Annotated in this window: 40 protein-coding genes, 3 tRNA genes and 1 pseudogene; 18 read left to right on the top strand and 26 right to left on the bottom strand. The window is 74.3% G+C overall.

Features of this window, described 5'->3' with window-relative positions:
* Window positions 1-1708: tetratricopeptide repeat protein (locus IH25_RS0135035; RefSeq protein WP_030620400.1), on the top strand; the 1708-nt coding region annotated here is incomplete at its 5' end.
* 122 nt (window positions 1709-1830) lie between these two features.
* Here the strand turns inward: IH25_RS0135035 and IH25_RS0135030 are convergent.
* From IH25_RS0135030 to IH25_RS0135020, 3 genes and pseudogenes are all read right to left on the bottom strand, one after another.
* Window positions 1831-3294 carry a glycoside hydrolase family 18 protein gene (locus IH25_RS0135030; protein WP_030620398.1) on the bottom strand — a complete coding sequence of 488 codons (1464 nt, stop codon included), beginning with the start codon at window positions 3292-3294 and terminating at the stop codon, window positions 1831-1833.
* A gap of 110 nt (window positions 3295-3404) precedes the next feature.
* Window positions 3405-4808: a HAMP domain-containing sensor histidine kinase gene (locus IH25_RS0135025; RefSeq protein WP_030620395.1), complete on the bottom strand. Its 1404-nt coding sequence runs from the start codon at window positions 4806-4808 to the stop codon at window positions 3405-3407.
* 359 nt (window positions 4809-5167) lie between these two features.
* Window positions 5168-5878: pseudogene (locus tag IH25_RS0135020) on the bottom strand (response regulator transcription factor); the annotation flags it as partial.
* Between the two features lie 118 nt (window positions 5879-5996).
* Here IH25_RS0135020 and IH25_RS0135015 point away from each other — a divergent pair.
* Window positions 5997-6530, top strand: coding sequence for a hypothetical protein (locus tag IH25_RS0135015; protein WP_030620388.1), 534 nt, complete (start codon window positions 5997-5999; stop codon window positions 6528-6530).
* Window positions 6531-6566: 36 nt separating this feature from the next.
* Here the strand turns inward: IH25_RS0135015 and IH25_RS0135010 are convergent, their stop codons facing one another.
* Window positions 6567-7430: a spermidine synthase gene (locus tag IH25_RS0135010; protein WP_030620383.1), complete on the bottom strand. Its 864-nt coding sequence runs from the start codon at window positions 7428-7430 to the stop codon at window positions 6567-6569.
* A 141-nt stretch (window positions 7431-7571) separates the two neighbouring features.
* Window positions 7572-7979, bottom strand: coding sequence for a hypothetical protein (locus IH25_RS0135005; RefSeq protein ID WP_030620381.1), 408 nt, complete (start codon window positions 7977-7979; stop codon window positions 7572-7574).
* Window positions 7980-8252: 273 nt separating this feature from the next.
* On the opposite strand from IH25_RS0135005, the gene IH25_RS0135000 reads away from it, so the two are divergent.
* Window positions 8253-9764, top strand: coding sequence for a hypothetical protein (locus IH25_RS0135000; RefSeq protein WP_030620379.1), 1512 nt, complete (start codon window positions 8253-8255; stop codon window positions 9762-9764).
* Window positions 9765-10123: 359 nt separating this feature from the next.
* Here IH25_RS0135000 and IH25_RS0134995 read toward each other — a convergent pair whose 3' ends face one another.
* Window positions 10124-10720 carry a histidine phosphatase family protein gene (locus IH25_RS0134995; RefSeq protein ID WP_030620376.1) on the bottom strand — a complete coding sequence of 199 codons (597 nt, stop codon included), beginning with the start codon at window positions 10718-10720 and terminating at the stop codon, window positions 10124-10126.
* A 247-nt stretch (window positions 10721-10967) separates the two neighbouring features.
* Here IH25_RS0134995 and IH25_RS0134990 point away from each other — a divergent pair, with 247 nt between their 5' ends.
* The 5 genes from IH25_RS0134990 (at window position 10968) to IH25_RS0134970 (ending at window position 17143) form a co-directional block, all read left to right on the top strand.
* Window positions 10968-11912, top strand: a complete 945-nt coding sequence (locus tag IH25_RS0134990) for a phosphatase PAP2 family protein (protein ID WP_030620372.1) — start codon at window positions 10968-10970, stop codon at window positions 11910-11912.
* Between the two features lies 1 nt (window position 11913).
* Window positions 11914-13044: a hypothetical protein gene (locus tag IH25_RS0134985; protein ID WP_051754358.1), complete on the top strand. Its 1131-nt coding sequence runs from the start codon at window positions 11914-11916 to the stop codon at window positions 13042-13044.
* The gene (locus tag IH25_RS0134980) at window positions 13035-14624 is read left to right on the top strand and encodes a hypothetical protein (RefSeq protein WP_030620366.1); all 1590 of its coding nucleotides are present in this window, start codon (window positions 13035-13037) and stop codon (window positions 14622-14624) included. Before IH25_RS0134985 ends, IH25_RS0134980 begins: the two co-directional genes overlap by 10 nt.
* Entirely contained in the window at window positions 14621-15958 is a 1338-nt protein-coding gene (locus IH25_RS0134975) for an AAA domain-containing protein (RefSeq protein ID WP_030620363.1), read from the top strand. Before IH25_RS0134980 ends, IH25_RS0134975 begins: the two co-directional genes overlap by 4 nt.
* Window positions 15959-16045: 87 nt before the next feature.
* Window positions 16046-17143 (top strand): LLM class flavin-dependent oxidoreductase, encoded by a 1098-nt coding sequence (locus tag IH25_RS0134970; RefSeq protein ID WP_030620360.1) that lies wholly within the window; start codon window positions 16046-16048, stop codon window positions 17141-17143.
* On the opposite strand, the gene IH25_RS0134965 is transcribed toward IH25_RS0134970, so the two are convergent.
* The gene (locus tag IH25_RS0134965; RefSeq protein ID WP_030620355.1) at window positions 17122-18930 is read right to left on the bottom strand and encodes a putative bifunctional diguanylate cyclase/phosphodiesterase; all 1809 of its coding nucleotides are present in this window, start codon (window positions 18928-18930) and stop codon (window positions 17122-17124) included. The two genes, IH25_RS0134970 and IH25_RS0134965, sit on opposite strands and share 22 nt — an antisense overlap.
* A gap of 367 nt (window positions 18931-19297) precedes the next feature.
* Here IH25_RS0134965 and IH25_RS0134960 point away from each other — a divergent pair, with 367 nt between their 5' ends.
* Window positions 19298-20512 carry a M6 family metalloprotease domain-containing protein gene (locus IH25_RS0134960; protein ID WP_051754357.1) on the top strand — a complete coding sequence of 405 codons (1215 nt, stop codon included), beginning with the start codon at window positions 19298-19300 and terminating at the stop codon, window positions 20510-20512.
* A gap of 76 nt (window positions 20513-20588) precedes the next feature.
* On the opposite strand, the gene IH25_RS0134955 is transcribed toward IH25_RS0134960, so the two are convergent.
* The 4 genes from IH25_RS0134955 to IH25_RS0134940 all read right to left on the bottom strand — a co-directional run bounded on the left by IH25_RS0134955 (window position 20589) and on the right by IH25_RS0134940 (window position 22574).
* A tRNA-Lys gene (locus tag IH25_RS0134955) sits at window positions 20589-20662 on the bottom strand.
* A complete protein-coding gene (locus IH25_RS38870; protein WP_030620349.1) occupies window positions 20653-21234 on the bottom strand; it encodes a bifunctional DNA primase/polymerase in 582 nt (193 codons plus the stop codon). Before IH25_RS38870 ends, IH25_RS0134955 begins: the two co-directional genes overlap by 10 nt.
* Before the next feature lie 134 nt (window positions 21235-21368).
* Window positions 21369-21737 (bottom strand): hypothetical protein, encoded by a 369-nt coding sequence (locus tag IH25_RS0134945; RefSeq protein WP_030620346.1) that lies wholly within the window; start codon window positions 21735-21737, stop codon window positions 21369-21371.
* Window positions 21738-21842: 105 nt separating this feature from the next.
* Window positions 21843-22574: a maleate cis-trans isomerase family protein gene (locus IH25_RS0134940; RefSeq protein WP_030620343.1), complete on the bottom strand. Its 732-nt coding sequence runs from the start codon at window positions 22572-22574 to the stop codon at window positions 21843-21845.
* A gap of 181 nt (window positions 22575-22755) precedes the next feature.
* Here IH25_RS0134940 and IH25_RS0134935 point away from each other — a divergent pair, with 181 nt between their 5' ends.
* From IH25_RS0134935 to IH25_RS0134905, 7 genes are all read left to right on the top strand, one after another.
* A complete protein-coding gene (locus IH25_RS0134935) occupies window positions 22756-23709 on the top strand; it encodes a D-2-hydroxyacid dehydrogenase (protein WP_030620341.1) in 954 nt (317 codons plus the stop codon).
* 75 nt (window positions 23710-23784) lie between these two features.
* A complete protein-coding gene (gene ehuB, locus IH25_RS0134930; protein WP_245172976.1) occupies window positions 23785-24702 on the top strand; it encodes an ectoine/hydroxyectoine ABC transporter substrate-binding protein EhuB in 918 nt (305 codons plus the stop codon).
* On the top strand, window positions 24699-25346 hold the full coding sequence (gene ehuC / locus IH25_RS0134925; protein WP_030620336.1) for an ectoine/hydroxyectoine ABC transporter permease subunit EhuC: 648 nt from the start codon (window positions 24699-24701) through the stop codon (window positions 25344-25346). Before ehuB ends, ehuC begins: the two co-directional genes overlap by 4 nt.
* Window positions 25343-25993 (top strand): ectoine/hydroxyectoine ABC transporter permease subunit EhuD, encoded by a 651-nt coding sequence (gene ehuD / locus IH25_RS0134920; protein ID WP_030620333.1) that lies wholly within the window; start codon window positions 25343-25345, stop codon window positions 25991-25993. Before ehuC ends, ehuD begins: the two co-directional genes overlap by 4 nt.
* A complete protein-coding gene (gene ehuA, locus IH25_RS0134915; protein WP_030620328.1) occupies window positions 25983-26765 on the top strand; it encodes an ectoine/hydroxyectoine ABC transporter ATP-binding protein EhuA in 783 nt (260 codons plus the stop codon). Before ehuD ends, ehuA begins: the two co-directional genes overlap by 11 nt.
* A 179-nt stretch (window positions 26766-26944) precedes the next feature.
* On the top strand, window positions 26945-27697 hold the full coding sequence (locus IH25_RS0134910) for an IclR family transcriptional regulator (RefSeq protein WP_030620325.1): 753 nt from the start codon (window positions 26945-26947) through the stop codon (window positions 27695-27697).
* 96 nt (window positions 27698-27793) lie between these two features.
* Window positions 27794-27867 (top strand) — tRNA-Lys (locus IH25_RS0134905).
* A 46-nt stretch (window positions 27868-27913) separates the two neighbouring features.
* Here the strand turns inward: IH25_RS0134905 and IH25_RS0134900 are convergent.
* The 3 genes from IH25_RS0134900 to IH25_RS0134890 form a co-directional block, all read right to left on the bottom strand.
* Window positions 27914-28519 (bottom strand): lytic polysaccharide monooxygenase auxiliary activity family 9 protein, encoded by a 606-nt coding sequence (locus IH25_RS0134900; protein WP_030620322.1) that lies wholly within the window; start codon window positions 28517-28519, stop codon window positions 27914-27916.
* Window positions 28520-28650: 131 nt separating this feature from the next.
* Window positions 28651-29790, bottom strand: coding sequence for an SPFH domain-containing protein (locus IH25_RS0134895; RefSeq protein WP_030620319.1), 1140 nt, complete (start codon window positions 29788-29790; stop codon window positions 28651-28653).
* 128 nt (window positions 29791-29918) lie between these two features.
* Complete coding sequence (locus tag IH25_RS0134890) at window positions 29919-30935, bottom strand: peptidoglycan-binding protein (protein WP_030620317.1); 1017 nt, start codon at window positions 30933-30935, stop codon at window positions 29919-29921.
* A 187-nt stretch (window positions 30936-31122) separates the two neighbouring features.
* Between IH25_RS0134890 and IH25_RS0134885 the strand changes: the two genes are divergently transcribed.
* Together IH25_RS0134885 and IH25_RS0134880 are read left to right on the top strand one after the other, a co-directional pair.
* Window positions 31123-31196 (top strand) — tRNA-Lys (locus tag IH25_RS0134885).
* A 76-nt stretch (window positions 31197-31272) separates the two neighbouring features.
* The gene (locus IH25_RS0134880) at window positions 31273-31962 is read left to right on the top strand and encodes a FadR/GntR family transcriptional regulator (protein ID WP_030620315.1); all 690 of its coding nucleotides are present in this window, start codon (window positions 31273-31275) and stop codon (window positions 31960-31962) included.
* A 16-nt stretch (window positions 31963-31978) separates the two neighbouring features.
* Here IH25_RS0134880 and IH25_RS0134875 read toward each other — a convergent pair whose 3' ends face one another.
* From IH25_RS0134875 to IH25_RS38115, 12 genes are all read right to left on the bottom strand, one after another.
* Window positions 31979-32647, bottom strand: coding sequence for a class F sortase (locus tag IH25_RS0134875; RefSeq protein WP_030620313.1), 669 nt, complete (start codon window positions 32645-32647; stop codon window positions 31979-31981).
* Between the two features lie 6 nt (window positions 32648-32653).
* Window positions 32654-33211: a hypothetical protein gene (locus tag IH25_RS0134870; RefSeq protein ID WP_030620310.1), complete on the bottom strand. Its 558-nt coding sequence runs from the start codon at window positions 33209-33211 to the stop codon at window positions 32654-32656.
* A gap of 139 nt (window positions 33212-33350) precedes the next feature.
* A complete protein-coding gene (locus IH25_RS0134865) occupies window positions 33351-34130 on the bottom strand; it encodes an HAD-IIA family hydrolase (RefSeq protein ID WP_030620307.1) in 780 nt (259 codons plus the stop codon).
* Between the two features lie 78 nt (window positions 34131-34208).
* The gene (locus tag IH25_RS38120; RefSeq protein ID WP_209445409.1) at window positions 34209-35738 is read right to left on the bottom strand and encodes an alkaline phosphatase family protein; all 1530 of its coding nucleotides are present in this window, start codon (window positions 35736-35738) and stop codon (window positions 34209-34211) included.
* A 74-nt stretch (window positions 35739-35812) separates the two neighbouring features.
* Window positions 35813-36865, bottom strand: coding sequence for a 2-aminoethylphosphonate ABC transporter substrate-binding protein (locus tag IH25_RS0134855; RefSeq protein WP_030620301.1), 1053 nt, complete (start codon window positions 36863-36865; stop codon window positions 35813-35815).
* A gap of 47 nt (window positions 36866-36912) precedes the next feature.
* Complete coding sequence (locus IH25_RS0134850) at window positions 36913-37710, bottom strand: ABC transporter permease (protein ID WP_030620298.1); 798 nt, start codon at window positions 37708-37710, stop codon at window positions 36913-36915.
* Window positions 37697-38545 carry a 2-aminoethylphosphonate ABC transporter permease subunit gene (locus tag IH25_RS0134845; RefSeq protein WP_078844576.1) on the bottom strand — a complete coding sequence of 283 codons (849 nt, stop codon included), beginning with the start codon at window positions 38543-38545 and terminating at the stop codon, window positions 37697-37699. The genes IH25_RS0134850 and IH25_RS0134845 overlap by 14 nt, the downstream gene beginning before the upstream one ends.
* Entirely contained in the window at window positions 38535-39587 is a 1053-nt protein-coding gene (locus tag IH25_RS0134840) for an ABC transporter ATP-binding protein (RefSeq protein ID WP_030620293.1), read from the bottom strand. Before IH25_RS0134840 ends, IH25_RS0134845 begins: the two co-directional genes overlap by 11 nt.
* 1 nt (window position 39588) lies before the next feature.
* Entirely contained in the window at window positions 39589-40305 is a 717-nt protein-coding gene (locus tag IH25_RS0134835; RefSeq protein ID WP_107058526.1) for a phosphonatase-like hydrolase, read from the bottom strand.
* Window positions 40306-40331: 26 nt separating this feature from the next.
* On the bottom strand, window positions 40332-41456 hold the full coding sequence (locus tag IH25_RS0134830; protein WP_030620287.1) for a TIGR03364 family FAD-dependent oxidoreductase: 1125 nt from the start codon (window positions 41454-41456) through the stop codon (window positions 40332-40334).
* A gap of 156 nt (window positions 41457-41612) precedes the next feature.
* Entirely contained in the window at window positions 41613-42368 is a 756-nt protein-coding gene (locus tag IH25_RS0134825; protein WP_030620285.1) for a GntR family transcriptional regulator, read from the bottom strand.
* 57 nt (window positions 42369-42425) lie between these two features.
* The coding region (locus IH25_RS38115; RefSeq protein WP_037656225.1) for a hypothetical protein at window positions 42426-43158 on the bottom strand (733 nt) is incomplete at its 5' end.

The raw sequence follows: 43158 nt of genomic DNA, 5'->3' as shown, positions 1-43158 counted from the left end.
GCTGCCCGGCACCGAGGGCTGCGCGGCGCTGGTGACCTCCCGGGTGCGGATGCTGGACCTCGCGGGCGCCCATCTGGTCGACCTGGACGTGATGTCCCCGGAGGAGGCCCTGGTCCTGTTCACGCGGATCGTGGGCGAGGAACGGGTGACGGCGGAACGCGAGGCGGCCATGGACGTGGTGGCCGCCTGCGGCTTCCTGCCGCTGGCGATCCGCATCGCCGCCTCCCGCCTGGCGGCGCGCCGCACCTGGACGGTCTCGGTGCTGGCGGCCAAGCTCGCCGACGAACGGCGCCGCCTGGACGAACTCCAGGCCGGCGACCTCGCGGTCAAGGCCACCTTCGAACTCGGCTACGGCCAGTTGGAACCCGCCCAGGCCCGCGCCTTCCGCCTCCTGGGCCTCGCCGACGGCCCCGACATCTCCCTAACCGCCGCGGCGGCGGTCCTGGACCTCCCCCCGGAGGACACCGAGGAACTCCTCGAATCCCTGGTCGACACCTCCCTGCTGGACTCCGCCGCGCCCGGCCGCTACCGCTTCCAGGACCTGGTCCGCCTCTTCGCGCGCGCCTGCGCGGAGCGGGACGAGCCGCCGGGCGAACGGGAGGCCGCCCTCGCCCGGCTGCTGGACTTCTACCTGGCCACGGCCACCCGGGCGTACGCGGTCGAACGGCCGGAGGACCGGCTGGTGGACCACCTGGAGACCGCCGGGCACCCGGGGCTGTCCTTCACCGACCCGCCGGCGGCCCGGGACTGGCTGTACGCGGAGGCCGTACCCCTGCTCTCCGTGGTCCGCCAGGCGGCCCGGCCGCCGCTGCTCGGCCGCGCGGTGGACACGCTCTGGGCCGCGCTCGACCTGTCCGAGGGCAGCCTCTCGCAGCCGTACGAGGAGGCGGCCCTGATCCTGTGCGAGGCCGCCCGCACGGCCGGCGACCGGCGCGCCGAGGCACGGGCCCTGGTCACGGTGGCCTACGCCCATGTGATCGGCGGCCGGTTCGTGGCCGCCGACGAGGCCGCCGCGCGAGCCGTCGAACTGAGCGCCGGCGCCGATCCCCTGACCACGGCCTGGGCCTACTACCGGCGGGGCGTCATCGCGCACTACCGGGGCCGGCTCACGGACGGCGAGGGGTATCTGGCCCGCGCGGCGGACGGCTTCCGCGCCTGCGGCGACCGGCCGGGCGAGGCGGCGGCGCTGAGCGGCCTGTCCCGTCTCCGGGTGGCGGACGGCCGCCCCGAGGAGGCGGTCCGGCTGGCCCGGCAGGGCGTGGAGATGTACGACGCGATGGGCCATGCCCTGCGCGGCGCCAACGCGCGGTACGCCCTGGCGCTCGCCCTGGCCGCCTCCGGTGAGCGGGACGCCGCGCTGCGCCTGCTCGACGAGGCACTGGAGGTGTTCCGGGGCAGCAGGCAGCTGTTCTGGCAGGGCATGACGCACTACCGGATGGCGGAGATCCAGCTCGCCCAGGACGCTCCGGCGGCTGCCGCGGCCTCCGCCGAGGCGGCGCTGATCCCGCTGGCCGAGGTGGGCGGGGACGTGCGGCGGGCGAACGCCCTGACGCTGCTGGGCCGCGCGCTCGACCGGCTCGGCCAGTCCGGCCGGGCCGAGTCCTGCTGGCGTGAGGCGCTCGCCCTGTACGAGAAGCTGGGCATAGGCCGGGCTCGGGACCTGCGGGACCTGCTGCACGAGGGCGCCGCGTCGGCGGTGGCCTCCTGAACCGGCCCCGCCCCGGCCGGAGGCGGAGCCGTCCGGCCGGGGCGGGTACGCCCGTGGGGGCGGGTCGTTCGCAGGCGCGCCCGTGGGGGCGGGTCACTTGCAGGCGCGCCCGTGGGAGCGGGTCACTTGTAGGCGCCGAATGCCTTCGAGAAGGCGTACGGGTCCTGGGCGACGGAGCTGCACGTGGGGTCGGCGGTGGGCTTGGGGCCGCCCGCGCAGCCCTTGTCCCGGGTCGCGGACCACATGGACAGCCAGCCGAGGCCCTTGGACTTGGCGAAGTTCACCAGCTGGGTGGCGTCCTCGACCTTGAAGACCTCGGAGGAGACGTCGTTGACGCCGATCATCGGGGTGACGGCCACGGCCTTCCAGGCGGCGGCGTCGGACAGCCCCAGCACGCTCTTGACCTGGGCCTGGGTGGCGGTCGCGGCCTGCTCGGCGTAGGTCCCCATGTCCCCGCCGTACGAGGCGCCGTAGTCCATCGCCATGATGTTGACGGTGCCGATCCGCACACCGTTGGCCTTGGCGTCGGCGAGGAGGTCGACACCGGCCTGGGTGAGGCCCTCGGGCATCACCGGCAGGGTGAAGGAGACGTCCAGACCGGGGTGGCGGGCCTGGAGCTTGGCGATGGCCTGGGCGCGGCGGGTGTTGGCGGCCTTGTCGGGCAGCGCGCCGCCCTCGACGTCGAAGTCGACCTTGGTGAGCTGGAAGGCGTCGACCGCCTTGCCGTACGCCGCCGCCAGCGCGTCCGCGGAGGAGCAGGTGGTGGCCAGCTCGGAGCCGGAGGCGCCGCCGAAGGAGACCCGGACGTCACCGCCCTTGGCGCGCAGCGCGCCGATCTGCGCGGCCACGCCGTCGCCGGTGAGGTCCGTGACCCCGCCCCACTTGGGGGTACAGCCGCCGCCGTCGGTGAGGAAGGCGAGGTTGTAGTTCTTCACGCCGGTGGCGTCGGCCGCGCCGAGGAGGTCGAAGGCCGGGTAGAGCGAGGTGTCGACGTAGGGGGCGAAGCCGGCGGAGGCGGTGCCGCCGGTGCCGGTGCCGGTGGTCTGCGACGGGGTGGGGGCCGGGGTGGCGGTCTGGGTCGGCGTGCTGGTCCTGGTGGGGGTGGGGTCCGGGGCCGGGGTGGTCTGGGTCGGGCGGCCGCTCGGCTCGGGGGTGGCGCCGCCGTCCGCGGAGCACTGGGCGCCGTCGATGCGGCAGCCGGTCGGGTCGCCGCCGCCGCTCACCACGAAGCCGACGGTCACCGACTTGCCGGGGGCCAGCCCGGCGGTGTCCCAGGCGGCCGGCTTCACGGTGACGTGCCGCCCGCTGACGCTCGACTCGCCGTTCCAGAGGGAGGAGAGCGTGGCGCCCGCGGGCAGGTCGAACTCCAGCGTCCAGGTCTTCTCGGCCTGGCCGGTGTTGTTGGTGACGACGTACTGGGCGGTGTAGCCCGTGGTCCAGTCGCTGGTCCTGGTGTACGCGGCGTTCACCCCGGCCGCGTTGGCGGTACCGGTGAGCAGGACCGCGCCGCCGCCGATCACGGCCGCGGCCAGCAGGCCGCCTATCGCCTTGTTCCTGCCACTGATCCTGCGCCGGTGCGTGCTCATGCGCGTGCCTGCCTTCGCTGTTCACGGGGGTGGGGTGCGGCAGCACGCTAGCGAGCCGCAATCGGACAAAACGCTTGTCCGGGGCGCCCGTCGCGGTCCTTAGGGTTCGCTTAAGGAAGCGATCGGGGACGGTTAAAGGCGAAGACCGATTTGCCCGGCCGGCGCCTGCGCGCGGTCCCTCCGCGGCCGCGGCCCACCGGCCCCCGGCCGGCCGGCTGGAGCCATATCCGCACCTCCGTGCCGCCCAGCACCGAGGAGCCGATGCGCACGTCCCCGCCGGTGGACTCGGCGAGCCGGCGGACGATGTCCAGGCCCAGCCCGGTGGAGCCGGTGTGTCCGGAGCCCCGGCCGCGTGCCATCGCCGCCTCGGGGTCGGGTATGCCGGGACCCGCGTCGGAGACGAGCACGATCACCGCGTCCTCGCCGTTGTGCACGTCGACCGCGAAGGCGGTGCCCTCGGGGGTGTGCCGGAAGACATTGCCGAGCAGGGCGTCGAGGGCGGCGGCCAGGTCGGCGCGGGCCACGGGGACGCGCACCGGCCGGTCCACTCCGGCCACCCGCCACTTGCGGCCCTCGTCCTCGGCCAGCGCGGACCAGAACTCCATGCGCTCGCGCACCACTTCGGCCACGTCGCAGCCGGCGCCGGGCCCGGCGGGGGCCGTCTGCGGCTTGGCCTCCCGGGCGGTGCGGATGATGGTGTCGACCTCGCGTTCCAGCTGGGCGACGGCGGCCCGGGTCTGCTCGGCGGCCGGTCCGCCACCGAGGGAGGCCGCGTTCAGCCTGAGGACGGTGAGCGGGGTGCGCAGCCGGTGCGAGAGGTCGGCCGCCAGCTCGCGTTCGTTGGCGAGGAGCTGGACGACCTGGTCGGCCATGGCGTTGAACGCGCTGGCGGCCAGCCGCAGTTCGGTCGGGCCGTCCTCGGGCACCCGGGCGCCCAGCTTGCCCTCGCCCAGTTCGCGCGCGCCCGCCACCAGCCGGCGTGCGGGGCGCACCATGCGCACCCCGAGTCGGTCGGCGACCGCCACCGAGCCGACGATCAGCGCCAGACCGACGGCGGCGAGCACCGCCCAGGCCGTGCCGACGCCGTTGGTCACCTCGGACTCGGGGACGTAGACCTCGACCACCGCGATCGCGCCCGAGCCGAGGGCGACCGGCTGGAGCAGGGTGGAGCCGCCGGGCACGGTGGTGGTGGAGGCGCGGCCGAGGCCGCGGACCGCCCGGATGTCCCGGGCGGCGGCGCGCCGCCGGCCGAGGTCCAGTGCGGCCCGGCCGCCGTCGGCGGGCAGGTGCACGGCCATCCGGGAGCCCGCGCCGGCCGAGGCCACCACGCGCTCCAGCTGGTCCCGGTCGGCGGTGATGGACAGCGCGGGCGCGACCGCGGCGGCCTCCCGCTCGGCGTTGGAGAACGCGCGGTCGCGGGCCATTTCCTTGACGACCAGGCCGAGCGGGACCGCGAAGGCGACGACGACCATCGTGGTCACCGCGAGACAGACCTTGACCAGCGCCCACCTCATCGCGGCTCGCCACCGAAGGAGGACGGGGGCACGCGGGGTACGGAGGGTACGTAGGCGACGGGGCCGGAGGCTCCGGGTTCGGGGGCGACGGGCCGGGGGGTGGCGGGCCGGGATGCCGGGGGCTCGGTCACGGGGTATCGGGGCGCCGGAGGCTGGGACACGGCCGGCCGGTACACCGAGGGCTCGGGCTCGGGCGACCAGGACGCCGGAGGCTCGGGGAGGTGGTGTCCGGGCGTCGGCGGCTCGGGTACGGGACGTTCGGGCGCCGGAGGCGCGGGCACAGCCGGCCAGGACGCCGGAGGTTCGGGCACGGCGTGCCCGGGCGCAGGAGGTTCGGGCATGCGGTGCCCGGGCGTCGGAGGTTCGGGTGCGGTGCTCCGGGGGGCCGGGGGTTCGAGTTTGACGCCGACGCCGCGGAGGGTGTGCAGGTAGCGCGGGCGGGCGGCCGTCTCGCCCAGTTTGCGGCGCAGCCAGGACAGATGGACGTCGATGGTCTGGTCGTCGCCGTAGGACTGCCGCCAGACCTCGGCGAGGAGTTCCCGGCGCGGGACGACGACCCCGGGCCGGGCGGCGAGGAAGGCGAGCAGGTCGAACTCGCGGCGGGTGAGGTCGAGCCGGACGCCGTCCAGTTCGGCCTGGCGGCGCAGCGGATCGACGGTCAGGCCGCCGACGCGGAGCACGGACGAGGACGCCGCCTCCCCGCCGCCGGCCCGCGCCCGGCGCAGCACGGCCGCCATCCGGGCGCACAGGTGCTCGACGGAGAACGGCTTGGTCAGATAGTCGTCCGCCCCGGCGTTGAGCAGCCGGACGATCTCGGCCTCGTCGTCCCGGGCGGTGGCGATGATGACCGGCACGTCGGTGACGCCCCGGAGCATCTTCAGGGCCTCGGACCCGTCCAGATCGGGCAGTCCGAGGTCCAGGACGACCACGTCGAAACGGACGTGGGCGACCTCGCGCAGCGCCTCCAGCGCCGTGCCGACGCTGCGCACCGTGTGGGCGGCGTCGGTCAACTGCCGGATGAGCGCGGAGCGTACGAACTGGTCGTCCTCGACCACGAGCACACTTGCCATGCGCCGCACCGTACGCCATGCGGCCGGACCCGGCCGGAGCCTGTGGACAACTCCGCGCTTGTGGACAACTCCCCGCGCCCGGTGTGACCCGTGTGGCCGGTGAGGCAGTATGGCGCCGATGCGCAGAGGACTCGTACACGTACTGGCCTGGCTGCTCGCCACGGGAGCGGCGGTCACCCTGTCCTGGTGGGGCGTGCACACGGTGCTGGCCGGGACCGCGTACGAGCCGCCGCGCGCCCTGCCCGTCCCGGCGGCCGGCTCGTCGGCCCCGGAGACGGCGTCCGCGCCCCCGACGCCGGCCGCCTCCCCGTCCCGGCCGTCGACGGCGGAACCGGCCCGGCCGGCGCCCACACCGACAGCCACCGCCACCCCGGCCCGCCCCCGGACCTCGTCCCCCACGCCCACGCCCACCCCCACGGCCACCGCCTCCGGCCGGGTCAGGTCCTATGACACCGACGGCGGCCGGGCGGTGTTCGACCTCGGTCCGGCCGACGCCACGCTCGTCTCGGCGACCCCGGGGGCCGGCTGGTCGATGCAGGTGTGGAAGACGGCGAGCTGGATCCGGGTGGAGTTCGTCCGGGGCGCGGACCGGGTGTCGGTGTTCTGCACCTGGCACGACGGGCCGCCACGGGTCGAGGTCGGCACCTACTGAGCAGCGGCCCTGGCAGGACGCCGGGGGCAATGGGGCCTAGCGGAACACCGAAGGCGGCGGGGCCGGGGACGCCACCGCGGCCGCGTCCGTCACGGGCACCGCGCCGCCGGTGAAGTCGGTGAGGGCCCGGCCGTGTTCGACCCGGCCGGGGTGCGGGTCGGAGGCGGCGCGGCGGGTGAGTTCGGCGAGCGGCAGCAGGGCGTCGGAGGCGACCAGGACGGCGTTGCCGAAGCGCTTGCCGCGCAGCACGGCCGCGTCGGCGATCAGCGCGAGTTCGCCGAACCGGGCGGCGGCGGTGGCGATCTGGCCGCGCAGGTGGGCGAGCGGCGGGCCGTCGGCGAGGTTGGCCGCGTAGCTCCCGGTGGGTTTCAGAGTCCGGCGGACCTCGTCGAGGAACTCGGTGGAGGTGAGGTGGGCGGGGGTGCGGGCGCCGCTGAACACGTCGGCGATGACCAGGTCGGCCCAGCCGTCCGGCACCTTGGCCAGGCCCTCCCGGGCGTCCACCGCGCGCACCCGGACGCGCGCGCTCGCGTCCAGCGGCAGCTCGCGGCGGACCAGCCGGACCAGGCTCGCGTCGCGCTCCACGACCTGCTGGGTGGAGCGGGGCCGGGTCGCGGCGACGTACCGGGCGAGGGTGAAGGCGCCGCCGCCGAGGTGCACGGCGTGCACGGGCCGGCCGGGCGGGGCGGCGAGGTCGATGACATGGCCGAGGCGCCGCTGGTAGTCGAAGGAGAGGTACGCCGGGTCGTCCAGGTCGACGTGCGACTGGGGCGCCCCGTCGATCAGCAACGTCCAGGCGCGGCCTCGGTCGGGGTCGGGGACGAGCTGTGCGAGACCGCCGTCGACCGGCTCCTCGACGGTGACGGCCGACCTGCGCCGGGTGTTCCTGGACCTGCCCATCCGCCCATTTTCGCAGGTGTCGGGGCAGGGCGCGGCACGGCCGGCGACCGGGCGGGGTGCGGGTCGCGCACCTCGGCAGCCCGTGTCCGCTCGGCTGATCAGACGTCCGCGCGCCTCAGCAGCATGTGTCCACCACCTCGATCAGCAGCACTTGTCCGCCACCTCGATCAGCCGGGCCGCCTCCCCCAGGGCCCGGCGCAGTACCGCCGGGTCCGTGGCGGGGTCGGCCTCGCCGGGGGGCAGCAGCCAGTCCGAGCCCGCCACCGGGGGCCCGGGGTCCAGTCTCAGCCCGCGCCCGTCCGTCTCGGTACAGGTGCTGCCCGGCACGTCCCAGCAGGCCGCCGTACCGGCCGGCACCAGGAAGCCGAGGGTGTCGCGGTCGTCGTCGTGCAGGACGGGCCCCACCGCGTCCGCTCCCGCTCGCCGCAGGATGTCGACCGCCTCCAGCCCCTGCCGGGCCGGTACCGTCACTAGGTCGCATGCCGGGTCGCCCGCGCACGCGGACGACGACGGCGACGTACAAGGTTCGTTGCTCTGGCTGGTCATCATGCCGGCCTCCACACAGCCCTGTTGCGGTCCACGGGTTTAACGCGACAACGCGTCAACAGGCACGGTCCAAGTGCGCCGCAAAGGATGGCACTTCATGGCGGATCGCGCGGGAGATATCCGGTTTGTGGTCAAACACCGCGTGCCGGACCCGGTACAGCGGGTACGTTCATGCCCGCCGGAACCGGAGCGCCAGCCAGGCGTCCCGTCCCGGTACCACTCCGGAACCGCCCCGGTCCCGGCATGGTTCGACGGTTCGCACGAGAGGACCCGGCCATGGCGTCGTCAACGGTGACCTCGTCACAGCCCGACCGGCCGCCCCGGCCGAACCTCGCCTTCCGCCGGCTGCGGGGGCCGCGCTCCCCGGCCGAGTTCGCGGCGCTGGTCCGGCGGGCCGCGCGCGAGATCGGTGAGCGGGTGAGCTGTGACGCGCGCTACATCGGGCGGGTCGAGGCGGGGGAGATCCGCTGCCCCAACTACGCCTACGAGCGGGTCTTCCTGCACATGTTCCCCGGCCGCACCCTCACCGACCTGGGCTTCGCGCCCCGTTCGTCCGTCCGCGGCCGGGCCGCGCGCCCGGCCGTGGCCGCTCCCCGGGGACCCTCGGCCGGAGAGAGACCCGGGGAGGGCCCCGGGGAAAGACCCGGGGAAAGGCCTGGGGAAAGACCCGGTGAGTCGCTCGGGGCCGTCGAACCGTACGACCTGTGGGACCACCGGCAGAACGACCCCCCGAACCACGAGGAGAGCGACGTGCTGCGTCGCGCATTCATGACCGGCGGAGGCGCCACGGTGGCCGCCGCCACACTGGCCCCGCTGGGGCTCGCCCCCTCCGCCGCGGCGGCGGACCGGCCGCCGCGGCGCGCCGGGATTCCCGAGGCCATGGCCCTGGAGGAGGCCGTGCGTCGCATCCGGCTGCTCGACGACCGGCACGGCGCGGACGGCCTGTACCGGCGCGCGGCGGCCCCCCTGCGCGCCGCCTACGCGCTGCTGGACGCCGGAGCCACCCGGCAGACCACCGCCGACCGGCTGCACTCGGGCGCCGGTGAACTGGCCATCTCCGTCGGCTGGCTGGCCCACGACTCCGGCCGCTTCGACGACGCGCGCTCGCACTACGCGGAGGCGCTGGCCACCGCCCGGATGACCGGGGACGCGGGGCTGGAGGCGCACGCGTTCTGCAACACCGCCTTCCTCGCCCGGGACGCGGGCCGCCCCCGGGAGGCGGTCCGGGCCGCGCAGGCCGCGCAGCGCGCCGCGCAGCCGCTCGGCTCGGCCCGGCTGCTGTCCCTGCTGGCGCTGCGCGAGGCGGGCGGCTGGGCGGGGCTCGCCGACCGCACCGGCTGTGAGCGGGCGCTGGTGCGCGCCCAGGCCCTGTTCGAGCGGGGCCGCGCGGACGCGGACCCGGAGTGGATGAGCTTCTACGGCGAGGCCGAGCTGGCGGGCCTGGAGGCGCAGTGCTGGTCCACGCTGGGCGACTGGCGGCGGGCGTCCCGGCAGGCGCGGCGCGCCGCGCAGGCGCAGGATCCGCACTTCACCCGCAACATCGCGCTCTACACCGCCGAGCTGGCCGACGACCTCGCCCGCGAGGGCCGTCCCGACGAGGCGGCGGAGGCGGGGCTGCGGGTGCTCGCGCTGCTGGACCAGGTCCAGTCCTCCCGGATCCAGGGCATGCTGGCCGGGACGGCACGGGTACTGCTGCCGCACCGGCGGGCGTCGGGAGTGGCGGAGTTCCTGGACCGGCACGCGTCGTACAAGGGGCCGCGTCCGGTGGGGGGCGGGGGGCCGGTGTAGTCACCGGCCCGTGGGCCGACACAGCACCGGTCCATGGGCCGACACAGCACCGGTCCGTGGGCCTACGCATCACTGGTGCGGGGGCCTACGCATCACTGGTGCGGGAGCCGACACGCATCACCGGTCCGGAGCGAGCCGACGCCTCACCGGCCCGGGGGCGAGCCCACGCATCTTCGGTCCGGGTGCGAGCCGACGCCTCACCGGCCCGGGAGCGAGCCCACGCATCTACGGTCCGGGGCGCCTCACCGCCTCCGGCCGGAGGGCCGGTGCGTCACCGGTGCCGAGCGAAGGCCGGCGCATCACCGGCCCCGGGCCGAGGGCGCCGCCGCATCACCGGCCCCGGGTCGGAGGCCGACGCGTCAGCCGGCCAGGTGCCCCACGTCGTTCCAGTTCTCGATGGCCGGTTCGCCGTACGCCCAGCCCAGGACGGACAGCGACGTGGGGTTCAGCCGGATGCGGGCCGCGAAGTCCAGCGGCAGCCCCAGCCACCGCGCCCCGATCGACCGCAGGATGTGCCCGTGGGCGAAGACCAGGACGTCGCGGTCGGCCGAGCGGGCCCAGGACACCACCTCGTCGGCGCGGGCGGCGACCTCGGTGACGGTCTCGCCCTCCGGGACCCCGTCCCGCCAGATCAGCCAGCCCGGCCGGACCGCCTGGATCTCGGCGGGGGTCATCCCCTCGTACGCGCCGTAGTCCCACTCCATGAGCGTGTCCCAGCGCTCGGCCCGCTCACCGAACCCGGCGAGTTCGCACGTCTCGCGCGCGCGGGAGAGCGGGCTGGTGCGTATCTCCACGTCCGGCAGCCCGTCCAGCGGAGCGCGGTGCAGCCGCTCGCCGAGCAGCTTGGCCCCGTGCCGGCCCTCCTCCAGCAGCGGCACATCGGTCCTGCCGGTGTGCTTGCCGGACAGCGACCAGGCGGTCTGTCCGTGCCGGGCCAGCAGGATGCGCGGTGCCATGGGAGACCTCTCCGGAAGGGTGACGCCCCGGGACGCCACGGAAGCTACGAGTGTTGTCGGCCCCTCCATCATCGCGCACCCCGCCGACAGGCAACCTCGCGGGCGGCCCCGGCGTCTTCCAGGGCCGGACGCACACCGGGCGTGGCCGACAGGCCCCTGATGGGCGCGGTGGGGACACCGTAAAGTGGCACGGTCGCCCGCCGGGGGCGCGCGTACCGCACACAGCAGAAGGGGGAGGGCGATCGGATTGCCGCAGACCGAGACACCGGGCACCGAGGTGGCCCTCCGTTCCCGGCCGCGCTGGTGGACGGAGCTGCCGCTGATCCTGCTGGTCTACGGCTGCTACTCGGCCGGCCGGCTGCTCGCGCGCGGTGACGTCTCCGGCGCCGTCGACCACGGCCTGGCGATCCTGCGCATCGAGAAGGCCCTGCACCTGAACGCCGAGCACCCGCTGAACCGGCTGTTCACCCGGGAGGCCTGGCTCGGCGTGCCGGCCGACTTCTGGTACGCCTCGCTGCACTACCTGGTCACGCCCGCCGTCCTGGTATGGCTCTTCCGCGCGCGGGCCCCGCACTACCGGGCCGCGCGCACCTGGCTGCTCGCGTCCACCTTCATCGGCCTGATCGGCTTCACCCTGCTGCCGACCTGCCCGCCCCGGCTGCTGGACGCCGGCCACGGCTTCGTGGACACCATGGCGCAGTACAGCTCGTACGGCTGGTGGGGCGGCGAGGCCAGCGCCCCGCGCGGCATGGGCGGCATGACCAACCAGTACGCGGCGATGCCGAGCCTGCACGTGGGCTGGGCGCTGTGGTGCGGGGTGCTGCTGTGGCGCCACGGCGGTACGCGCCTGACGAAGGTCCTCGGCGTGGTCTACCCGCTGGTGACCGCGATCGTCGTCATGGGCACCGCCAACCACTACCTCCTGGACGCGGTCGCGGGGGTCGCCGTGATGGGCGTCGGCTACCTGCTGGCACCGGCCCTGATGCGGGCGGTGGACCGGCTCCGGGCCCGGCTGTCGCGCCCCGTCGCGCCGGTCGTTTCCGGCACGGGTTCCCCGATTGTCAGTGCCGGATGCCAGACTTCGGCGGGTGAGCGAATTCCACGGCAGCGCGAGTCGCGTCCCGGCGCCGCGGCCGGACCGGACGTCCCCGCCACCGACGCGGGCGAAGGGGCTCCGACACCGGCTCGCTGAGCTGCGCGGCCCCGACGTACCGGCCAAGGCCCTGGACGCGCGCGCCCTCGCGGCGCTCGCCGCGAACCCGGGGTGCGCCCGGCGGGCGATCCTGGACGGCGCCGGGGTGGACAAGGCGCGGCTGGCGACCGCGCTGGGCGCCCCGTCCGGCTTCGGGCAGTCGCAGTTCGCGCTGACCCGGGGCAACGCGTTCGAGGCGCGGGTGAAGGCGGACGGCGGCGCGGAGCTGCTGCGGCTGGTGCACGCCCGGCTCGACCCGGGCGCCGAGCCGCCCGCCGGCGCGGCCGTGCCCGATCTGACCGCGCACGGCCCCGAGGGGCGTACGGCCCGTACGGCGCTGGCGCTGCGCGAGGCCACCCGGGCGGGCGGCTGGACGCTGCTGGACCACCCGATGCTGGCTCTGGACGTGGCCGGTTCGCTCGCCTTCCTGGAGCCGGACGCGGTGGTGGTGCACCCGGACGGCGGTTGGTCGGTGGTGGAGATCAAGTCCTTCCCGATGGTGGACGGCGCCGCGGACCCGGCGAAGGTGGGCGCGGCGGCCCGGCAGGCGGCGGTGTACGTGCTGGCGCTGGAGCAGGTCGCCGCCCGTCTCGACCCCGTGCCGGAGGTGCGCCACCGGGTGCTGCTGGTGTGCCCGAAGGACTTCTCGAACCTGCCCGCGGGCTCCGCCGTGGACGTCCGCAAGCAGCGCGCGGTCACCGCCCGCCAGCTCGCCCGGCTGACCCGGATCGAGGAGATCGCCGACACGCTGCCCGAGGGCACGTGTTTCGCGCCCGACCGGCCCGCCGAGGAGCTGACGGCGGCGGTGGAGGCGGTGCCGGCGGCCTACGCCCCGGAGTGCCTGTCCGCCTGCGAGCTGGCCTTCCACTGCCGGGAGCGGGCCCGCGCGGCCGGTGCGGTCACCCGGCTGGGCCGGCCGCTGCGGGCCGAGCTGGGCGGCCTGGCCACCGTGGCGGAGGTGCTGTCCGCCGCCCGGGGCGTGAGCGGCGAGGCGGCCGACCCGGCGGTGGCGGCGCTGCGCCGCGCGGCGGCCCTGCGCGCGGAGGCCCTGCGGACGGCCGCCGAGCGGGCGGCGTCGCTCCCGGCCGGCGATGGCCCGGTGGACGGCGGGGAGGTGAGCGCGTGTCCCTGATCACCGCCCTGGCCCGGCTGGAGGCCGTGGACAGCGGCCGGGCCCAGCCGGCGGCGACGGTCCGGCACCGGCATCTGTCCGACCGCCCGCTGGTGTTCGTGCCGCTGATCACCGCGGGTGAGACCGGCGCCCCGCTCGGCGCGCTGGTCGGCACCGACCGGGACGCGCCCCGGCTGCTGGTCGTGCCGCAGCCCCGGGACCGCGATCTGCGCTTCGCGTTCCTCGCCGACCTGGCCGGCATCGTGCTGCCGTACGTCGAGTCGTACGCGGACGCCGTGGAGGCGGCCGAGCGCACCGAGACCGACCCGGAGACCGGCAAGCGGGTCAAGGTGGCGGCCGAGCTGTGCGCGGACGCGCCCCAGCTGATCGTGCCGAGCCGGCCCGGCCTGGACTTCGTACGGCTGCTGGGCCGCTCGATGCGGTTCCGGCGCACCGCCGAGCAGGACCCGGACGCGCCCTATCCGGCGCCGCCCCGGGTGCCGTTGCTCGGCCGCTGGCTGACCCACTACGGCGAGCGGGCCCGGGTCCCCGGCTCCTCGCTGCTGCTGGCCCTGACCGACGTGCTGTCCCGGCACTGGGCCACCGGCCAGTCCGGCCTGGAGGACGAGCACCTGGGCGCGCTGCTGGCCTGGATCGACCCTCCCGAGGGGATGACGGGCGCCGAGGCCGCCCGCCGGGCCGAGCTCGCCCGGGACGCCGACGGCCAGCTGCTGTGCCCGCCGGCCGGCCCGGCCACCGATCCGGCGTTCGACAACAAGCTGCTGGCCCCGGCGATCGAGCGCTACGACCGCGCGCGGACGGCCCTGGCCGCAGCCGAGGACCCGCTGACGGCCGACGCCCGGCTGGCCGCGCTGACCAGGGCGGAGCGGGAGATCCGCGACCTGGTCGAAAGCCGCGCCCGGCCCACCTGGGACGCGGTGTGGCGGGGCCTGGACCTGCTGCGGGCGCTGCCGGCGGGCGCGCACGTGGAGGGGCGCTGGACGCGGGACCGCTGGTCGTTCACGGCGCACCGGGACCGGGTGCGGGCCGGTGAGCCGCCGCAGCCGCGCCGGGACGACGCGGTGACGGCGGCGAACAAGCTGGCCACGAGGGAGCGGGAGCAGGCCCGGCTGGAGGCGCAGGAGGCGCTGGACGATCCGCTGGTGATGGCCGGGCGGCGGCTGGCCGGGGAGGCGTTCGCGGGCGAGGTGACCGATGTCGTGATGGCGTACAGCGAGGGCAGGCGGCCGAGCCCGCGCCCGCTGGTGACGCTGCGCACGGACGACCGGCCGCACCTCGCGGAGCGGGCGCGGGTGTACCGCTCGCTGGACGGCCGGCCGCAGTCGGCGGAGTTCGTCGGGTACGAGGCGGAGGGGGTGCTGACCCTGCGCGTCCTGGACCGGATGGGCCGGGGCAAGGAGCCCGAGCCCGGTTCGGTGCCTCGCAAGGGCGACCGGGTCTGCTTCACGCTGTTCGAGCACGAGCAGCGCGGCGGCGCGAAGCTCCCCGACCCCGAGGACACCCCGTGGACCCACGGCGGCCCGCCGGGCGAGGCGGCGCCGGAGGTACCCGATCCCGTCACCGAGGAGGACGTGCTGTGACGACCGTCGGCTTCGATCCCGGCACCGCGGCCGGCCGCGCCACCGAGGCGATCCTCCACGACACGCTGCACGGCACCGAGCGGGGTGTGGTGGTGGACTCCCCGCCGGGCGCCGGCAAGTCGACGCTGGTGGTGCGCGCGGCCCTGGAACTCGCCGCGGCGGGCCGCCCGCTGATGGTGGTGGCGCAGACCAACGCGCAGGTCGACGACCTGGTGCTGCGGCTGGCGGAGAAGAACCCGGAGCTGCCCGTGGGCCGGCTGCACAGCAGTGACGCCGACGCCTACGACAAGGCGCTGGACGACCTGCCGCAGGTGCGGACGTCGGCGAAGGCGGCCGACCTCGCCGGGCTGCCCGTCGTGCTGTCCACCGCCGCGAAGTGGGCGCATGTGAAGGTGGACGAGCCGTGGCGGCACGCGATCGTGGACGAGGCGTACCAGATGCGCTCGGACTCCCTGCTCGCCGTGGCCGGACTGTTCGAGCGGGCGCTGTTCGTGGGCGACCCGGGCCAGCTGGACCCCTTCTCCATCGTGGGCGGCGAGCAGTGGGCGGGGCTGTCGTACGACCCCTCGGCCTCGGCGGTCAGCACGCTGCTGGCCCACAACCCGGGCCTGCCCCAGCACCGGCTGCCGGTGTCCTGGCGGCTGCCGGCGTCGGCGGCCCCGCTGGTCTCGGACGCGTTCTACCCGTACACACCCTTCCGCAGCGGTACGGCCCACGGTGACCGCCGGCTGGCCTTCGCCGTGCCCTCGGACGGCTCCGGCCCGGACCGGGTGATCGACGAGGCCGCGGAGTCCGGCTGGGGGCTGCTGGAGCTGCCCGCCCGGCACACTCCGCGCACGGATCCGGAGGCGGTGCGGGCGGTGGCGACGGTGGTGCGCCGTCTGCTGGACCGCGGCGGCGCGGCGACCTCCGAGCGCTCCCCCGACCCCACCCCGCTGACGGCCGACCGTGTCGCCGTGGGCACGGCCCACCGCGACCAGGCGGCGGCGGTCCGGGCGGCCCTGGCCGAGCTGGGCGTCCGGGACGTCACGGTCGACACCGCGAACCGGCTCCAGGGCCGGGAGTACGACGTGACGGTCGTCCTGCACCCGCTCTCCGGCCGCCCCGACGCCACCGCGTTCCACCTGGAGACCGGCCGGCTGTGCGTCCTGGCCTCCCGCCACCGCCACGCCTGCATCATGGTCTGCCGCGCCGGCGTCCCCGACCTCCTGGACGACTATCCCGCCACGGAACCGGTCCAGCTGGGCACCCTGGTGAAGTTTCCCGACGGCTGGGAGGCGAACCACGCGGTGCTGTCCCATCTGGCGGAGCACCGGGTGGTCTGGCGGCCCTGAGCCAGATGCGCTGCGCCGGAATAAACGGAGACTCCCTCCTGTTAGCGCCCGGAGGACAGCGCAGTGCTCGGAACAGGAGGCCATACCGTGGCGGCAGACGAGGTAGACGAGATCAAGGGGGTCACGCGCGGCAGCGCCCCCGTGCCCCTGTCGGTGCTGGACCTGGTGACCGTCGGCGCGGGCAGTACCGCCACCGACGCGCTGCGCACCAGCGTCGCGCTCGCCCGGCTCACGGAGTCCCGCGGCTTCCACCGGTACTGGGTCGCCGAGCACCACTCCATGCCCGGTGTGGCCTCCTCCTCCCCCGCCGTGATCCTCGCCCACCTCGCCGCCCACACCGACCGCATCCGGCTCGGCTCGGGCGGCGTCATGCTGCCCAACCACGCCCCGCTGGTGATCGCGGAGCAGTTCGGCACGCTGGAGGCGCTGGCCCCGGGCCGGGTCGACCTGGGGCTGGGGCGGGCGCCGGGCACGGACGGCGCCACCGCCGCGGCCCTGCGCCGCACCGACACCCTGAACGAGGGCGCCGACGACTTCCCGCAGCAGCTCGCCGAGCTGACCCGGTTCCTGGACGACGACTTCCCCGACGGGCACCCGTACCGGCGCATCCACGCGATCCCGGGACCCGTGCAGGGCACCTCGCCCGGCGGGGTGCAGTCCCCGCACCGCCCGCCGGTCTGGCTGCTCGGCTCCTCCGGGTTCAGCGCGCGGCTGGCCGGCCTGCTCGGTCTGCCGTTCGCCTTCGCGCACCACTTCTCCGCGCAGAACACCATCCCGGCCCTGGACCTGTACCGGGAGACCTTCCGGCCGTCCGCCGTCCTGGCCGAGCCGTACGCCCTCATCGGCGTCTCCGCGCTCGCCACGGACGACGCGCGGGAGGCCCGCCGGCAGACCCGGGCGATGGCGCTGAACATGCTCCGGCTGCGCACCGGCCGACCGGGCCTGTTCCCGGACCCCGAGGAGGCCGAGCGGCACGAGTTCGGCCCGATGGAGGAGGAGTTCATCACCTCCTGGACGGCGAACATCGTGCACGGCACGGCCGACGAGGTCCGCACCGGCCTGGACGATCTGCACAAGCGCACCGGAGCCGACGAGCTGATGCTCGTCTCGCACGCGCACCGCGGCGAGCTGCGCCTGCGCTCCTACGAACTGATCGCGGACGCCTACGGGTTGCCGACCGCGTAGGTCCGGGCGGCCCCGAGCAGTTCGGAGATACGATCCGGCGGCACCGGGCGGGAGTACAGCCAGCCCTGCCCGGTGTCGCAGCCGATCCGGCGCAGCCGGCTGGCCTGGGCCGAGGTCTCCACGCACTCCGCGGTGACCGTGAGGCCCAGCCGGTGGGCGAGCTGGATCATCGCCTCCACCACGACCTCGTCGGCCGGGTTGGGCATGGCGTCCCGGGCGGCCTCCTCGTACTGGAAGCCCCGGACGAAGGAGCCGTCCAGTTTCAGCGCGGAGACCGGCAGCCGGCTCAGGTAGGCCAGGTTGGAGTAGCCGGTGCCGAAGTCGTCGATGGCGATGCGCACGCCCATGTCACTGAGCGCCTGGAGGGCCTGGAGCGGGCGGCCCGCCGAGCCCATCACGGCGGACTCGGTCAGCTCCAGCTGGAGCAGGTGCGGGGCGAGCCCGGTCTCGGCGAGGGTCTCGGCGACGTCGGCCACCAGGTCGGAGTCCCACACCTGCCGTACGGCCACGTTGACGCTGACGAAGATGGGCGGTTCGCCGGGGCGGTCGAGCTGCCAGCGGCGGGCCTGCCGGCAGGCGGTGACCAGTGCCCAGCGGCCCAGCTGCACGATCGAGCCGTCCTCCTCGGCCAGTCCGATGAACCGATTCGGCGTGAGCGTGCCGAACTGCGGGTGCTGCCAGCGGATCAGCGCCTCGACGCCGTTGAGCCGGCCATCCTCCATGGCCACCAGCGGCTGGTACTCCAGGACGAACTCGCCCCGCTCGATGGCGGGGCGGAGGGTGGAGGACAGGGCCTGGCGGGTCATGCGGTGGGCGTTGCGCTCGGGGTCGAACAGGGTCCAGCGGGCCTTGCCGTCGGCCTTCGCCCAGTACAGCGTCGTATCGGCGGCCTGCATCAGCCCGGTGGCGGTGGTGCCCGCGGTGTGCCGTTCGACGACGCCGATGGACGCGGTCAGCGACAGCCGCTGGCCGGCCAGGTCGAAGGGTTCCTGAAGGGCCTTGAGCGCGGAGTCGGCCAGGTCGGCGAGTTGTTCGGTGCCGGTGGAGTCCTCCACCAGCAGGGCGAATTCGTCGCCGCCGAGCCGGGCCACGAGGGGGGTGGCGGCGCGGGCGTAGCCGGCCGCGTCGGCGACCCGGGTGAGCCGTCCGGCCACGGCCGAAAGCAGCCGGTCGCCCACGCGGTGGCCGAGGGTGTCGTTGACGGCCTTGAAGCCGTCGAGGTCCAGATAGCACAGGCCGATCCGCCCGGTGCCGCCCTGTTCGTACGGCTCCGCCTCCAGCGCGGCCGTCAGCCGCTCGAAGAACAGCGTGCGGTTGGGCAGCCGGGTCACCGGGTCGTGCATCTGCAAGTGCCGCAGTTGCGCCTGGAGTTCACGGCTGGCGCTGATGTCGGTGACCGACATCAGGGCGCCGGGCTCGCCGCCGCTCAGCGGGGCGAGGGTGATCTGCGCCCACACCGAGTTCCCGCCGGGCTGTTTGAGCCGGCGGGTGCAGCGCAGCCGGGTCTGCCGGCCGCCGAGCACCTCCTGGAAGGCGTGCCGGCCGCGGGGGTCCGCGACCAGGTCCACCAGGTCGGCGGCCGACCGCCCGACGATCGTGTCCGCGTCGATGCCGAACAGTTCGCCGAGGGCGGTGTTGGCGGTGACGACGAGTCCGTCGGGACCCACGACCGCCATGGCGAGCGGGGCGGTCGCGAAGACACGGTGGTAGGTGGTGTAGTGACTGTCTGTGACGGCTGACCGGTCGAGGTCTGCCGCGGGCGTCGGCCCTTCGGACGTTCCGCTCACCGCTCGCTCCCGCAGTGCACTCGATCTCTGTCCGTGCCGGAAAGTGTGCCGATCATAGAGGCTGGTCCCGGCCCCTTCCAGCCGATGTCCAGTGTCCCGGACCGAGCACAGGTTCTGACAGATCGTTTCTGCCCGCACCTGGGCAGCTTCTTCAGCCCTCCGACAAGTTGTGACGTTCCGTGAATGTTTCCGGATATCGAGCGCCGGGGCGCGCCCGGCGCTCGATGGGCGCGCGCTCACCCTTCTGGTGCAGGCAAACAGGGCATAAACCAATGAATACCAGCAATCTGGGTGCGGGTCCCGCGAACCACACCCGGAGGTCACGTCCGTGCCCAAGCTGCGCAGCACCGCCGCCGTGTGCACCACGATGTCGGCGCTCGCCGCGACCTCGATCCTCACCGGCCCGTCGGCCGCCGAGCCGTTCTCCACGGCCCCCTGCGCGCTGCACCGCACCGAGGCCCACCACTCGGAGGGCGTGGACACCTGGAACACCGCCTATCCCCGCCCGGCCGGCACCCTCGACGCCGTCCTGGTCTTCCTGTCATTCCCCGACTCCGCCCCGCGCACCACCCCCAAGGAGCTGACGGCCGACCACTTCCCGGCCACCACCGGCTTCTACGCGCAGTCCTCCTACGGCAGGTTCACCCTGCGCCCGCACCCGCTGGAGCGCTGGCTGCGCATGCCGCGCCCGTCGACGTCGTACGCCATGAGGCGGGACTGGAGCACCGAGGACCGGGCCGCCTATCTGCGCGACGCGTTCGCCGTGGCCGACAAGGAGGTCGACTTCTCGCGCTACCAGGTCGTCTACCTCGTCGCCGACCCGGACGCGCCCGGGGTCGACTCGGACGCCACGAAGGTGGTGAACCTGGACGCGCCCCTGCGCGCGGACGGCACCGACATCCACCGGGTGGTCACCGTCTTCGAGCACCACCCGCCGGACCGGCTGGTGCTCGCCCACGAGACCGGCCACGTCTTCGACCTGCCCGACCTCTACCACCGCCCGGCCGACGGCAAGGGCGACTGGGACACCCATGTCGGCGACTGGGACCTGATGGGGAGCCAGTTCGGGCTCGCCCCCGATCTGCTGGGCTGGCACAAGTGGCGGCTCGGCTGGCTGGATCCGCGCCAGGTGGTGTGCGTGCGCGGCGCCGCGCCGAGCCGCCTCACCATGGAGCCGCTCGCGGCCGGACCGGGCGCCCCGCTGCCGGTCGCCGGCGGCGGGTCCGCCTTCGGCCTGGGGCACGGCGTCAAGCTGGCCGTGGTGCGCACCGGGCCGGACAGCGCCCTGGCCTTCGAGGCGCGCGGCCCGGCCGGCGCCGACCGCGGGGCCTGCCGGCAGGGGATCCTGGTCTACCGGGTGCGTGGCGGCGCCGCCTCCGGTGACGGCCCGGTCCAGGTGGTGGACGCCCATCCGCGCACCGAGGCCTGCTGGGAGGACTCGGTCTATCCGCCGCTCGCCGACGCGCCGGTCTTCCTCGGCGAGAGCTTCACCGTGCCCGGGGAGCGGGTGCGGGTGGAGGCGGAGGGCAGGACGGCGTCGGGGGCGTGGACGGTGACGATCACTCCGGGGGTGCGCGGCTGAGCCCCGTGCCGGCCCGGTTCGTATACGAAAACAGCGGGCCGGATTCTTTCGAATCCGGCCCGCTGCCGTGTGCATGTGCGCCGCCAGGGACTCGAACCCCGGACCCGCTGATTAAGAGTCAGCTGCTCTAACCAACTGAGCTAGCGGCGCCTGCTGACGTCGTAGACATTAGCACCCTGGTCGCGGTGAGGAGAAATCGACGGCCGTGCGGTGGACCGGGCGGCCCCCACGGCCGCCCACAGCAGCACCTCCGGGCCCGGCAGCCAGGGGTGCCGGCCGTCCGGGGCGACCAGCCAGCGGGCCACACCGGGGGTGTCGTCGCAGCTCAGGGGCGTCAGCGGGGGTACGGTCACGGCGTCGCCCGGACCGTGGCACAGCAGTGGCGGCACCTCCCGCGCCCGGCGGGTGCCCCACTCCTCCCAGGCCAGCAGGGACGGCAGCCGCTGGGCGGTGCCGGGGGCGGCGAAGAACAGCGTGCGGCCCCGGAACACCGCGACCGGGCCCGACCGTGATCCCGCGCCCCACAGCCGGCCCAGCATGCGGCGCCCGAACACCACCGGGGCGCTGACCACGTCGAAGACGGTGCCGCAGGGCAGTACCACGGGGGCGTCCGGGCGCTCCCGCCACAGGGTGAGCGTGCTGCGCGGGTGGGTTCCCGCCGAGGCGAGCCAGGCGACGGCGCCGGGGCTGTCACAGGTCACGTTCGGGGCACTGGTCGTCATGACACCCAGATGTACAGCGCGTCAGCGGGCGGCTTCGCTGAGTTGCGGAAAACCGGGACAGGACGGCCGAGGAGGAGTATCTTGCCCACCCGGCATATGCCCCTGGCGGTCGGGGAGCGACCGCCAGCCGCGCGCTACAGCGGATCGGCCGACGTCCGCCCCTCGCCCTCCCCGCGCATCAGGTCCCGCCCGAACTCGACCATCTTCTTGGCATAGTCCTCGGTCCACTCCGCCCGCTCGGCGATGTCCGCCGGGGTCAGCCGGTCGAACCGGCGCGGGTCGGCGAGCTGGGCCGCCGCGACGGCCTGGAACTCCACGGCCCGGTCGGCCGCCGCGCGGAACGCCTGGGACAGCTCCGTCGCCCGGGACAGCAGCTCCCGCGGATCCTCGATCGACTCCAGGTCGAAGAAGTGCTCGGGGTCCGAGGCCGCCTCCGCGGGCTCGAAGAGCAGGGGCGCGGGGCGTAGCCGCGGTTCGTTGCGACGCGGCGTGGGCTCCGCCATGTCTTGTCTCCTCCTCGTACGGTTCGCCGGCACCGCCTTCGGGTGGGCCACCGTCCATTGTCCCGCGCCCGCGCAAGGGGCCGGGGCGGCGAGGAGGTCCGGGCGCTACACCTGCACCAACGGCTCGCGGGTGAACAGGCTGCCCAGGGTCGGCGCGTTCACCCGGCGGTCGGCCAGGCGCAGGGCCTCCCAGACCGTGACCTGGCTGGCGGTGAGGACCGGCTTGGCCAGGGCCTTCTCCAGTGCGCCGAGGTGGGCGGCGGTGTGCAGGGCCGTGTCCGGCAGCAGGACGGCCTGGGCGTCGGGGGTGTCCGCCGCGCGCGCCAGGGCGAGCACCTCCTCCTGCCCCCAGCCGGCGACCTCGGCCGGGGAGGCGGCGGCCGGGGAGGGCGGACCGGTCACCTCCAGGCCGCCGGCCCGCAGGAAGTCCGTGAACAGGGCGGTGAGGTCCTCCGGGTAGGCCGCGCCGACGGCGACCCGTCGTACGCCCAGCTCGCGGGCCGCGTTGACGAAGCCGAAGGAGGTGGAGGAGGCGGGCAACCCGGCCAGCCGGGCCAGGGTGCGCACCTGCTCCTGGGCGCCCGCGAAGCCGTGCGCGAAGCCGCCGCCGGCACTGGCCCACACCACCGTCTCGGCCCCGGTCAGCCGCAGCGCCTCCACGCCCTCGGCGAACCGCTCGGCGGAGCCCAGCGCGCGCAGCGCCGCCGGCTCGCGGGTGTCCTCGCCGGGGTCGGTGTGGATCAGGTCCACCCGGATGTCGCTGCCCAGGAGCTGCTCGATGCGCGGGTAGTCGTCCTCGGCACGGTGGCCCGGGTAGAGGAATCCGAGTGCGGTCATGTCCAGCCTTCCTGATGGTGATCCGGCGGTACAGGCCGTCGGGCCCACGGTCCGGGTACCCCGTCGGCGCGGCACCGCGCCTTTCGGGCCCCGCAGCCGTGTTGACGGCGCCGGGCCCGGGTGCGAGCGTGGTCGGTCCGTGCACGGTCCACGCAGGTCAGACCTTCGGGAGCCGCCCCGCATGACACCGTTACCCCCCACCGTGCTGGTCCTCGACGCCGATCCGCCGCCCCGGCTCGGCCGCCTCACCGGACGCGCCCGGATCGTGCGCACGGACGCGGCGCACCTGGCCCGGCGGCTGCCCGCCGCGGATGTGCTGCTGGTCTGGGACTTCACCTCGCACGCGGTGCGCGAGGCATGGCCGGGAGACGGTCCCCGGCCGCGCTGGGTGCACACGGCGAGCGCGGGCGTGGACCATCTGATGTGCCAGGAGCTGGCCGCGTCGGACACGGTGGTGACCAACGCGCGCGGGATCTTCGAGCAGCCGGTGGCCGAGTACGTGGCGGCCCTGGTGCTGGCGGTCGCCAAGGACCTGCCGCGCACCCTGGCCCACCAGCGGGAGCGCACCTGGCGCCACCGGGAGACCCGGCGGGTGGCGGGCACGCACGCGTGCGTGGTCGGCTCGGGTCCCGTCGGCCGGGCGATCGTGCGGGCGCTGAAGGCCCTGGAGGTGCGGACGGCGCTGGTCGGGCGGGTGCCGAAGACCGGGATACACGGCCCGGACGACCTGGACCGGCTGATCTCCCGCGCGGACTGGGTGATCGCGGCGGCTCCGCTGACCGAGCGGACGTACCGCATGTTCGACACGCACCGGTTCGGTGTGATGCAGCCCTCGGCGTTCTTCGTGAACGTCGGCCGGGGCGGCCTGGTGGACGAGGACGCCCTCGTCCGGGCACTGGAGCGGCGCTGGATCGCGGGCGCGGCGCTGGATGTGTTCGCCGCCGAACCGCTGCCCGGGGACAGCCCGTTGTGGGAGCTGCCGGGGCTGATCGTGTCCCCGCACATGAGCGGTGACACCGTCGGATGGCGCGATCGACTCGGGGAGCAGTTCGTGGAGTTGTACGAGCGGTGGGCGGCGGGCAGACCGCTGCGCAACGTCGTGGACAAGACGCGCGGCTACGTACCCGGTCGCTGAGGGCCCGCCGCCGGTCCCTACCGGCCGGTAAAACCGGGGTGCATAGCCGGATTGCGTCTGGGTAGCCGCGCCGCCATGGCTGCACCACGTGGGAACGACGCACACACCATACGGACGGAACGCAGACACACCCGGCGCTCCGTGCTGGCGGGCCTCGCGGCGTTCGGCGCGCTGGGCGCGGCGGGCTGCACACGGGTGGCGTCGGCGTCCGGCGAGAACGGCGGCGACCTGCTGGAGCGGCTGCGCGCCCAGGGTGTCGTACGGCTCGGGATCGCCGGCGAGGTGCCCTTCGGGTACATCGACCGGGACGGCAGGCTGACCGGGGAGGCGCCCGAGCTGGCCCGGGCGATCTTCGGACGGCTCGGGGTGGAGCGGGTGCAGCCGGTGCCGACGGAGTTCGGCTCGCTGATCCCGGGGCTGAACGCCCAGCAGTTCGACGTGGTGGCCGCCGGGATGTACGTCACCCCGGACCGCTGCGAGCAGGTCATCTTCGCCGACCCCGACTACCAGATGCCGGACGCGTTCATCGTCCGCAAGGGCAATCCGCTCGGGCTGCGCACCTACGCGGACGCGCTGCGCCGGCACGCGAAGATCGCCACCGGGACCGGGTACGCGCAGATCCAGCACGCCGTGGAGGCGGGCTTCAAGGAGAACGACCTGGTCATCGTCCCGGACCAGGTGGCCGGGCTGAACGCCGTGGAGTCCGGGCGGGTGGACCTGTTCGCGGCCACGGCGGTCACCGCGCGGATGGTCGCGCGGGGCTCCGCCAAGGCCGAGTCGACCAAGCCGTTCGTGGCGCTCGTGGACGGCAAGCCCAAGGCCGACGGCGGCGCGTTCGCGTTCCGGCCGACCGAGACCCGGCTGCGGGACGCCTTCAACGCCGAGCTGCACAAGCTGCGCCGCAGCGGCGAGCTGTACCGGATCATGCGGCCCTTCGGCTTCACCAAGGCCGAGATGACGACCCTGACCGCGAAGGAGCTGTGCCGCCGATGACCGCGGGGCTGTGGAAAATCATCCTCCAAGGAGTTGGCGTCACCCTCCAGTTGCTCGTGTACAGCGCGCTGCTGGCCGCCGTGATGTCCTTCGCCGCCGGTGCCGCGCGCACCCACCGCTCGCGGCTGGTCCGCTTCGTCGCCGGCCTGTACACCGAGGTGTTCCGCGGCATCTCGGCACTGGTGATGATCTTCTGGGTGTTCTTCGTGCTGCCGGTCGCCTTCGGCTGGCAGCTGGTGCCGATGTGGGCGGGCACGCTCGCGCTGGGCCTGACCTACGGCGCGTACGGCGCCGAGATCGTGCGCGGCGCGCTGGTGGCGGTGGATCCGGCGCAGCGCGAGGGCGGGATCGCGCTCGGCTTCACGCCCTGGCAGCGGCTGCGGCTGATCCTGCTGCCGCAGGCGGTGCCGGAGATGATCCCGTCCTTCTCCAACCTGCTGATCGAACTGCTCAAGGGCACCGCGCTGGTGTCCATCACGGGCATGGGCGACCTGGCGTTCAGCGGCAACCTGGTCCGGCTCGCCCTCCAGCAGAGCGCCCAGATCTACGCCTACCTGCTGCTGATCTATTTCGTGATCGCGTTCCTGCTGACCCGCGGGATGCGCGGTCTGGAACGCCGACTGAAGGCGGAGGTGGCCCGATGACCTGGGACTGGGGAGCGGTCGCCGACTTCCTGCCGTACTTCGGCAAGGGGCTGGTCGTCACGCTGGAGGCGCTGGCGCTGGGCTCGCTGATCTCGTTCGCGCTGGGTCTGCTGTGGACGCTGCTGATGCGGGCGCCGACCCGCTGGGTGCGCTGGCCGGTGGGCGTCTTCACGGAGTTCGTGCGGGACACCCCGCTGCTGGTGCAGCTGTTCTTCCTGTTCTACGTGCTGCCCGAGGCGGGGGTGACCCTGTCCCCGCTGACCACCGGGGTCCTCGGGCTCGGGCTGCACTACTCGACGTACACGATGCAGGTCTACCGGGCCGGCATCGAGGCGGTGCCGGCGGGCCAGTGGGAGGCCGCGACGGCGCTGAGCCTGCCGGTGCGGCGCACCTGGACGGCGGTGGTGCTGCCGCAGGCGGTGCGCCGGGTGGTGCCGCCGCTCGGCAACTACGTCATCGCGATGCTGAAGGACACGCCGATGCTGATGACGATCGGCGTGCTGGAGATGCTGGGCCGGGCGCGGCTCGTCTCCCAGCAGCACTTCCAGTTCACCGAGCCGCTGACGGTGATCGGGATCGCCTTCGTCGTCGTGTCGTATCTGGCCTCCCTTCTTCTGCGCACCCTGGAGCGACGTCTTGTCCGTTGAGACCAGCAAGCAGCCGGCCCCGACCGGCACCACGCCGACCGAGCTGATCCGCATCGAGGGGGTGACCAAGCGGTTCGGGGAGAACACCGTCCTGGACGGGCTGGATTTGTCGGTGGACGCGGGCCGGCACGTCACCCTGATCGGGCCCTCCGGTTCGGGCAAGACCACGATCCTCAGACTGCTGATGACCCTCGCCAAGCCGGACGAGGGCACGATCACGGTGGCCGGGCAGCGGCTGTTCCCGGCGCCGGAGAAGCAGGTCCGGGAGGTCCGCAAGAAGATCGGGATGGTGTTCCAGCAGTTCAACCTGTTCCCGAACATGTCGGTGCTGCGCAACATCACCGAGGCGCCGGTCCGGGTGCTCGGCCTGTCGAGGGACGAGGCCGAGGAGCGGGCGCGGGAGCTGCTGGACCTGGTGGGCCTGGCCGACAAGTGCGACGCGAAGCCGACCCGGCTGTCCGGCGGGCAGCAGCAGCGGGTGGCGATCGCCCGGGCGCTGGCGATGCGGCCCCAAGTGCTGCTGCTGGACGAGGTGACCTCCGCGCTCGACCCGGAGCTGGTCGCGGGCGTGCTGGACCTGCTGCGGGACATCGCGCGCAGCACCGACATCACGATGCTGTGCGTGACCCACGAGATGGGGTTCGCCCGGGACATCTCCGACCAGGTGCTGATGTTCGACTCGGGCCGGGTCATCGAGGCCGGTCCGCCGGAGAGGATCTTCGGCGATCCGGAGCGGGAGCGGACCCGGGAGTTCATCAGCGCGGTCCTGTGAGCGGCGGGGCCACCGGCGGAATCCGGCATCGGTACATGCCTTCGGCATATGCCAGCGGATCTCGCCGCCGGTGGGAGCGCGCACACGAAGGGGGCCATCTCGTCGACACCCTCTTCCGCGGGGTCTCCGCGCGGCTATCGTGGACACGATCCGACCCGGATCGCGGCCGAGGGGGACCCATGAGTTTCAAGCCGACCGCCCCGTACCACTGCGCCCAGGAAGCCCTGCGCGTGCTGGAGACCGTCTCCGGCCACCCGGCCGGGATCACCGCCGCCGAGCTGGCCCGCCGCACCGGCCTGGGTCCCGGGCGGCTCACCGGACTGCTGCGGATGCTGCGCCGCGAGGGCTACGTCCAGGAGATCGCCGACGGCGCGTACGTCACCGGCGAGACCCTGCGCCGGCTCAGCTCGGCGCACGACCGGGAGCGGGCCCTGCGCGACAGGCTCCAGCGGAACCTGGACCGGCTGCGCGACTCGGTCGGCGCGGCCGTCTACCTGAGCCGGTACGTGGACGGCGAGGTCCGGGTCACCCAGTACGCCGCCGGGCCGGCCACCCCGGCGGTCAACGAGTGGGTGGACTTCCGCTACTCCGCGCACGCCACGGCCGTCGGCAAGAGCCTGCTGACCCAGCTGGACGCGAACGCCCGCCGGGACCACCTGGCCCGGCACAAGATGGCCCGGCTCACCTCGCGCACGATCACCAGCGACAAGCTGCTGCTGTCCCGGCTGGAGGCCCAGCCGCCGTCGGCGCCAGTGCTCGACCTCCAGGAGTACGCGGTCGGCACGGTCTGCGCCGCCGTACCGGTCACCGCGGGCACCACGGTCGGCTGCCTGGCCCTGTCGCTGCCGGTACGGGACGCGCACCGGCTGAAGCGGGCCGCGGACACCCTGAACCGCAACGCGGCACCGGTCCTGCTCTCGCTGGCGATCTAGACCCGCCGGGAGTGGTCACGAGCACCCCCGGGGACCAGGTAGTATTTTCTTCGTCGCCGGCCGCGGGGAGAAAAACCCGAGGCAGGCGGGAGTCATGCGCCGCTAGCTCAGTTGGTTAGAGCAGCTGACTCTTAATCAGCGGGTCCGGGGTTCGAGTCCCTGGCGGCGCACCTGAGAAGGGCCCTTCGCTTCGGCGAGGGGCCCTTCCGCGTGCGCTCAGAAGGTGACGTCCGAGCAGGCGTAGAACGCGTTGCCGGTGTCGGCGATCGTCCACACCGAGACGATGACGTGGTGCCCGCTCAGGCCGGACGGCAGGGTGCCGCTGTGGCTGAGCGTGGACGGCGGCTGCTGGCCGCCGTAGGGCACCGTCAGGAACGGCGTGAGGTTGAGGTCGGAGCGGGCGAGGTTGTGGCTCTGGTTCCAGCCCGGCTTGGTGATGTAGTACCTGAAGTCCGTCGTGGCGTGCCGGGCGGTGAACTGCCAGCGGAAGGTGTAGGACTGCCCGCCCGTCACCTTGGTGGTCGGCCAGGCCGCGCCGGACGGTGTCTTGGGCGCGCTGAGCTGGGCGAACTGCCCCAGCCCGGCGTTGCAGATCTGGCCGTCGGCGGGTCCGCCGGCCGGGAAGCCCTTGGGGCCCTCGACGCTCTGCGGCTCCCACTGGATCGAGCCGCAGTTGGTCACGGTGCCGTTCTGACAGAGCTTCTGCCTGCTGATGGGGAGGTCGGTGTAGCCGTGGCCGCTGGCACCGCCGGTGGAGAGCGCGAACGCTCCGGCGGTCACCGCGCCCAGTACGACCGCGGACAACTTGGTCTTGGTGCGCATGCTGCCGCTCCTGGAAAACGTGGGGAGTTCTGGGAGTTCGGTGCGCCGTGCAGTGAGGTCTAGACCAAGTCTCAGATTATTGCCGTGCGTTGGACATGTCCATACCAACCGCCCAAGCGTTCGTCCCGTCGCTACACCGGCTCCCCGCGCCCCGAGCAGAACGCCACCGTCAGGTCCCGGACCAGCACCTTGCGGTCGTAGTCGTCCAGTTCGACCAGCCCGCGGGTGGTCAGCCGGGTCACCGTGTCCTCCACCGAGTCCACCACCGAGCCGAGCATGCTGGCCCGCTGCCGGGCGTCCAGTGCGGCGATCCGGCGCCGGTGCACCGCGGCGGCCACCTCGGGGGCGTACTCCACCCGGACCGGCTGCACCGAGAACACCTCCACCCCCACCGGCGCGGTCTCCTCGGCCACCAGCCGGGTCAGCGCGTCCCCGGCCGCCGTCGTCCCGCCCCGCGCGCCGCCCGCCGACTCCACCGGCACCCGGGCCAGCGCCGCCTCCACACACTCGCGCAGATACGTCTCGTGGTCGTCGATGCCGAGCAGGGCCCGCGCGGTGTCCCGCACCCGCCACACCACCAGCACCACCACCCGCAGCGCCATCCCGTCCGGATCCACCGCCGGCATCGCCTCGCTGCGCCAGTGCCGCAGCCGCACGTCCACCCGGCGGCGCGGCAGCAGCGGGTTCACCCACAGCAGCCCGGTGCGCCGGACCGTCCCCCGGTACCGCCCGAACAGGCCCAGCACCCAGGCCCGCCCGGTCCGCCCCCGGGCCAGCCCGCCGAACCCGGCCGCGCCCAGCAGCCCGGACCCGGCGTACGCGGCCCAGTGGGCGAGGCCCAGCCCATGACCGGGGTACGCCGGCAGCCCGAACGCCCGGCCCGCCGGCGGCGGCGGCAGCAGCCCCGCCCACCAGGTGGTGACCAGCGCGCCGGTGAGCCCGCAGGCCCCCGCGAGCAGCCCGGCCGCCCCGGGCAGCACCCGCGCCGGGCGCTCCGCCAACTCCGGGTCGGTCTGCGGCAGCGGGCGGCGGCGCACCGGCACCGGGCGGCCGGGCCGGGGCCGCTCGCCGGTGTCCTGCCGGCGGCCCACCACCGCCGGTCCGAGCGGCATCCGCACCGGGTCGGGGCCGTCCCGGAAGAGCAGGTGGACGGGGATCTCGGTGGTCGCCTCGTTCTGGATCAGCCGGGCCGGCCGGACACCGGCACCGGGGGCGGTACCGTCCGACTGCCCCTCGGACTCGGGCGGGGTGTGGGATGTGGTCGTACTCATGCGTGCTCCAGCCTCCGCGCCAGACGCGTCATGAACAGGGGGTGGACGAGAACGTGCCCGGGCCGGCCGGCGATCCGGGAAGGGGCGGGAAAGAAGAAGGAAGAAGGAAGAAGGAGAACAAGGGGGGCCTAGGCGAACAGGCGGCGCCAGGTCTCCGGCCCCGGGTGGCCGTCCGCGGCGCCGCCCCGCCAGCCCTGGGCCCGCTGGAACGCCTCGACGGCCCTGCGGTCCGCCTCGCTCCAGCGCGGGCCCGGGCCGTGGGCGTAGAACCGGCCGTACCCCTTGCGCACCAGCCGGGCGCCGAGCCGGGTGACGTGGTCGTTGACCGCGCCGGGCCGGAAGAAGGCCGCGCCCGGATAGGGCACCGCCGTCTTCGCGCCGCCGTCCGCCTGGGCACCGGCCGCGCCCTGGGGCAGGCCCTTGTAGCGGTAGGGGACGTACTTGTCGGAGTTGCTCCAGTAGGCGTAGGGGGTGGTCTGGCGGCGGGCGTGCGGGGGTGTCTGCTCGTAGGCCGTGTACGAGGTGTGCTTGTCGTCCGTCCAGCCGCCGAAGATCACTACGTGGGAGCCCTTCTCGGGGTTGTCGGGGTTGTGGAAGAGCAGGATGTCCCCCGGTTCCAGCTCCGCCTTGGTGATCTTCACGCCGAACTGGCCGAGGCTGCCGGTCCACTCGTTGTTCGGCAGGCCCCAGGCCATGGAGACGTAGCCCGAGCAGTCCTGCCGGTAGCCGTCGGACCAGAAGGCCGTCATGCTGTACGGCACCTTGGCGTCCACCCAGGTCTTGGCCCGCTTGATGATGTCGGTGCGGGTGGTGGCCGGGACCGGATCGGCGGGGACCTTCTCGGGGCCGCCCGGTCTGCCGTACAGCGGGCCCCTGGGACCCTGCGGGGTGGCGTACTCGCCGTACTCGCCGTCGTCGCCGGGCAGCGCCTCGCGGTGCGGGGCCTGGCCGGGGGCGGCGAGGGCGACGGCCGGGGGGAGCGCGCCGAGGGCGGCGGAGGCCGCGGTCACGATCACGGCGGCGCGGGCCGCCGGGCGGGCGCGGCCGGGGTGCGGGTGGGGGGAGCCGCCGTGCCGGGAGAGCCGGCAGCCGGGACACAGGCAGTCGCTCGCGGGGTCGACTTCCTCGAACATCGGAGCGGTCATGCGATCTGCCTCACATTCTGGGGGATGTGTCCGCGAGTGCGCACGTTGATCAGTTTCCCAACCGCCTTGGAATCGCGCATTCTGACGGTCCGAATGATGTACGCGAGCCCTCCGGGCGGGGTACGGGACACCCCCGAGGCGGTCCGGAGCACCCTCACAGGTCCGGTAGAGTTTTCTCCGTCAGCCGGCGCCGCTAGCTCAGTTGGTTAGAGCAGCTGACTCTTAATCAGCGGGTCCGGGGTTCGAGTCCCTGGCGGCGCACCGACCGGAAAGCCCCTCGCTCAGGCGGGGGGCTTTTCGCGTGCCCGGTGTCTGAACGGGGGGTTACGCTCTGGCCATGGCAGCCCGGGACCTTCAGGAGCGGATCAAGAAGCTGATCGTGGACCGGCGGCTGCCCTCGGGTGCCCCGCTGCCCACCGAGCCGGAGCTGATGCGGCTGCTCGGGGCGAGCCGGAACTCGGTGCGGGAGGCTCTGAAGGCGCTCCAGGCGATGGGCATCGTGGAGATCCGGCACGGCTTCGGGACGTACGTCGGCCCGATGTCGTTCGCGCCGATGATCGAGGGGCTGGCCTTCCGGACCGTGGCCGGCCACTACCGGGGCGAGGACTCGCTGCTCCAGCTGCTGGAGCTGCGCGAGGCCGTGGAGACGGGACTGGTGTCACGGCTGGCCGGACGGCTGCCGGAGGCGGACCTGGCCGAGCTGGACGCGCTCGTGGACCGGATGGAACGGGAGGCCGCCGAGGGCACCGGGCTCGCCGGGACCGACCGCGCCTTTCACGCCACGCTGTACCGGGGCCTGGACAACGTGCTGCTCGGCGAGGTGCTGGAGGCGTTCTGGGACGCCTTCCACCGGGTGCGGCGCGACCTGGCGGCGACGCCGCAGGACCCCCGGGTCACCTGCCGCCAGCACCGGGAGATCGTGGACGCGGTGCGCTCCGGGGACTCCCTGCGGGCCGAACGCGCCATACGGGACCACTTCGGCAACCTGCGCGCCCGCCTGTCCTCCACGCCGACGGCCACCCCCTGACCGCTTCACCGGCCGCTCACCCCGACACGCCCGTCAGATACGAGGAGACGACCACGTTCGCCGTGTAGCTGCCGGCGGCCCGGTCGAAGGAACCCCCGCAGGTGATCAGGCGCAGCTCGGCGCGGCCGGGCCGGCGCGGGCCGTAGGCCAGATGGGCGTCGAAGCCGTCGCGGGGCAGGATCCGGACGTCGTCCACGGTGAACTCGGCGACCTTGCCGTCCGCGCGGACCACCCGGACGGTGTGGCCCGGCTTGAGGGTGCTGAGCCGGTAGAACACGGCCGGCCGGGTCGTGGTGTCGACATGGCCCACCAGCAGGGCCGCCCCGGCCGCGCCGGGCTTCGGGCCGGCGCCGTACCAGCCGACCACGCCCGGCTGGTCGTAGGGCGGCGGATCGATCGCGCCCCGGGCGTCCAGGCCGCGGGTCACCACCGGGGCCGTCACGCCCAGGGCGGGGATGTCGACGCGCTGGGGCACCGCGTCGGCCAGCGGCCGGGCCGCGCCGGGCAGCCGGGCGGGGTCGCCGGCGCGGCCCGCGGCGAAGACGTCGCCCGTGGCGGCGCCGTCCGTGCCGTGCGTCACGCCGGTCACCTCGCGCCCCCACAGCCACAGTCCGCACAGCAGCAGCGCCCAGGTCAGGGCGGTGACCAGCCGCCCGGTGCCGCCGCGCCCCCGCTCGTCGGACACGGGCGGTCAGCGGCCGGAGCGGGCGCGGCGGGCGCGCAGCCCGACGGCGAGCGCGGCGAGGCCGGCCAGCGCCAGACCGGTCACCGCCTGGCCGGTGTCGGGGCCGGAGGCACTGGTGGCGACGGTGGCGAAGTGCGCGGTGCCGCCGCCGCCCGCGGGCACGGGGGCGATCGGGGAGGCGGCGGCGGTGGCCGGGGCGACGGGCGCGGCGGGGCGGGCACCGTCCGCTCCGCCGACCGTGAGGCTGCCGGTGATCACCCGGTCGCCGCAGACGGCCTTCACGGTGTAGGCGCCCGGCTCCAGGCCGGAGCGGACCCGGGTCTCGCCGCTCAGGGTGCCCCCGCCGCCGGTCAGGCGGGCGTCGGAGACGAAGGCGGCCGAGGCGGCACTGCCCTGCCCGCCCGCGCAGCCCTCGGTGCGCACGGTGAGATCGGCGCCGGGCGCCGGGGAGGCGGGGGTCACGGCGACCGAGCCGCCGCCGTCCGCCGCGTGCGCCGCGGGGACGGCCGCGGCGAGCGCGGCGGCGAGGATTCCGGTACGGACAGTGAGGCGTAGTGAGCCCATCGTGAACCTCCAGTTATCTGGAGGCTCCCCCGCACCGGGCGCCTCCGCATCCTCGGGAGGCGCCCGGCTGCGCCGAACGGGTGATACGGGGTTTCGGCCGGGCGGAACCCGCTCCCCGGGCCGCCCGGCCGGCCGTCGCTCAGACCAGGTCGACCAGGTCCGCGATGGAGTCGACGACCTGGGACGGGCGGAACGGGTAGCGGTCGATGTCGGTGGGCTGGGTGACGCCCGTCATCACCAGGAAGGTGCGCATCCCGGCCTCCAGGCCCGCGAGCACGTCGGTGTCCATCCGGTCCCCGATCATCGCGGAGGTCTCGGAGTGCGCGCCGACCGCGTTCAGCCCGGCCCGCATCATCAGCGGGTTGGGCTTGCCCACGAAGTACGGCTTCTTGCCGGTGGCGGCGGTGATCAGCGCGGCGACCGAACCGGTGGCGGGCAGGTCGCCCTCGGTGGAGGGGCCGACGTTGTCGGGGTTGGTGGCGATGAACCGGGCACCGTTGTTGATCAGCCGCACCGCCTTGGTCAGCGCCTCGAAGGAGTAGGTGCGGGTCTCGCCGAGGATCACGAAGTCGGGCTCGTGGTCGGTGAGGATGTAGCCGATGTCGTGCAGGGCGGTGGTCAGGCCGGCCTCGCCGATGACGTAGGCGCTGCCGCCGGGCCGCTGGTCGTTCAGGAACTGGGCGGTGGCCAGCGCCGAGGTCCAGATGTTCTCCACCGGCACGTCCAGGCCCATCCGGCGCAGCCGGGCGTGCAGGTCGCGGGCGGTGTAGATGGAGTTGTTGGTGAGCACCAGGAAGGGCCGGCCGGACTCGCGCAGCTTCTTCAGGAAGGCGTCGGCCCCGGGAATGGGCACGCCCTCGTGGATCAGGACGCCGTCCATGTCGGTGAGCCACGACTCGATGGGCTTGCGGTCTGCCATGTGCTGCGTCTCCTGGCCTGCGTGCGAACGGAAAACGGGGGGCGCCGGAACCACGGCGTACCGACGCCCCCAGCCTAGTCAGGCCGTGCCGATCCGGACCCCGTCGATCACCCAGTACCAGTTGTTGCCGCCGGTGTAACGGAACCGGACCCGGGCACTGGTGGCGCCCGCCGGCACCTGGAGGGTGACGGTCTCGGTGCGCGAGGGCACGTCGGCGGTGTACGTGCGCACGCTGACCGGGGTGCCGCCGTCGTAGGAGACGAAGACCTCGCCCTTCTGCGGGGACTCGTGCCGGTAGTAGGTGGTGTACGTCAGCACGGCCGTGCCGCCGCCGGTGACCGGGTAGGCGGGGCTGACCAGGGTGGAGTCGAAGGTGCCGGTGTACGGCTTGTCGGCCCACTCGTCGCCGTCGGCGACCGCGAAGACGTTCCGGGCGCGGATGTTGGACTCGCGGTTCTGGTCGCGCTGGGCCTGGGTCCAGAACTCGTCGGTGGTGAAGGACCAGCCGCGCCACTCGGTGACCCCGCCGCCGCCCATCGCGGAGTTGTCGACGGACCAGCCGGGCGGCGGGGTGTGGGTGAAGCCCGCGAGGGCCGCCGGGATGCCGGTCTCGTCCACGCGGGTCGCGAGCGAAGCGCGCAGGGCGTCGAAGTCGTCCGGGACGGGCTGCTGGACGGGCCGGCCGTCCAGCCCCCACCCGGGGTCGAGGGGGATGCCGAGGTGGGCGAGGGCGGAGGCGGCGACGTCCGGCATCTTCACGTCGTGGCGCACCGAACCCGGCGCGAGCGCCGAGCCGGTGGCGATGAGGAACGTCTGCCGTTCCTGGAGGGTGGAGCCGCCGTGGCCGCCGGCGTCGGTGTGGCCGTGGTCGGCGGTGACCATGATCAGCCAGTCCTCGGCGGCGTACGCCGGCCGGGCCCGCACCGCGGCCACGATCTGCCCGACCTGGGCGTCGGCGCCGTGGAGGGCGTCCAGGTACTGCGGGGAGGCGGCGCCGTAGGTGTGGCCGGCGTGGTCGATGTTGTCCAGGTGGACGAAGAGCGCGTCCGGGTCGCCGTCCCGCAGCCGGGCGACCGCGCGGGAGGTGGTGCCGGTGTCGTACTCGGCGCTCGGGGTGGAGACGCGGGTGTCGACCTTCGTGGAGAACACCGTGTCGGTGAGCGGCGCCCAGGAGGCGACGGCGTACGTGGACAGGGCGGGCTTCGCGGTCTCGGCGCGGGTGAGGAAGTCCGGGTACCGGGTGAACCGGGCGCCGGTGAAGGCGTTGTCCTTCACGTTGTGCTTGTCGGGCCAGACCCCGGTGATGATCGTCGACCAGCCGGGGCCGGAGAGGGTCGGGGCGAGCGGGTCGGCGTAGATGCTGCTGGGCGCGGTGAGCCCGGCCGCCATCAGGGCCTTCAGGTGCGGTGCGTCGGCGTCCTTGATCCGGCTGAGCAGGGCGCCGTCCAGGCCGATGACCAGCACCTTGGGGGTCCGGTCCGCGGCGCGGGCGACGGCCGCGAGCGGCCCGGCGCCGGCGGCCACGGCGGCGGACAGCAGGAGGGAGCGGCGGGAGAGGTGGGGCACGGGGTCCTCCGGAGGAAGAGGGGCGGACGTGCGTACGGGCATGGCGGCGCCCCCGGTGGTGCCAGGGGCGTGGGGTCTCGCGGTGCGGGGCCGGTTACGGCCGCGCGGCGGAGGGGTCAGCTGCCGGTCGCGGACTTCCAGTCCTCGACGTAGGCGCCGAGGTTCTTCTCGATGTCGTTCCAGTCGGGTTCGAAGATCTCGACGCCGTCCATCAGCCGGGTCAGCGCGACGGCGTTGGCGTCGGTGGCCTCGACGTCCTGGCGGGCGGTGAAGCCGCCGCCGATCGCGCTGACCTCCTGCTGCTGCTCGCGGGCGAGCATGAAGTCGAGCAGCTTCCTGCCGTTGGCGCTGTGCGGGGCCTTGGTGACCAGGCCGGCCGCGTACGGCAGAGCGAAGGTGGTGGGCCTGCCGTCGGTGCCGGCCGGGAACCAGATGCCGAGGTTCGGCATGGTCTTGGTCTGGGCGTGATTCATCTGCACGTCGCCGTTGGCGACGAGGAGTTCGCCCTTGTCCACCTTGGGGGCGAGCTTGCCGGTGGAGGCGGACGGGCCGACGTTGTTGGTCTGGAGCCTCTTCAGATAGGCGAGGGCCCGCTCCTTGCCGCCGAAGTCGTGGGTCGCCTTGATCAGTACGGCCGTTCCGTCACCGGCGACGCCCGGGGTGGAGTACTGGAGCTTGTTCTTGTAGCGGGCGCCGAGCAGTTCGTCCCAGGTCTTCGGGGGCCGCTTCAGTTCCTTCTTGTTGTAGACGAACCCGAAGTAGTTGGTGACGACGGAGGTCCACGTTCCGTCGGCGGCCTTGTCGGCGCCCGCGACCCGGTCGGCGCCGGCCGGGGCGTACTTCTGCAGCAGGCCCTTGCCGGCCGCCTGCTGGATGAACGGCGGCAGGGTGACCAGCACGTCGGCCTGCGGGTTGCCGCGCTCGCGGACGGCGCGCTGCACCATCTCGCCGGAGCCGCCCTCGACGTACTTCACCTTGATGCCGGTCTGCTTCTCGAAGTCCGCGAAGACCTGGTCGTACCAGCCGTCGCCGTTCTCGCCCTTGAGGCCGTCGGCGCTGTAGACGGTGACGACCTTGGCGTCCGAGGCGGCGGAGGAGCCGCAGGCGGACAGCACGGGCGCGGCGAGCAGGGCGAGGGCCACGGCGAGCGGGACGCGGTTTCTGGGCATGGCGGGGCGGTCTCCTGGCGAGGTGACGGGGGAAATCCGGGGAGGGTTCAGCGGTAGGAGGCCCGGGTGCGGACCCGGGAGACGGCGAACAGGACGAGCAGGGTCGCGGCCATCAGGACCACGGCGACGGCGGACCCGGTGAACAGGACGCCCCGGTCGGTGGCCGCGTAGATGAGCACGGGCAGCGGGGTCCAGTCCGGCGGGTAGAGCATCATCGTGGCGCTCAGCTCGCCCATGGACAGGGCGAAGCACAGGCCGGCGGCGGCGGTCAGCGAGGGCAGCAGCAGCGGCAGCCGCACCCGGAAGAGGACGTAGGCGGGGCGGGCGCCGAGGGAGGCGGCGGCCTGTTCGTAGGCCGGGTCCAGGCGGGTCAGGGCGGCCGACACCGACTGGTGGGCGAAGGCGGTGACCAGCACGGTGTGGGCGGTGATCACGATCCACCGGGTGCCGTTGAGCAGCAGCGGCGGCTGGGAGAACGCCACCAGCACCGCGAGGCCCACCACGACCGACGGCACGGCGACCGGCAGCACGAACAGGGCGTCCAGCACCCGGCGGTGGCGCTTCTTCAGGGCCGCCGCGGCCAGAGCGGCCCAGGTGCCGGCGGTCAGCGCGAGCAGGCTGGCGGCGACCGCCGTGACCAGGCTGGTGGTGAGCGCCTGGAGGGCCTCGCCGCGGGTGGCGGAACGGTAGTGGTCCAGGGTGGGGCCGGAGGGCAGGGCGCCGGACCAGTGGGTGGCGAAGGAGGCGCCCAGGATGACCAGCAGCGGCAGCGCGAACAGCGGCAGGAACAGGACCAGGAACACCGCCCACACCGCCCACCTGGCCTTGCGGCTATGCACCAGCACGACGGCTCACCACCCGGTACAGGCCATACAGGCCCACGGAGATCAGGACGTTGACGACGGCGACCGCGCAGGCGCCCGGGTAGTCGGACTCCAGGATCGCCTTGCCGTAGACGAGCACCGGCAGGGTGGTGACCCCCTTGGCGCCGGTGAACAGCACGATCCCGAACTCGTTCAGGCACAGCACCAGGACCAGGCTGCCGCCGGCCGCGAGCGCGGGCAGCGCCTCGGGCAGGATCACCTGCCGGACGATGCGCGGCGCCCGCGCCCCCAGCGAACCGGCCGCCTCCAGCTGGGCGGTGTCGAGCTGCGCGAACGCGCCGAGCAGCGGGCGCATCACGAACGGCGTGAAGTAGGTGACCTCCGCCAGCAGCACGCCCCAGGGTGTGGTGAGGAACTGGAAGGAGCCGACGACGCCCGTGCCGCCGTAGAGGAACAGCAGCGCCAGCGTGATCAGGAAGGACGGGAAGGACAGGTACACGTCGATGAACCGGGCCACCGGCTTCGCCCCGGGGAACGGCACGAACGCGATGACCAGCGCCAGCAGGAACCCCAGGACCAGACAGCCGGCGGTGGCGGCGAGCGCCAGCCACACGGTGGTCCACAGCGCGTGCCGGAACGCCTCGGAGGCGAAGACGTCGGCGTACGGCTTCAGGGAGGTGCCGCCGGTGTCGGGCCGCAGGGACTGGCGGACGACGAGGGCGAGGGGGTAGAGGAAGAAGAGGGCGAGCAGGGCGACCGGGGGCAGCGCCCACAGGTGGGGGGTCCACCGCCGTGGGGAGCCCTTCCGCTCGGCCGGGCGGGCGGGTACGGCGCGCAGCGCGCTGTCAGTGGTCATCGCCGGTCACCCCCGCGGGCAGCAGCACGCCGTCGTCGGGCGCGAAGTACAGGTCCACGGTGTCACCGAGGGCCGGCGGAGCCTTCAGCTCGCGTACGTCCGCCATCATCGTGTGCCCGTCGACCTCGACGTACAGCCGGTGCGTGGCGCCGCGCCACTGGATCTCCCGTACGGTGCCCGGGAGCCGGTTGGGTCCCTCGCCCAGCCCGACCAGGTGCGGCCGTACGCAGAGCGTGGCGCGGGCGCCCGCGGCGGCCCCGGCCGTGTCGAGCTTCAGTTCGGTGCCCGCGAAGGACACCCCGTCGGCCGTCACGGTCACCGGGACCAGGTTCGCGCCGCCCACGAAGGACGCGGTGAAGGCGTCGGCGGGCGCCCGGTACAGCTCCCTCGGCGTGCCGCACGAGCGCAGCCGGGCCGAGTCCATCACCGCGATCCGGTCGGCCAGGGTCAGCGCCTCGACCTGGTCGTGGGTGACGTACAGCATCGACACGTCGGGCAGCTCGCGGTGCAGCCGGGCGAGTTCGGCGAGCATGCCGGCGCGCAGCCGGGTGTCCAGCGCGGACAGCGGCTCGTCCAGGAGCAGCACGCGGGGCCGGATGGCGAGGGCGCGGGCGATCGCGACGCGCTGCTGCTGCCCGCCGGACAGCTCGCGCGGGTGGCGGCGGGCGTAGCCGGCCATGCCGGTCAGCTCCAGCGCCTCGGCGACCCGCTGCCGGATCTCGTCCCTGGGGGTGCGGCGGGCCTTGAGCCCGAAGGCGACGTTCTCGTCCACGCGCAGGTGCGGGAAGAGGGCGTAGCTCTGCACGACCATGCCGATGCCGCGCCGGTACGGCGGGAGGTCCGTCACGTCCTCGCCGCCGAGGTACACCCGCCCGGACGCGGGCCGCACGAACCCGGCGACCGCCCGCAGCGCGGTGGTCTTGCCGGATCCGGACGGCCCGAGGAGCGCCATGACCTCGCCGGGCTCGACGGTCAGGTCGAGGGAGTCGAGGACGACGTTGCCGTCATAGGCGACCGTGACGGAGTCGCAGCGGATGCCCATGTCAGCGGTCCCCGGCGAGCAGGCCGGGCATGCCGGCCACGGAGTCGAGGACATGGGTGGCACCGGCGGCGGTGAACTCGGCGTCGCCGTGCGCGCCGGTGCGCACGCCGGCGACCAGCCCGGCCCCGGCGCGGACGCCGCTGAGCACGTCGTACGACGTGTCGCCGGCCACCGCGACCTGCCGTACGTCGTCGGCCGCCTTGGTGCGGACGAACGCCTCCAGCACCATGTCCGGGTACGGCCGCCCGCGCCCGCCGGCGTCGGCCGGGCACAGGGTGAGCGGCACCAGGCCGCGCCAGCCGAGGGCGTCCAGGATGGCGTCCTGGGTGACGCGGGCGAAGCCGGTGGTGAGGACGACGGTGCGGCCGGCCTCGGTGAGTTCCCCGATGGCCTCGCGGGCTCCGGGGACCGGCGCGATCAGGCCCTGGTCGACCAGTTCGCCGTACGCCTTCTCGAAGGCGGTGTTGGCGCGCCGGGCGCGGTCCTCGTCGCCGAAGAGGTGGCGGAAGACGGAGATCTTGGACTCGCCCATGGTGGCGCGGACGTAGGCCAGGTGCTCGGCGTGCTCGGCGGAACCGGGCTCGACGCCCAGCTCGGCGGCCGCGGCGGCGAAGGCGCGCTCGACCAGGCCGCCGTCGGCGACGGTGGTGCCGGCCATGTCGAGGACGACGAGGCGGATGTCGGGGGTCGCGGGGGTGCCCGAGGTCTCCGGGGTCATGGGTGTCATGGGGGTCATGGGGGTGTTCACCAGCCCAGTTCGTTCGCGGTGGTCTCGGCTATCGCGGGGGCGCAGGTCATGCCGCGCCCGCCGGGCCCGGTGACCAGCCACACCCCCTCGTGCACCTGCTGGCGGTGGACGACCTTGCCGGGGTCGGTGCACTGCGCGTACACGCCCGCCCAGCGGTGCCGCACGCGCGGCAGCGGCCGGCCGAGGAGGGACTCCACGACGCCGGTGAGGTGCTCGTAGGGCTCCTCGACGGTGTCGAAGGCGAAGGGGTGCTCGTACTCGTGGGTGTCGCCGATGGTCAGGCCGCCGTCGGCGCGCTGCACCATCAGCAGCTGCATCTTGTGCGCGGCGGCGGTCTGCGGCTGCGGCCGGCGGGCGTTCAGCTCGTCCAGGGCCGGGGAGGCGTACGCCGGGTAGTAGCGGAAGCTGTCGGCGTCGGCGACGGAGGTGGTCAGCGGCTCGCCGAGCGGGTCGGTCTGCATCATCTGGAGGCGGACGCGGCGCACCGGGAGGTCCGGGCCGGCCAGTTCGCGGACGAGCCCGCCGAGCCAGGCGCCGGTGCACAGCACGACGGCGTCGGCGTGGTGGGTGTCCCCGTGGTCGTCGCGGACGGTCCCGGCGCCGGTCACATCACGCACCTCCCGGCCGGGCAGGAAGGTGTAGTGCGGGGACTTCAGCAGCTCGGCGCGCAGGGCGAGCTGGGCGGTACGGGGCTCCACGGCCGCGTCCCGCTCGCAGTACAGGGCGGCGGTGAAGTCGCCGCGCAGGGCGGGGTTCAGGGCGCGGGCCTCGTGGGGGGTGAGCAGCTTGTAGCCGCGGGCGGCGGCGTCCGCGCGGGCCACGGCCGCCTCCGCGACGGCGAGTTCGAGCGGGCCGCGGACCGGGGTGAGGGAGCCGTTGGCGCGGAAGCCCAGCGCCGGGACCCGGCCGCCGATCCCCTCCCACAGCTCCCGCGCCCGCAGGGCGGTCTCCAGCTCTTCTCCACCCGCGCGCCCGCTGACCCAGATCTGCCCGAAGTTGCGCAGCGAGGCGCCGCGCGCCTCGGCCTCGCGCTCGATCTGGACGACCTGGTGGCCGCGTTCCACTGCGTGCCAGGCGTGCATGGTGCCCACCACGCCGGCTCCGACGACTGTGACTCTCACGGCGACAACGCTCCTTGTGATGCGGGAACCGGAGACATCCGGCTGACAACGAGAGCGTGAACGAGCCATCACGTTTGGGCTAGACCCGTTATCTTTTTGTGACTTTGACGTGGGGTTCGGGCGACCGGTGTCCCTCGGGTCCGGAGGTGGGCGGTCTCAGCCCTGGAGGTGGGTGGTGAAGGAGAAGCGGTCGCCTCGGTAGAGCGAGCGCACCCGCTCCAGCGGGCGGCCCCCGGTGTCCCGGGAGATCCGGTGGATCAGCAGCATGGGCAGGGCGGGCGGGGTGCCGATGAGCAGGGCCTCGCGGGGGGTGGCCAGGACGGTCTCGATCCGCTCGTCCGCGTCGCCGAAGGAGATGCCCTGGGCGGCGAGATAGCCGTAGAAGGAGGAGTCCGGGTCGAAGTCGGCGTCCAGCCGGGGCACCCGCGCGACGGCGACGTACGTGCTCTCCAGGCCCACCCGCTCGTCGTCCGCGAGCAGCACGCGCTCCAGGTGCCAGACGGGTTCGCCCCGGCTGAGCCCGGTCTCGGCGGCGAGCGGGTCGGGGCACGGGAACCGGTCGAGGGTGACGAGGGTACGGCCGGGGGTGCGCCCCTGCCGGCGTACGCCCTCGGTGTAGCTGGCCAGGGACAGCGGCTGGGCCAGCTTGGGTCCGGCGACCACGGTGCCCCGGCCCCGGCGCCGCAGCCGCCCCTCCAGCACCAGGTCCCGTACGGCCTGCCGGACGGTCTCGCGGGCCACGTCGTACCGCTCGGCGAGATCCCGCTCGGTGGGGATGACGCCGCCCTCCCCCAGCTCCTCCAGCAGCGCGGCGATCCGCGCCTTCACCGCGTAGTACTTGGGGATGCGCCCGTGCTCGGGGATGCCGGAGCGGACGGGGGCGCCGGGGGCCTGGTCGTTGGGGTAGTCCACGGGGGGATCGTCGCAGACGGGGGCCGGGGGCACGGGAGCGGGGAGGGGGCGGCCCGGTCAGCGGCGGGCGCGGAGCAGGAGAAGGGCGCCGGTGGCGGCGGCGAGCAGGGTGAGCAGGGGGACGAGGGTGGTCGTGAGCGGGGTGCCGGCGGCCTGGGGGGTGGCTCGGGGGGCCGGGGAAGGGGCCGGGGCGGGGGTGCCGGGCGGGTGCGTGGCGTGGGCTTCCCGCGCTTCCGGTACGGGTCCGGTGTCCTCCCCGGTGTCCGCCGGCTCCTCCTCGCTGCCGCTTTCTCCGTCCTCGGTGACCGAGAAGCGGTAGGCGCCGGACTCCCCGACCCAGTCCCCGTCCCCGCCCCGCCGCTGGACGACGGCGGCGTGCGCGGTGACCCGGCCGGCCACGGCGTCGGGGGCGAGCGAGAACCGGACCCGTACGCCGACGGTCCGGCCGGGCGGCACGGTGAACCCGGCGAACCCGGTGCCGTCCAGCACGCCGACCAGTTCCTGGGCGTCGGTGGCCTCGAAGGCGACGCGGTGGGCGCGGGGGCCGTCGTAGAAGTCCAGGCGGGGGTGGTCCGGCCGCAGCGCGCGTTCGTCGTCGACGAGGACGACGACCGGGTGGACGCCGGCGCAGGTCCGGTCGGTGGTGTTGGTCAGGTCGATGTACCAGGTGCGGGGCCTGTCGCCGGCCTCGTAGGACGCGGGGCCGCCGCGGATGCGGGTGGCCAGGGGGAAGGTGTGGGCGTCGGCGGCGGCGCAGGTGGGGGCCGCGGGGGCGTGGGGGCTGTCTCTT

It is taken from the genome of Streptomyces achromogenes subsp. achromogenes (genome assembly GCF_000720835.1).
Lineage (GTDB): Bacteria > Actinomycetota > Actinomycetes > Streptomycetales > Streptomycetaceae > Streptomyces > Streptomyces achromogenes.
The sequence above is the reverse complement of the archived record's forward strand: the minus strand, read 5'-3'. Positions and strand labels throughout refer to the sequence as shown.

What these genes read in the sequence shown, in the direction of transcription:
- IH25_RS0135030 (WP_030620398.1), bottom strand. Translation starts at nt 3,294, where the DNA reads ATGAGCACGCACCGGCGCAGGATCAGTGGCAGGAACAAGGCGATAGGC.
- IH25_RS0135025 (WP_030620395.1), bottom strand. Translation starts at nt 4,808, where the DNA reads ATGAGGTGGGCGCTGGTCAAGGTCTGTCTCGCGGTGACCACGATGGTC.
- IH25_RS0135015 (WP_030620388.1), top strand. Translation starts at nt 5,997, where the DNA reads ATGCGCAGAGGACTCGTACACGTACTGGCCTGGCTGCTCGCCACGGGA.
- IH25_RS0135010 (WP_030620383.1), bottom strand. Translation starts at nt 7,430, where the DNA reads ATGGGCAGGTCCAGGAACACCCGGCGCAGGTCGGCCGTCACCGTCGAG.
- IH25_RS0135005 (WP_030620381.1), bottom strand. Translation starts at nt 7,979, where the DNA reads ATGATGACCAGCCAGAGCAACGAACCTTGTACGTCGCCGTCGTCGTCC.
- IH25_RS0135000 (WP_030620379.1), top strand. Translation starts at nt 8,253, where the DNA reads ATGGCGTCGTCAACGGTGACCTCGTCACAGCCCGACCGGCCGCCCCGG.
- IH25_RS0134995 (WP_030620376.1), bottom strand. Translation starts at nt 10,720, where the DNA reads ATGGCACCGCGCATCCTGCTGGCCCGGCACGGACAGACCGCCTGGTCG.
- IH25_RS0134960 (WP_051754357.1), top strand. Translation starts at nt 19,298, where the DNA reads ATGTCGGCGCTCGCCGCGACCTCGATCCTCACCGGCCCGTCGGCCGCC.
- IH25_RS38870 (WP_030620349.1), bottom strand. Translation starts at nt 21,234, where the DNA reads ATGACGACCAGTGCCCCGAACGTGACCTGTGACAGCCCCGGCGCCGTC.
- IH25_RS0134945 (WP_030620346.1), bottom strand. Translation starts at nt 21,737, where the DNA reads ATGGCGGAGCCCACGCCGCGTCGCAACGAACCGCGGCTACGCCCCGCG.
- IH25_RS0134940 (WP_030620343.1), bottom strand. Translation starts at nt 22,574, where the DNA reads ATGACCGCACTCGGATTCCTCTACCCGGGCCACCGTGCCGAGGACGAC.
- IH25_RS0134935 (WP_030620341.1), top strand. Translation starts at nt 22,756, where the DNA reads ATGACACCGTTACCCCCCACCGTGCTGGTCCTCGACGCCGATCCGCCG.
- ehuB (WP_245172976.1), top strand. Translation starts at nt 23,785, where the DNA reads ATGGCTGCACCACGTGGGAACGACGCACACACCATACGGACGGAACGC.
- ehuC (WP_030620336.1), top strand. Translation starts at nt 24,699, where the DNA reads ATGACCGCGGGGCTGTGGAAAATCATCCTCCAAGGAGTTGGCGTCACC.
- ehuD (WP_030620333.1), top strand. Translation starts at nt 25,343, where the DNA reads ATGACCTGGGACTGGGGAGCGGTCGCCGACTTCCTGCCGTACTTCGGC.
- IH25_RS0134910 (WP_030620325.1), top strand. Translation starts at nt 26,945, where the DNA reads ATGAGTTTCAAGCCGACCGCCCCGTACCACTGCGCCCAGGAAGCCCTG.
- IH25_RS0134900 (WP_030620322.1), bottom strand. Translation starts at nt 28,519, where the DNA reads ATGCGCACCAAGACCAAGTTGTCCGCGGTCGTACTGGGCGCGGTGACC.
- IH25_RS0134895 (WP_030620319.1), bottom strand. Translation starts at nt 29,790, where the DNA reads ATGAGTACGACCACATCCCACACCCCGCCCGAGTCCGAGGGGCAGTCG.
- IH25_RS0134890 (WP_030620317.1), bottom strand. Translation starts at nt 30,935, where the DNA reads ATGACCGCTCCGATGTTCGAGGAAGTCGACCCCGCGAGCGACTGCCTG.
- IH25_RS0134880 (WP_030620315.1), top strand. Translation starts at nt 31,273, where the DNA reads ATGGCAGCCCGGGACCTTCAGGAGCGGATCAAGAAGCTGATCGTGGAC.
- IH25_RS0134870 (WP_030620310.1), bottom strand. Translation starts at nt 33,211, where the DNA reads ATGGGCTCACTACGCCTCACTGTCCGTACCGGAATCCTCGCCGCCGCG.
- IH25_RS0134865 (WP_030620307.1), bottom strand. Translation starts at nt 34,130, where the DNA reads ATGGCAGACCGCAAGCCCATCGAGTCGTGGCTCACCGACATGGACGGC.
- IH25_RS38120 (WP_209445409.1), bottom strand. Translation starts at nt 35,738, where the DNA reads ATGCCCGTACGCACGTCCGCCCCTCTTCCTCCGGAGGACCCCGTGCCC.
- IH25_RS0134855 (WP_030620301.1), bottom strand. Translation starts at nt 36,865, where the DNA reads ATGCCCAGAAACCGCGTCCCGCTCGCCGTGGCCCTCGCCCTGCTCGCC.
- IH25_RS0134845 (WP_078844576.1), bottom strand. Translation starts at nt 38,545, where the DNA reads ATGACCACTGACAGCGCGCTGCGCGCCGTACCCGCCCGCCCGGCCGAG.
- IH25_RS0134840 (WP_030620293.1), bottom strand. Translation starts at nt 39,587, where the DNA reads ATGGGCATCCGCTGCGACTCCGTCACGGTCGCCTATGACGGCAACGTC.
- IH25_RS0134835 (WP_107058526.1), bottom strand. Translation starts at nt 40,305, where the DNA reads ATGACCCCGGAGACCTCGGGCACCCCCGCGACCCCCGACATCCGCCTC.